Below are 57671 nucleotides of genomic sequence, written 5' to 3' on the forward strand. Positions count from 1 at the left end.
AACTCAGCCCTAACGCCAGCACTGACGTTTGGCGAGACCACCGACACTCAAAACCGGCTCTCTCACCAAGCGCTGTAGCGACTAGAAGCGCTGCATTTCGCCTGGACGGCGAGCCACTTTCTGTCCGGCGACAGAAAGTAGCCAAAGAACGCCGTGCCCGCTCCCCCGCCGACAGACCAATGAAGCCGGCCTGCCGGTCCCCTGCGCTACTCGCCCGGGACGGGGGCTGCGGAACTCGGCCTGCGGCCTCGGACAGTCCTCGCCCTTTTCCGTCCTGACCTGCGTTGCTCGGCGGGGCAGAAGGGCACACTCGGGGGCACTGTGGCCCAGCTGCCAGGAGCAAACCAGGCGAGGCGTGGAGCTGGTGCTTGAAATGTGATTTTCCAAAGTCCGCGCCAGTATTGGCTTTCCGGGCACCGCCATCCAAGAACAAGGACTGGCGCGGGCTTTCACAGGGCCGGCTTGCAGATCAAGCACTGGCGCGCCTTTCCGGCCTCCTTCATCCGGCCAAGCAATCCAAACGCCCCGACCCCAATGCCGGCACGGCCCCCTCCCCCCTTCGCCTCCGCCGAGCAGCGCAACCGACCCGGGGAAGTGTCGGCGAGGACTGTTTGAGGCAGCAGGCCGAGTTCCGCAGCCGCCCCGGGATGGCGAGCCGCGCAGGGTACCGCCGGGCCAGCCTTATCGGCCCGGCGGCGGGGGCGCAGGGGTCGCCTATCTCACCGGTCCGTACAGGCGACCCAAAAGAAAGTCACTCGCCGTCAAGGCGAAATACAGCCCCAACTCCAGCACTCACGCCCGGCGAGGCCACCGACGCTCAAAGCAACACCTCTCACCAAGCGTCGCCACGCACCGAACCGCCAGGCTTCGCCTGACGGCGCGATTTCTTGACCCGCATCAAATGCCCCGCAACATAGCTGAGTAATCTACTCAACTATCCCTCCGCCCGAACAGTGCCGCCACCCGCGGCCCACCGGGCTGGCCCCGTCGGAGATCCCCATGGCCAAGAAATTTCCCCTCCACCCCAAGCACCCGGAGCGCATCTGCTGGGGTTGCGACAAGTACTGCCCGGCCGAGTCGATGCAATGCGGCAACGGTTCGGGGCGCACCCTGCACCCGGCGGAAATGCTCGGCGACGACTGGTACCTGTACGGCGACTGGGGCATCGACGGTAGCGAAGAGATGATCGTCCCCTCGGCCCTCCCCGCCAAGACCGCCTCCTGAGGCAGGGGTAGCGCCCGCCCCCAGCAACCCCGTCTTCAGCCGTAGCGCCGCGCCGCCTCCACGGCCAGGCCTGCGCCGATGCTGCCGAACAGGTCGCCTTCCACCGCCCGGGCGCCGGGCAAGAGGTTGGCGATGGCCCGGCGCAGGCGCGGGATGCCGCTGGAGCCGCCGGTGAAGAACACGGTATCGATGTCCCCCGCCGCTACCCCGGCGTCGCGCAGCAAGGCCGCCACCGTGGCCGCCACCCGCTCCACCAGGGGCGTGCCGGCCGTATCGAACTCGTCGCGCCGCACCGGCTGGACCAGGCCGGACTCCAGCCGGTCGAGGCTCAGATCGGCCACTTCCGCCCCCGACAGGGCGATCTTCACCCCTTCCACCTCGTTGGCCAGCCAGTGGCCGGCCCGCTCGTCGAGCAGGGCCAGCAGACGGGCCGACTTTTCCTCATCCCGGGCGTCCAGGGCCAGGCGCTGCTGCTCGGCCAGGCTCTGGCGGGTGTAGGCGAAGTTGATGGTGTGCCAGGTGGCCAGGTTGAAGAAGACGCTCGACGGCATCTCCCGGCCGGTCTTGAGCTGGCTGCGGTAGCCGAGCAGGGGCATGGCGCAGGCCAGGCTCAGGCTGCGGTCGAAGTCGGTGCCGCCGATGTGCACGCCGCCGTTGGCCAGCAGGTCGCCGCGCCGGTCCGCCGCCCGGGCCCGCTCCGGGGAAAGGCGGATCAGGGAAAAGTCCGAGGTGCCGCCGCCGATGTCGGCCACCAGCACCAGTTCTTCCCGGTCGATGCCGGTTTCGTAGTGGTAGGCGGCGGCGATGGGCTCGAACTGGAAGCTCACGTCGGCGAAGCCCACCTCCCGGGCGATGGCCGCCAGGGTGTCCTCGGCGGCCTGGTCGGGGGCCGCGTCGTCATCGACGAAATACACCGGCCGGCCCAGCACCACCTGGTCGAAGGAGCGGCCCGCCTTGTCGTCGGCGCGGCGCTTGATCTCGCCGATGAACTGGGCGAGCAGGTCGCGGAAGGCCAGGGCCCGGCCCTGGACCTCGGTGCGGCCGTCGATCAGGCTGCTGCCGAGCAGGCTCTTGAGGGAGCGCATCAGGCGCCCTTCCGACCCGGCCAGGTAGTCCGCCAGCCCGGCCCGGCCAAAGCGGGTGACCGCCTCTTCCGCGTTGAAGAACACCACGGAAGGCAGGGTGGCCTTGCCGTCCTCCAGGGGCAGGAGGGTGGGCAGGCCGGGGCGCAGGCAGCCGGCGGTGGAGTTGGAGGTGCCGAAATCGATGCCGCAAGCGCGGGCGGCGGAAACAGGAGTCATGGACGGGCCAGGGTGCTGCGAGGGGCGGGGATGCTAAGCGAGCTTGGGCGCCCTGTCCATCCCTGCGACGGGCCGACGAGCGCCTGAAGACGCATCGACGGCCCGCCGCTGCGTTCAGCGCCGCAGCGCGCGGAACACCCCCGCCAGGGTTTTGACCGCCGCTTCCAGCTCGTCCGGGGCATACGCCGCGAATCCCAGCAGGAAGCCGGCCTGCCGGGGCTCCGCCGCATGGAGGCCGGTCAGCCCCATCAGTTCGATCCCGGCCCGCCGCGCGGCGGCGATGGCGTCCTGCTCGGCGATGGCGCAGGTCAGCAGGCAGGGCAGCTGCAAGCCGCCGATGGGCACCCGGGGTTCGACGAACCCGGCCAGGTGGGTGCGCACCAGGCGGACCAGGGTGTCCAGCCGCTCGGCGTAGACGCCGCGCATGGCGCGCACGTGGGCGCCGAAATGGCCGCCTTCGATGAAACGGGCCAGGGTCAGTTGGGCGATCGAGGCGCTGTGGCCGTCGAGCAGGGTGCGCGCCACGGTCATCGGCTCCACCAGGGCGCTCGGCAGGACCATGTAGCCGATGCGCAGCCCGGGGAACAGGGACTTGGTGAAGGTGCCGATGTAGATCGTCCGCTCGTGGGGGTCCAGCCCCTGCACGCAGGCCGTGGGCCGGCCGGCGTAGTGGAATTCGCTGTCGTAGTCGTCCTCGATGAGCCAGGCCGGCTGCCGCGCCGCCCATTCGATCAACGCCAGGCGCCGATCCAGGGCCAGGGTGGCGCCGGTGGGGAACTGGTGCGAGGGAGTCAGGCAGACTGCCTTGGCCGGACGGGGATCGGCGCGCAGGCGTTCCACCAGGAGGCCCTGGGCATCGAGCGGAATGGGCACGCACTCCAGGCCGGCGGCCTCGAAGGCCCGCCGCGCCCCGTGGTAGCCCGGGTCCTCGATGAAGATGCGCTCGCCGGCGTCGAGCAGCACGTTGGCGCACAGCGCCATGGCCTGCTGGGAGCTGGTCAGCACCAGCACCCGGTCGGCGCTGGCGTGGGCGCCCCGCTCCAGATTGACGTAGTCGGCGATGGCCCGCCGCAGCGGCGCCATGCCCTGGGGGTCGCCGTGCCGCAGCGCCTGGCTGCCGTATTCCTTCAATACCTGGCGCTCCAGGCGCTCCCAGATCGACACGGGAAAGCCCCGGGTTTCCGGCACCCCGGGCACGAACGGGCGCAGCACCGAAAAATCGCGCACGCCGCCGCCCTTGAACATGACGGCACCGCGCTGGCTGAGGGTGGCCGCCTGGGTGCGCGGCGGCCCCAGGCGCCGCGCCTGGCCACGGCCGGAGGGGCGCTGGGTCATCTCAGAAACGAAGCTGCCGCTGCCCACCCGCCGCTCGATGAAGCCCTCGGCGTGCAACTGGCCGTAGGCCGCCTCCACCGTGTCGCGGGAAACCCCCAGGGACGCCGCCAGGGCGCGGGAGGCCGGCAGCGGCTTGCCCACGCCGAGGGCGCCGTCGAGGATCAACTGGCGGATGGCGCGCTGGATGCGGGCGTGCAGCGGCAAGGCCGCCTGGGCGGGGTCGGCCAGCCAGGCTTTGACCGATTCGAGTTGGGAATGCTTGAACAATTGGCAGGTACACCTTGAAAAAAGTGGCGGGGAACATCAGGCCATTTACGCCGTATAAATCGGCTTCAAGCCCAGGTCAAGCACCGGGCCTTCAAGGAGCCTACCCATGCCGTCCCCCCACCCGCCCCCGTCCTTGCGCCTCAGCGATCTTACCCACCCGGTCGTGGCCGGCCTGATTTCGGTCATCGTCAATTACGGCGGCACCTTCATCCTGGTCTTCCAGGCCGCCAAGGTGGCCGGCCTGAGCCCGGAACTGACCGCCTCCTGGGTGTGGTCGGTGTCGATCGGCGTGGGGATCACGGGCCTCTTCCTCAGTTGGGTCGCCCGGGAGCCGATCATCACCGCCTGGTCCACGCCGGCCGCCGCCTTCCTGGTCACGGCCCTGGCGACGACGCCCTACGCCGAGGCGGTGGGCGCCTACCTGATCTCGGCCGCCGCCTTCGTCCTGCTCGGCCTGTCGGGCTATTTCGAAAAGGTCATCCGGCTGATCCCGCCGGGCATCGCCGCCGGCCTGCTGGCGGGCATCCTGCTGCAATTCGGCATCGGCGCCTTCGGCGGCATGAGCGTGGACCCGCTGCTCGCCGGCCTGCTGATCGTCGCCTACGTCGCCCTCAAGCGCTTCACCGCCCGCTACGCCGTGGTGGGCATCCTCACCCTGGGGCTGGCCTTCCTGCTGCTCCAGGGGCGCGTGGACCTGTCGGGGCTGGAACTGCGCCTCGCCGCGCCGGTATTCACCGTCCCGGCCTTCTCCCTCAACGCCCTGCTCAGCGTCGCCCTGCCCCTCTTCCTGATCACCCTGACCGGGCAATACATGCCGGGCATGCTGGTGCTGCGCAACGACGGCTTCAAGACCAGCGCCAACCCGATCGTCACCGTCACCGGCCTGGGCTCCCTGCTCATGGCCCCCTTCGGCTCCCACGCCTTCAACATCGCCGCGATCACGGCGGCCATCTGCACCGGCAAGGAGGCCCACGAAGACCCATCCAAGCGCTGGATCGCCGGCATCGCCGCGGGCACCTTCTACATCCTGGTCGGAGTCTTCGGCGTCACCCTGGCCGCGGTGTTCATGGCCTTTCCCGCCACCTTCATCACCACCCTGGCCGGGCTCGCCCTGCTCGGCACCATCGGCGGCAGCCTGGCCAACGCCATGGCCGACGCCAAGTCCCGGGAAGCCGCCCTGATCACCTTCCTGGCCGCCGCCGCCAACATCAAGCTGCTCGGCATCGGCGGCGCCTTCTGGGGGCTGCTGATCGGCCTGGTCGCCTACGCGGCGCTCAACGGCAGCCTGCCGCGCCGCCAACCGCGCCACGAAGCGGCATCCCCGCTCCAGCCCGCCCTCGTCCCCGAACCGGCCGCCAGCGGCGGGAGCGCCAAGTGACGCCCAGCCCGCAGCCTGCGCCGCCCGGAACGTCGGCAACGTCCGGAGCCCCCGCAACGTCCGGTACACCGACCTGGCACGAACGGCACGGCCACTATCCCCGGGCCGACAGCGTCGCCGACTTCCAGCGCAACCTGGCGGCGGTCCACGGGCGCATCGCCGCCGCCTGCCGGCGCGTCGGCCGGGCGCCGGAAGAGGTGCGCCTGCTGCCGGTGAGCAAGACCTTCGACGACGCCCACCTGCGCCTGGCCTACGCGGCGGGCTGCCGCCAGTTCGGCGAGAACAAGGTGCAGGAGGCCCAACGCAAGTGGGAGGCCCTGGCCGACCTGGCGGACCTGCGCTGGTCGGTCATCGGCCACCTGCAAACCAACAAGGCCCGACTGGTGGCGCGCTTCGCCAGCGAATTCCAGGCCCTGGACAGCCTGCGCCTGGCCGAGGCCCTGGATCGCCGCCTACAGGCCGAGGGGCGTGGGCTGGACGTGTTCGTCCAGATCAACACCTCCGGCGAGGCCAGCAAGTACGGCCTGGCGCCGGAGGAGGCCGCCGCCTTCCTGGGCGCCCTGCCCGCCTTTTCCGCCCTGCGCGTGCGCGGCCTGATGACCCTGGCCCTGTTCTCCGCCGAGGCGACCCGGGTGCGCGCCTGCTTCGCCCTGCTGCGCCAGCTGCGCGACCGGCTGCGCCAGGACGCCCCCGCCGGCATCGGCCTGGACGAACTGTCCATGGGCATGTCCGGCGACTTCGAGATCGCCGTCGAGGAAGGCGCCACCGTGGTGCGCGTCGGCCAGGCCATCTTCGGCGCCCGCGCCCTGCCGGACAGCCACTACTGGCCCGCCGCCGGCGCCCCGTGAGCGGATGCCGCCCCTCCATCCCCATCCCCCTCGCCGCGCCGGCCTCGGCGCGGGAGCCCTCCGACCATCCCGACCCTTCAGGGAGCATCACCATGCACGACCACTCCGCCATCCTGGCTGAACTCAAGGACTTCGACGCCGAACTGGCCGAGGCCATGGCCGGCGAAGCCCGCCGCCAGGAAGACCACGCCGAACTGATCGCCTCCGAGAACTACGCCAGCCCATTGGTGATGGCCGTGCAGGACTCGGTGTTCACCAACAAGTACGCCGAGGGCTACCCGGGTAAGCGCTACTACAGCGGCTGCGCCCACGTAGACGTGGCCGAGCGCCTGGCCATCGAACGGGCCAAGGCCCTGTTCGGCTGCGACTACGCCAACGTCCAGCCCCACGCCGGGGCCCAGGCCAACGCCGCGGTGTTCCTCGCCCTGGTCAATCCGGGCGACACGGTGATGGGCATGAACCTGGCCCAGGGCGGGCACCTGACCCACGGCAACCCCTCCAATTTTTCCGGCCGCCACTACCGCATCGTCCCCTACGGTCTCGACCCGGCCACCGGGCTGATCGACTACGACGAAATGGAGCGCATCGCCCTGGAGACCCGGCCCAAGCTGCTGATCGGCGGCTTTTCCGCCTATTCCCGGCACAAGGACTGGGCGCGCATGCGCGCCATCGCCGACAAGGCGGGGGCTCTCTTCTGGGTGGACATGGCCCACGTGGCCGGTCTGGTGGCGGCCGGCGAGTACCCCAATCCCCTGCCCCACGCCCACGTGGTCACCAGCACCACCCACAAGACCCTGCGCGGCCCCCGGGGCGGCCTCATCCTGTCCCAGGGCCAGGGCGAGGCGTTCAACAAGAAGCTCGATTCGGCGGTGTTCCCCGGCATCCAGGGCGGACCGCTGATGCACGTCATCGCCGCCAAGGCGGTGGCCTTCAAGGAAGCCCTGGCCCCCGAATTCACCGCCTACCAGCGCCAGGTGGTGACCAACGCCCGGGCCATGGCCGCCGTGCTGCAACGGCGCGGCTATGCGATCGTTTCCGGCGGCACCGACAACCACCTGATGCTGATCGACCTGTCGGCCAAGCCCTACACCGGCAAGGACGCGGACGCGGCCCTGAGCGAGGCCTGGATCACCGCCAACAAGAACTCGGTGCCCAACGACCCGCGCTCGCCCTTCGTCACCTCCGGGCTGCGCATCGGCACCCCGGCCGTCACCACCCGGGGCTTCGGCGTGGCGGAATGCGAGCAGTTGGCGGGCTGGCTGTGCGACGTGCTCGACGCCCTGGAATCCGGCACCAGCGCCCAGGTGGCGTCCCGGGTGCGGGAACAGGTGGTGGCCCTGTGCCGACGCCATCCGGTGTATCGCTGACGCGGCGCATTTCTTGGGCGCGGGCACGGGGCGGCGTTCTCCCCAGAATCCGTGGACAGCGCTGTGGATAAGGTGGAAAACCGCCTGAACATTCAAGGCTATGACGGCGCGCTGAAAAAACAGGCAGAGGGGCAAAAATTCCGGAGGCGGGCCCGCCGGCACGGGGACCGCCCTCCCCGGCAGCGGCCGTCAGGCGGGGCGGCAGCGGCGCCCCGTATCATGGGGCCTCGCCCCCTGCCTCAGGCTGACCGCCATGCCGCTCCTGCCCCGCGCCATTCCGTCTTCATCCCCCGCTCCCGGCACTCGTGCCGCCTCGCCGAAGGCTTTCCCCGGGCGCATCGCGGCGCTCGCCGGCCGGCCCCTGGCACGATGCCGCCGACTGGCCGTCGGGCTCATGCTGGCGGCGCTGGGGGCAGGCCTGGCCCCTCCCCTGCTCGCCGACGAAGCCGCCAGCCGGGTGGTGACCATTCCGACCCGGCCCGGGGTCGGCGAGAAGATCCTCTACCGCACCGTGCCCGGCGCCAAGGCCACCCTGGTGCTGCTCGCCGGGGGCCACGGCGGGCTGCAACTGGCCGACGACGGCGCCATGAAGTGGGGCAGTGGCAATTTCCTGGTGCGCAGCCGGGAGCGCTTCGCCGCCCGGGGCTTCAACGTGGCGGTGCTCGACGCTCCCTCCGACCGGCAGTCCTGGCCCTTTCTGGAGGGCTTCCGCCAGACGCCGGAGCACGCCGCCGACGTGGCCGCCCTGATCGCCTGGCTGCGCCGCGACAGCGGCCTGCCGGTGTGGCTGGTGGGCACCAGCCGGGGCACCCAGTCGGCGGCCTACGCCGCCACCCGCCTGGCACCGGCCCAGGGGCCCGACGGCCTGGTGCTGACCTCCACCATCCTCACCGACACGCGCAACTGGCCGGTGCCGTCCATGGCCCTGGATACGCTGGTCATCCCGGTGCTGGTGGTGCACCACCGCTACGACGGCTGCAAGCTGTGCAACCCGGCCGAGCTGCCGCGCCTGATGGAACGGCTCGGCCACCCCGGCGGCGCGCCCCGGGAACTGGTGCTGATGGAGGGCGGCACGAGCCAGGGCGACCCCTGCGAGGCCCGGGCCTACCACGGCTTCAACGGCATCGAGGACGAGACGGTGGCGGCCATCGCCGCCTGGATCGACGCCAACGGCGCCCCCCGCACGAAGGCCGAGGTCAGCGCTTCGCCCCGTTGAGCAGGGCCGCCACCGGCACCTCGCCGTCCCGGGTGAAGGGAATCTTGCCCAGCCCGCCGGCGCTCACCGTACCCTTCAGCCGGTAGGGCAGGGTTTCCGGCAGGCGGCCGTCGCCGTCGCGGCGCAGCTTGCGGAACTGCTTGAGCCAACCGTTCAGGTCGCTGGTGGCGAACACGGTGACCACCGCCTCGCCCTGGCGCGGCACGCTCACGGCCTCGGCGGACTGGCCCCGGGCCAGGGGCTCCCCGTTCAGGTCCAGGGTGAATTCCAGACCTTCCACCGGCAGATCCCGATCGTTGGGGTTGCGCACCCGCAGCAGCAGCCGGAAGCGCTGCTCGAACAGCCGCACCTCGTCTACTTGCAGGGACGACAGGCTCACCTCCGGTCGGTTGGGGTAGCCGCTAAGGGCCGAGCAGCCGGCCAGCAGGGCGGCACAGAGCGCCAACAGGGCGAAAACGGCGGCGGGAACGAGGCGGACTGGGCGGATGAGGCGGAAATGGCGCATGGAAGAACGGAAGCGGAGCGCCCGCCGGGGAAAGGCGGGTCGGGACGGGTAGAATAGCGCATCCGGGGATCGGCCTCGTCCGCCCCGGCCGCGCCATCCGCCCCATTCCGGCCATCCGGCCCGCCACCACCTTCGCCGCTGCGCCCCAGGTTCCAGCCGATTCCCGACGTGTCTTCCGCCGCCCTCGCCACCACCTCCACGCCGCCCCGCCCCACCGACGCTCCCCTGGCCGACCAGGCCCTGCACGTGCTCCAGCACGTCTTCGGCTACCCGGCCTTCCGCGGCCGCCAGGCCGACATCGTCAGCCACGTGGCCGGCGGCGGCGACGCCCTGGTGCTGATGCCCACCGGCGGCGGCAAGTCCCTGTGCTACCAGATTCCGGCCCTGCTGCGCCACGGCGTCGGCATCGTCATCTCGCCGCTCATCGCCCTGATGCAGGACCAGGTGGAAGCCCTCACCCAGGTGGGGGTGAAGGCCGCCTACCTGAACTCGACCCTGGATTTTTCCACGGTGCAGCAGATCGAGCGGCAGCTGTTCACCGGCGAGCTGGACATGCTCTACATCGCCCCGGAACGGCTGATGACCGACCGCTCCTGGAGCCTGCTCGACCGGCTGGAGGAAAGCGGCAAGCTGGCCCTGTTCGCCATCGACGAGGCCCACTGCGTCAGCCAGTGGGGCCACGACTTCCGCCCCGAATACCTGCAACTCTCGGCCCTGCACGAGCGCTATCCGGCGGTGCCGCGCATCGCCCTCACCGCCACCGCCGACCACGCCACCCGGGACGAAATGATCGCCCGCCTGGGCCTTGGCGAGGCCCGGGTGTTCGTCTCCAGCTTCGACCGGCCCAACATCCGCTACACGGTGGTGGAAAAGGACACGCCGAAGCGCCAGCTGCTCGCCTTTCTCAGCGGGCGGCGCAAGGAATTCGGCGTCGAGGCCGGCATCATCTACTGCCTGTCGCGCAAGAAGGTCGAGGAAACCGCCGAGTGGCTCTCCGGCGAAGGCTTCGCCGCCCTGCCCTACCACGCCGGCCTGGGGGCCGAGGTGCGCGCCGCCAACCAGCGCCGCTTCCTGCGCGAGGATGGGCTGATCATGGTCGCCACCATCGCCTTCGGCATGGGCATCGACAAGCCCGACGTGCGCTTCGTCGCCCACCTTGATCTGCCCAAGAGCCTGGAAGCCTACTACCAGGAAACCGGCCGGGCCGGCCGGGACGGGGAAGCCGCCGAGGCCTGGATGACCTACGGCCTCCAGGACGTGGTACTGCAACGCTCGCGCATCGACGATTCCACCGCCCCCGAGGACCAGAAGCGCCTGGAGGCCCAGAAGCTCAACGCCCTGCTCGCCTACTGCGAAACGCCCCGCTGCCGTCGGGTGGTGCTGCTCGACTACTTCGGCGAGCCCAGCCAGCCCTGCGGCAACTGCGACGTGTGCCTGGACCCGCCCACCCTGTGGGACGGCACCGACGCGGCGCGCAAGCTGCTCTCGGCCGCCTACCGCACCGGCCAGCGCTTCGGCGCCACCCACCTGATCGACGTGGTGCGCGGCAAGGCCAACCCCAAGGTCAAGGAATACGGCCACGACCAGCTGCCCACCTTCGGCGTCGGCAAGGATATGGACGAGGCGGTGTGGAAGTCGGTGGCCCGCCAGCTGGTGGCCGGCGGCTACCTGCGCGCCGAACTGGCCGAGCACGGCGCCCTGAAGCTCACCGAGGCCGCCCGGCCGGTGCTGAAGGGCGAGCAGACGGTGGAGATGCGCCGCGCCACGGTGCGCGCCAAGTCCAGTTCAAGCAGCAGCGGCTCGCGCCTCAAGGCCAGCCAGGACCTGTCGCCGGAAGCCGCGCCCCTGTTCGAGCAGCTGCGCCAGTGGCGCTTCGAGGCGGCCAAGGAACAGGGCGTGCCGGCCTATGTCATCTTCCACGACAAGACCCTGCGCGAAATCGCCGAGATGCGCCCCGCCTCCCGGGGCCACCTGGCCCAGGTGCCCGGCGTCGGCGCGGCCAAGATCGACCGCTACGGCGACCAGATCCTGTCGGTGATCCGGCGGGCGGAGTAAGGCGGAATAAAGGCGGGGTAAGAGCGGAAGCCGTGGGCGTGGCCGGTGTTGCGGCCGACGCCGGCGATGGCGCCGCTGCGGCCCCTCCACCCCGCTCCCGCTTTATTCCCTCTTTTCCCCCATTCCCCCGGCCCGGCCGATGCCGGATTGCCGGGTGGGATCGCCGGATTGCCGGCGCCTCACGCACAAGGTGCAGCGCCGCTCCAGCATCAGTGATGCAAGCCATGCTGGCGGTGCAACGCCGCCAGCAACACCGCACAGCGCCACCATCGAATTGCCCGGAAACCGGGCGCTCCAATACATTAATTTTTTTCAAGTATCTCGGCAGGCGCGTTGCCAAACTCTACTACTGGCGCGGACCTTCGCTTTTCCGCCCGCAGAACGTATTAATTTTTTTCATATATCGCCCGGCAAGGCGATTCAATCCCGCCTACCGGACGGCGGACATGGGCGGCAGTCGCGGCGGCAGTTCAGACCCGCACCCTCGCCGCGCCCAGGCCGGCGAAGCGCACCGTCAGGGTTTGCCCCGGGCGGGCGAAGTGGACGCCCAGCCAGGCGCCGGTGGTGACCACCGTGCCGGCCGCCAGGGTGCCGCCGTCGGCGGTGGCGTGGCGCAGCCAGTGGGGGATCACCCACAGGGGCGAGCCACAGGGATGTCCGCCGGCGCCTTGCGCCACTTCCTGGCCATCCACCTCCAGGCTGCACGCCTGCCCTGCCCAGTCGTGACCAATCCAGGGCCGGTAGGGCTGCCATTCCCCCAGCACCAGGCCGCCGTGGCAGAGCAGGTCGGCCAGCTTGAGGGCGTCCGGCGCCGCCAGCCCTTCGTCCCAGCGGGAATCCACCAGTTCGATGGACACGCACAGGGCGTCCAGCCAGTCGGCCAGATCGTCCGCCGTGGCGATGGCGGCGGCCTCGGCGGGACCCACCGGCCGGCCCAGGCGAAAGGCCACCTCGGCCTCCACGCCGATCAGGTGGAAGCCCTGGCCGGTGGCGTCCGCCGGCGCCGCCGGGGTGCCGGACCACACCCCGGCCGGTGGCAGGGGGGCATAGGCAGGAATGGCCTGGGTGTCGCCGGCCCCGGCCTTCCAGTGGCCCGCCCGGTGGCGCGCTTGCCACCAGCCCAACTGGCCGGCCACCGCGTCCTGGACCCGGTAGCCGGCGGCCGTGTCAGGGACCCGATCTGCCAAAAGCGCGGTGGGAACGGTGCGGCCGCTGCGGCGGGCCGCGCAGAGGGCGGCCACCAGGGGCGCCAGCGGATCGGCGGCGGCGTTGGCGGCGTCGGTACGGTCAGCGGAATCGGTCATGAGCGGCAGGGCGAAAAAGACGAAACAGCCGGAAACGGCGCGGCAACCCGATCAGGCTGCCATGGGCGGCGTGTTGGGGTTGTTGGGGGTATTGGGTGGCTCCTCGTCCGGCGCATCGCTGGCGTCGGCGCGGCGGCCCGGCCAGGGCAGGATCACGGCGCCGCCCATCTCGGCCTCGCCATCATCGTCACTCGCGATGGCGGGCGGGAGCGGCACCACGTTGCCCCCACCCGCCTCCAGGCCGGTCTGGACCTCCGGCGGCAGGGGCACGCCGTACAGGCTGCGCAGGCGGATGCACTCCGGGTTCCAGGAACCGTCGTCGAGAAACACCGGGAACTCCCGGCAGGGGGACGGGCGCTGGGCGTAAATGCCGCAGCGGCCGTCGTCCTGAAAGGCCGCGCAGCGGCCATGGCCGGCCTCGGTGCCGCGCATAGCGACGCGGAACGGGGTGACCGGCACCGTCAGGGCGGCGGGCACCAGGCCCCCCGGGTAATCGTCGGTTTCGCCCTGGTAGAAGGAGACCCGGTAGTGGCGGCAGCACACGCCGCAGCCGTCGCAGGGGTTGTCGCTGGCGGACATGTCGTAGAAGACGCGCCCGTCCTCGGTCTGGATGACGATTTGCCTGGGAGCCATGGTGGTTTTTGCGCTGGCAGCGGTTGATTAAAAAACAGGCAGCAAAAAGCATTGGACCAACAAAAGGGCGGGAAGACTCGCGTCTTCCCGCCCTTGTGGCTGTGTACGGCGATTATAGCGCCGTATCGCTTCGTTTAGCGCCGCATAGCGCCGTTTGACCACCGCTCAGGGGATCAGCGCCCCCGGCTGCCGTTGCGGTGGCCCGGACCGCCGCCGAGCAGGGCTGCCCGGCCGGTGTTGCCGCCGCCGCGCCGTTCCGGATGCTGGTCGTGACGGCGCTCGGGGTGCCGCTCGCCCTGGGATTCCGCCGGGGCGGCGCTACGGGCCTGGCCGTCCGTGTTGCGGCCATCGCGGCGCGGAGCGCCGGCGTTGCCGTTGGGGTTGTTCGGGTTGCCGCCCGGGCCCCGTCCCTGGGAAGGCGCGCCGTTATTGGGCCGCGGGCTGCCCCCTTCGGAACGCCGCGCCCCGCCTTGTTCCTGGCGGCCATTGCCCGAAGCGCGTTGCGGGGCCTGGCCCCGCGGGGCGCCCCGGCCACCGTTACCGCCATTGCCGCCATTGCCGCCGTTGTTGCCACGCCCGCCGGGCTGGCCGCCACGGCCTTGGCGCTGCGGGTTGGCAGGCGCGGTGGAGGGGCCTTCGGTGGGCTCGAAGCCGGGCAGCACCAGCCGCTCCAGGTCGCGCTTGATCAGGCGTTCGATGTCGCGCAGGTAGATGCGCTCGTCGGCGCAGACCAGGGAATAGGCCTCGCCCTCGGCGCCGGCCCGGCCGGTGCGGCCGATGCGGTGCACGTAGTCCTCGGGGACGTTGGGCAGTTCGTAGTTCACCACGTAGGGCAGCTGGTCGATGTCGATGCCCCGGGCGGCGATGTCGGTGGCTACCAGGGCCACCAGCTTGCCGGACTTGAATTCGGCCAGGGCCCGGGTGCGGGCGCCCTGGGTCTTGTTGCCGTGGATGGCGGCGGACTTGATGCCTTCCTTGTCGAGGCGCCGGGCCAGGGCGTCGGCGCCGTGCTTGGTGCGGGTGAACACCAGCACCTGGTGCCAGCCCCGGTTCTCGAACAGGTGCAGCAGGGCGTCCTTCTTGCGGTCCTTGTCCACCGGAATGACGGTCTGGGCCACGGCTTCGGCCGGGGTGTTGCGGCGCACCACCTCCACCGATTCCGGGTTGTGCAGGAAGCCCCGGGCCAGGTCCTTGATCTCGTCGGAGAAGGTGGCCGAGAACAGCAGGTTCTGGCGGGTGCCGGCAGGCGGCAGCAGGGCCATGATCTTGCGGATGTCGCGGATGAAGCCCATGTCGAGCATGCGGTCGGCTTCGTCGAGCACCAGGATCTCGACCCCGGACAGGTCCACGGTGCGCTGCTGCACGTGGTCGAGCAGGCGGCCCGGGCAGGCCACCAGGATGTCGATGCCGTTGCGCAGGGCCTGGATCTGGGGATTCATGCCAACGCCGCCGAACATGGCCAGGGATTTGAGCGGCAGGTGGGCGCCGTAGGTGCGCACGCTCTCTTCCACCTGGGCGGCCAGCTCCCGGGTCGGGGTGAGGATCAGGGCGCGGGGGCGCTTGAGGCTCTTGGACAGGGGGCTCTTCTCGGCGGCGCCGAGCTTCTGGCTCAGGAGGTGCAGGATCGGCAGGGTGAAGCCGGCGGTCTTGCCGGTGCCGGTCTGGGCACAGGCCATCAGGTCGCGGCCGGCCAGCACCACGGGAATGGCCTGCTGCTGGATGGGGGTGGGCGTGGTGTAGCCCTGGGCCTCGATGGCGCGCAGGATCGGGGCCGCCAGGCCCAGGTCGGTAAACTGCATGGAATGTTGCTCCGGGAGCCGGCCACCGCGCTCATGGGAGCGGGTCAGTCTGGGCAGACTCGTCAGGGAGGGAAAGAGTGCCGGAAAGCGCGGCCGGATCGCATGGAATGGGCGAAAGCCCGGCCGGCGCATCGGGGACGGGCCGTCAGACTGTTGCGCGGCCCGGGAGTCTGGCACGAAAGCGCATCGGCTTCGGCCAAGAGGGGGCAAGTGTAACACGGCGCCCCCTGCGCCGCCCGCCCGCAGGGGCTACCGCCACCCTTCATACGGACCCCGGGCGTGGCCGGGCCGCAAACGGCGACGCCGCCCGGAGGCGGCGTCGTTCGTCGTGGCAAGAAGCCCTGGGACGTAAGGCCGGGTTACAGCCCCCGGGCCAGGTCGGCCTTCAGGTCGTCCACCGCTTCCAGGCCCACGGCAATGCGCAGCAGGCCCTCGCTGACCCCGGCGGCGGCCCGGGCTTCCGGGCTGATGCGGCCATGGGTGGTGGAGGCCGGGTGGGTCAGGGTGGTCTTGGTGTCGCCCAGGTTGGCGGTGATCGACAGCAGCTTGCAGGCGTCCACTACCTTCCAGGCTTCGGCGCGGCCGCCCTTGACCTCGAAGGAGACGATGGCCCCGCCGGTCTTCTGCTGGGCCATGGCCAGGGCGTGCTGGGGATGGGACGGCAAGCCGGGGTAGAACACCCGGGCCACGCTGGGGTGGGCTTCCAGCCAGGCGGCCAGCTCCAGGGCGGCGGCGGACTGGGCCATCATGCGGATCTTCAGGGTCTCCAGCCCCTTGAGCAGCACCCAGGCGTTGAAGGGCGCCAGGGACGGGCCGGCGGTGCGCAGGAACTTGAGCACCTCGTCGGTCAGCGCCTTGCGGCCGCACACGGCGCCGCCCAGGACGCGGCCCTGGCCGTCCAGGTACTTGGTGGCGGAATGGACCACCAGGTCGGCCCCCAGGTCCAAGGGGCGTTGCAGCACCGGGGTGCAGAAGCAGTTGTCCACCGCCAGCAGGGCGCCGTGGTCATGGGCGATCTGCGCCAGGGCGCGGATGTCGGCCACCTCGGTGAGGGGGTTGGACGGGGTCTCGGCGAACAGCAGCTTGGTTTCCGGCCGCACCGCAGCGGCCCAGGCGGCAGCGTCGGTCTGGGGCACCAGGGTGGTCTGGATGCCGAAGCGCGGCAGGATGTTGGTGAACAGCTGCACCGTGGCGCCGAACAGCCCCTGGGAGGCGACGATGTGGTCGCCGGCCTTGAGCAGGCCCATCACCAGGGAGAGGATCGCCGACATGCCCGAGGCGGTGGCGATGCAGCCCTCGGCCCCTTCCAGGGCGGCCAGGCGTTCCTGGAAGACGGTGACGGTGGGGTTGGAGAAGCGCGAGTAGACGTTGCCCTCCTCTTCCCCGGCAAAGCGCGCCGCCGCCTGGGCGGCGTTCTCGAAGACGAAGCTGGAGGTGAGGTAGAGGGCTTCGGCGTGCTCGTTGAACTGGCTGCGCTCCTGGCCGGCGCGCACCGCCAGGGTGTCCAGTTGCAGGTCGGGGGGCAGGCTCATGTCAGAGGTCCGAGGCAGTGGCGACCACGGTCAGCTCGACCTGCTGGGACTCGTTGGAGTCGTCCTCGCCGGTCTTCTTGCTGTCGTGCTTGCCCCGGCTCTGCTCGACGCCGTCCAGGTAGGCCGCGTCGATGTCGCCGGTGACGTAGATGCCGTCGAAACAGGACGCGTCGAAACGGGTGACGGCCGGGTTGCACTGGGTGACCGATTCCTTCATCGCTTCCAGATCCTGGTAGACCAGGGCGTCGGCGCCAATCACTTCGGCGATCTCGGCGTCGGTGCGGCCGGTGGCGATCAGCTCGCCCCGGGTCGGCATGTCGATGCCGTAGACGTTGGGGAAGCGCACCGGGGGCGAGGCCGAGGCGAAGTACACCTTGAGGGCGCCGGCGGCCCGGGCCATCTCGACGATTTCCCGGGAGGTGGTGCCGCGTACGATGGAGTCGTCCACCAGCATCACCCGCTTGCCCTTGAATTCCTGGGTCACGGTGTTGAGCTTCTGGCGCACGCTCTTCTTGCGGGTGGCCTGGCCGGGCATGATGAAGGTGCGGCCGATGTAGCGGTTCTTCACAAACCCTTCCCGATAGGGGATGCCAAGGGCCTCGGCCAGTTGCATGGCCGAGGGGCGGGAGGAATCGGGAATGGGGATGACCACGTCGATCTGGGTCGGGTCGATGGTCTCACGCACCTTGGCGGCCAGCTTCTCGCCCATGTTGAGGCGGGTCTCGTACACCGAGATGCCGTCGAGCACCGAGTCCGGGCGGGCCAGGTAGACGTATTCGAAGATGCAGGGGGCTGGGGCCACCTGGGGGCCGCAGGCGGCACGGGACAGGTTGCGCTCCAGGTCGATGAAGATGGCTTCACCCGGGGCCACGTCGCCGACCACCTCGAAGCCCTGGGTGTCCATGGCCACGGATTCGGAGGCCACCATCCATTCGGTGCCGGCCTCGGTCACGTTGCGGCCGAGCACCAGGGGACGAATGCCGTAGGGGTCGCGGAAGGCCACCAGGCCGACGCCGGCGATCATCGCCACCACGGCGTAGGCCCCCTTGACGCGGCGATGCACGCCATCGACGGCCTTGAACACGGCGGCGGCGTCGAGGCGGATGCCCGGGGCGGCGGCGGCCAGTTCGTGGGCCAGCACGTTGAGCAGCACCTCGGAATCCGAGTTGGTGTTCACGTGGCGCCGGTCCTGGACGAACATCTGCTCTTTCAGGGTCGGGGCGTTGGTCAGGTTGCCGTTGTGCGCCAGCATGATGCCGAAGGGCGAGTTCACGTAGAACGGCTGGGCCTCGGCGAAATTCCAGGCGGAACCGGCGGTGGGGTAGCGGCAGTGGCCGATGCCCCAGTTGCCCGGCAGGGCGCGCATGTTGCGGGTGCGGAACACGTCCCGCACCAGGCCCGGCCCCTTGTGCATGTGGAAGGTGTTGCCCTCCGCCGTGGCGATGCCCGCCGCGTCCTGTCCGCGGTGCTGCAGCACCATCAGGCCGTCGTAGAGCAGTTGGTTAACCGGAGTGGTGGCGACTACGCCGATGATCCCGCACATAAAGCACCTTACTTGAAGCGAATTCGTTTCGAGACTTCGGACGGAAGCCACGGCCGCGAGGCCAGCACTGCCGTCTCGAAGGGAGCTGCAAACTGGGCGTTGGCCCACCAGTGCTGCTTCGGCAGGGCGGTCATGCCCCCCAGCAGCACCAGCACAAAGACGATCAGGGCGCCGCGCAGCAGGCCGAACAGCACCCCCAGGGCCCGATCGGTGAAGCCGAGGCCGAGGGCCTTCAACAAACCCTGGGCGGCCAACCGGGCCAGTGCCATCAAGGCGATCACGGCAAAGAACACCAGCACCCAGCCGGCCACGGTGCGCCAGAACGGATCGGCGACGACCTTGGTCAGGAAGGCGGCGCCGACCTCGTCGCCGAAGGCCCGGGCGGCGAAGAAGGCCAGCACCCAGGCCACCAGGGCGATCACCTCGCCGACCACGCCCCGCCAGGCCCCGAGCAGGACCGAGCAGAGCAGGATGACGATGACGGCGTAGTCGAAATAGGTCACGAAAATGGACCGCCCCGGTCAGAGGAATCGGGGCGGCAGGAAAATCACGGTTTGGCGGCCACCACGCCCGACACGCCGACGCGCTTCATCTTGTCCAGGGCCTTGTCGGCGGCTTCCTTGCTGGCGAAGGGGCCGGCCCGCACCCGGGTCTTGGTGCCCTGGGGCGATTCCAGGGCCTCGGTGAAGGTCTTCACTCCGACTTCGTCGAGCTTGGAACGCAGCTGCTTGACGTTGGCCGGATTGGCGTAGGCGCCGATCAGGATCACGTAGCCGTTGCCGGAGGCGGCCGGTTCCTTGGCGGCGGGCTTGGCGTCGAAGCGGCCGGCCAGGAGATCGGCGGCGCGTTTGCTGTCGGCGTCGCCCTTGGCTTTTTCGGCCGGTTTCTCGGCGGGCTTGTCGGCCTTGGCCGGAGCTTTTTCCGGCGCCTTTTCGGCAGGCTTGGCCACGGGCTTGTCGGCGGCTTTTTCCGCTGGCTTGGCTTCGACCGGTTTGGCGGCGGGACGTTCCGCCGGCGGCGTCACGGTCGCGACCGGGGGCGGCGCCACCGGGATGGGTGCGGCCACGGCGGGCGCCGGCTTGGCCGGCGGAGCAACGGGTTCGGGGGCCGCGGGGGCGGCCGGCACCGGCTCGGCCACCGATTCGGGCGCCTTGGCCGGGGCGGGCTTGGCTGGCAGGTCCCGTTCGGGGATGACGATCTGCACGTCGGTGGCCGGCGGCGGCGGGGCTTCGTCCATGACCATGGGCAGGATCACGGCGGCCAGGGAGGCGAACGCCACGGCACCTACGAGGCGGCGGCGGGCGCGCTTCTTGAGCAGGAGTTGCGCGTCGTTGTCGGTCATGCCGGTAGGCGGAGGGAAATCCAGGCTGGTGAAGGGGACGCGACGGCCAACAAGGCTCAGGCCGCCGGGCGGATCGGGCGTACCCGGGCGAGCACGTCGGCCACGGTGTAGAACGATCCGAAGGTGACGATTCTATCACTCTCCCCCGCCCGCTTCGCGGCGGCGGCAAAGGCGTCCGACGGCGCGGCGAAGGTTTCCACCGTGCCGCCCAGGCCCTGGGCGGCGATAACCTCGGCCAGGGTGGCGGCAGTGGCGCCCCGGGGCACGGCCAGGTCGGCCAGCAACCAGTAGTCCACCTTGTCCTTGAGGGGCGCCAGGGTGCCGGCGATGTCCTTGTCGCCGAGCATGCCCAGCACCGCGTAGGTACGGTCGAAGAAGCCCATGGTGGAGAGGTTGCCGGCCAGCACCTTGGCGGCATCCGGGTTATGGGCCACGTCGAGCACCACCGCCGGGCGACCGGGTAGGACCTGGAAGCGGCCGGCCAGCTCGGTCTCGATCAGGCCGCGGCGGATGGCGCCCATGGCCACCGGCAGGCGCAGCTTGAGGGCTTCCAGGGCCGCCAGGGCGACGCTGGCGTTGCGCAGCTGGGTGGCGCCGCGTAGCCCCGGGTAGGCCAGGGAGCGGCGTGCCACCTCGCCGCCGCTGCGGCACCAGTAGCGCCATTGCAGACGGTCCTCGGCGCTCTTCTCGAAGCCGAAATCGCGGCCGAGCAGGCGCAGGTCGGCGCCGATGGCGGCGGCGGCATCGAGCAGGGACTGGGGCGGCTGCGGGTCGGCGCACAGGGCGGGCTTGCCGGCCCGGTAGATGCCAGCCTTCTCGCGGCCGATGGATTCCCGGTCGGGACCGAGGAAATCCTGGTGGTCCAGAGCGATGCCGGTGACCACCGCCACGTCGGGCTCGTAGACGTTGACCGCGTCCAGCCGGCCGCCCAGGCCCACTTCCAGGACCACCGCATCCACGCCGGCCTCGGCGAACACTTCCCAGGCCGCCAGGGTGCCGAATTCGAAATAGGTCAGGGCCTCGTCGCCCCGGGCCGCCTCGACCCGGGCGAAGGCGCGGCACAGGGTCGCATCGTCGGCGGGTACGCCGTTCAGCGCCACCCGCTCGTTGTAGGCCACCAGATGGGGCGAGGTGTAGCAGCCCACCTTGTAGCCGGCCCGGTCGAGGATGGTAGACAGGTAGGCGCACACCGAGCCTTTGCCGTTGGTACCGGCCACGGTGATGACCGGCACGGTTTCGCGCTGGCCCAGAGCGGCCTTGACCCGAGCCACCCGTTCCAGCCCCAGTTCGATGCCGGCGATGCCGCGAGGGTGGAGGGATTCGAGGTGGGTGAGCCAGTCGGCGAGGGTACGGTGGGACATTGCCATTTCTCGCCGCCGAACCCGGTTTGGGGCTCGGCGGGTAAAGCCAGAAGAAAGTGGAGGACGCTTAATGCTTAAGCCGCCGCGGGCAGCTTTTGCAGCATGGTGATGAGCTGGGCCAGCTTGTCGCGCATTTCGCGGCGGTCCACGATCATGTCGATGGCGCCCTTCTCCAGCAGGAACTCGGAACGCTGGAAGCCTTCGGGCAGCTTCTCGCGCACGGTCTGCTCGATAACCCGGGGGCCGGCGAAGCCGATCAGGGCCTTGGGCTCGGCGATCACCACGTCGCCGACGAAGGCAAAGGAGGCGGACACGCCGCCCATGGTCGGGTCGGTGAGAATCGAGATGAAGGGCAGCTGGGCATCCGACAACTTGGTCAGGGCCGCGGTGGTCTTGGCCATCTGCATCAGGGAAAAGAGGCCTTCCTGCATGCGCGCGCCGCCGGAAGCGGTGATGCAGATGAAAGGCACCTGCTGCTCGATGGCCGCCTTGACGCCGCGCACGAAGCGCTCGCCCAGGACCGAGCCCATGGAGCCGCCCATGAAGTCGAACTCGAAGCAGGCGGCCACCACCGGCAGGGTCTTGATGGCGCCTTGCATGACCACCAGGGAATCGGTCTCGCCGGTGTCTTCCATGGCCTCGGAGAGGCGGTCCGGATAGCGCTTGCTGTCCTTGAACTTGAGGCTGTCCACCGGCAGCACCTCGGCGCCGATCTCGAAGCGGCCTTCGGGATCGAGCAGCAGGTCGAGGCGCTGGCGCGAGTTGATGCGGTTGTGGTGGCCGCACTTGGGACAGACGTGGAGATTGCTCTCCAGGTCGGTGGCGTAAAGCACCGCCTCGCAGGAGGGGCACTTGCGCCACAAGCCTTCGGGCAGGGGCGAGTTCTTGCGCGGGCCGCTTTCGCGTTTGATCTTGGGCGGCAGGAGCTTGTTCAGCCAGGACATGGACTCGGGGTCTCCAGCAAAGGGAATTCGTTGAAAGGGTCAGGCCGCGTCGATGCCGCGGCGGATGTCGGTGGCTACGGCGCGCACCGCCTCGGCCGCCTGGGTGGCGGGATGGCGCTCCATCTCCTCGATCAGGCGGCTGCCCACCACCACCGCGTCGGCGATGGCGGCGATGCCCTGGGCGGTCTCGGCATCGCGGATGCCGAAGCCCACGCCCACCGGCAGGCCGGTGCGCTGGCGGATCAGGGGGATGCGGGCGGCCACTTCGGCCAGGTTGAGGGTGGCGGAGCCGGTCACGCCCTTGATCGAGACGTAATAGACGTAACCGCTGGCCACCTCGGCAACCTGGGCGATGCGCGCATCGGTGGAGGTGGGGGCGAGCAGGAAGATGGGATCGATGTCCACCGCCCGCATGGCGGCGGCGAACTCGGCGGACTCCTCGGGGGGGTAATCCACCACCAGCACGCCGTCGACGCCGGCGTCAGCGGCGGCCTTAGCGAAGGCCTCCAGGCCCATGGCCTCGATCGGGTTGGCGTAGCCCATCAGCACGATGGGGGTGGTGGCGTTGCCGGCGCGGAAGGCGCGCACCATCTCGAACACCTTGGCCAGGGTCATGCCCTTGGCCAGGGCCCGCTCGGAAGCGCGCTGGATGGTGGGGCCGTCGGCCATCGGGTCGGAGAACGGCACCCCCAGCTCGATCACGTCGGCGCCGGCTTCCACCAGGGCGTTGAGCACCGGCAGGGTTTGTTCAGGATCGGGATCGCCGGCGGTGACGAAGGGGATCAGGGCCTTCTTGCCGGCGGCCTGGAGTTGGGAAAAAACGGTAGCGATACGGGACATGGTCAAAATCTCCTCGGCATTCGGTCAGAACTGGATGCCGGTTTTTTCGGCCACGGTATGCATGTCCTTGTCGCCCCGGCCGGACAGGTTCACCAGCAGCACCTTGTCGCGGGGCAGGGTCGGCGCCAGCTTGGCGGCGTAGGCCAGGGCGTGGGACGACTCCAGGGCGGGGATGATGCCTTCGAGCCGGCAGCAGTCGTGGAAAGCCTGCAAAGCCTCGTGGTCGCTGATGCCGACGTAGCTGGCCCGGCCGGAATCCTTGAGCCAGGCGTGCTCGGGGCCGACGCCCGGGTAGTCGAGGCCGGCGGAGACCGAGTGGGTCTCGATGATCTGGCCGTTGGCGTCCTGGAGCAGGTAGGTGCGGTTACCGTGCAGCACGCCGGGACGGCCCTTTTGCAGGCTGGCGGCGTGGCGGCCGGTGTCCATGCCCTCCCCCGCCGCCTCGACGCCGATCAGCTCGACGCCCTTGACCGGGATGTAGGGATGGAAGATGCCCATGGCGTTGGAACCGCCGCCGACGCAGGCGATCACGTAGTCGGGCTGGCGGCCCACCTGCTCCTGCATCTGGCCGATGGCCTCGGTGCCGATCACCGACTGGAAGTCGCGCACCAGCATCGGGTAGGGGTGGGGGCCGGCCACGGTGCCGATGATGTAGAAGGTGTTGCCGACGTTGGTCACCCAGTCGCGCATGGCCTCGTTGAGGGCGTCCTTGAGGGTCTTGGAGCCGGACTCCACGGGGACCACGGTGGCGCCGAGCAGCTTCATGCGATAGACGTTGGCGGCCTGGCGCTTGACGTCCTCGGAGCCCATGTACACCACGCACTCCATGCCGTAGCGGGCGGCCACGGTGGCGGTGGCCACGCCGTGCTGGCCGGCGCCGGTTTCGGCGATCACCCGGGGCTTGCCCATGCGCCGGGCGAGCAGGGCCTGGCCGATGCAGTTGTTCACCTTATGGGCGCCAGTGTGGTTGAGGTCCTCGCGCTTGAAGTAGATCTGGGCGCCGCCCAGCTTCTCGGACCAGTGGCGGGCGTGGTAGATCGGGCTGGGCCGGCCGACGTAGTGCTTGAGCTCGTACTCGAACTCGGCGCGGAATTCCGGATCGCGCTGGGCCTCGGCGTAGGCTTCCTTGAGCTCTTCCAGGGCGGCGATCAGGGTTTCGGAGACGAACACGCCGCCGTAGGGGCCGAAGTGGCCGCGGGCGTCGGGCAGGTCGTAAGTGGAAAAATCGGCCACGGGAATGGCGGGGGTGGCAGAGGCAGGTTTCGGAGTGGTCATGGGAATCTCCAGGGGATGCAGGAGTGAATGCAGGATGAGGCGGGCGCTTGGCGACGCAAGGCCGCGCCGGACGGGTCGGCAGCGTGCCGGCCGGTCAGGTGTGGTTGGCCAGGAAGCAGCGCCACGCGCGGCGGCTCTGTCCTCCCGGAATCCTGCGCATCGATGTCCTCATGAAAACCCAACTCCTGGCGGAAGCGCCGGCTCAAGCGCCGCGCACCGCCGCGATGAATGCCCGGATGCGTTCCGGGTCCTTGACGCCCTTCACCGGCTTGCCGCCCTCGTGCAGCTCGACGCCGGAGGACACGTCCACCGCCGCCGGCCGGATCGCCCGGATGGCGTCGGCCACGTTGCCGGCATCCAGGCCGCCGGAGAGCACGATGGAAAAATCGCGCACGGCGGGCGCCGGGATCAAGGACCAGTCGAAAGTCTGCCCGCTGCCGCCGTAGCCCTCGACGAAGGTATCGAGCAGCAGGCCCCGGGCCGAAGGAAAGTCAGCCGCGTATTTTAGCAGATCGACCCCGGCCTTCATCCGCGCCGCCTTGAGGTAGGGGCGGCGGTAGCGCCGGCACTCGGCTTCGCTCTCGTCGCCGTGGAACTGGAGCAGGTTGAGGGGTACCCGGTCGAGCACCGCGTCCACCTCGTCCGGGGCCGGATTGACGAACAACCCCACCACGGTGACGAAGGGAGGCACGGCCCGCACCAGTTCGGCGGCCCGCTCGGCGCTCACCGCCCGGGGGCTCTTGGCGTAAAAGACGAAGCCCAGGGCGTCGGCACCAGCCGCCACGGCGGCGGCCACGTCGGACTCCCGGGTCAGGCCGCAGATCTTGATACGCGGGAGGGGGGCAGCGGCGGAAACAGCGGAAGCAGTCATGGCGCGATCCAGGGAAAGGCCTCGCCCTCGACGGGCGCGGCGGGCAGGGCGAAGCCGGCCGGGTAGTCGACGCCGGCCAGGTAAAGCCCGTCCGGGGCGAAGGTGGGGGCCGCCAGGGTGCGGTTGCGGGCCGCCAGCAGTTCGTCCATCCAGGCCGGAGGATGGGCGCCCTTGCCGATGTAGACCAGGCTGCCCACCAGATTGCGGATCATGTGGTGCAAAAAGGCGTTGGCGGCGAAGTCGAAGACGATCCAGTCGCCGAAACGGCGCACCTCGGCCCGGGTGACGGTGCGTACCGGCGAATTGGCCTGGCACTCGGCGGCACGAAAGGCGGAAAAGTCGTGGGTGCCCATGATTCGCGCCGCCGCCTCGACCATCGCCGCCTCGTCCAGGGGGTGGTGGAACCAGCCGGCCCGCCCGCGGGCCAGGCCGGGGCGCTGGGGCCGGTTGAGCAGCAGGTAGCGATAGGCCCGGCCGGTGGCGGAAAAGCGGGCGTGGAAGTCCTCGGGCACGACCGTGGCCCAGCGCACCGCCACGCTGTCCGGCAGGTAGGTGTTCACGCCGCGCACCCAGGCCGACTCGGGGCGCTGCACGTCCACGTCGAAATGCACCACCTGCTGGGTGGCATGGACGCCGCTGTCGGTGCGGCCGGCGCACACCGTGGCGACCGGGGTGCCGGCAATGCGCGACAGGGCCGCCTCCAGGGCGTCCTGGATGCCGGTGCCGGCGGGCTGGGTCTGCCAGCCGGTGAAGTCCCGGCCGTCGTATTCCAGCCCCAATGCGATCCTCATGCAGCGCCTCCGATCAGGTTTGCCGCCAGGGCCAGGGCAACGGCGCCCAGCAGCGCCAGCAGCCCGCGCTCCCTGGCCGTCAGCGTTTGCCGGGGAATTTCCAGCACATTGCCGGGCAGGGCGTCGTCGGGCAAGCCCGCGCCGGCCAGGGAGGCCAGGCTGAGGCGCCAGGTGCCGGCCACGCCCGCCGTCCCGGTGCGGGCCGGTGCAGCGTCGATGGCGCGCAGCACCAGCACCAGCCGGGCCACCGCCCGCTCCACCGGCGCCCCGAGACGGGCCAGGGGCGCGAACAGGGTGAGCAGCCCCGCCGCCAGGGTCTGGGCCGGCGTCCGGGCCAGCAGCATCGCCACCACCGCCAGCACGGCCACCAGGCGGGCGCCGTGCTCCAAAGCCAATTCCAGTCCTTCCCGGGTCACCCACATACCCAAGGGCGGCCACCACACGCTTCCCGGCGTGCCCAGGGCGAACACCGCCACCAGGGACAGCAGCAGCCAGCGGGTGCGCCGGAGCAAACGCCTCAGGTCCGCGCCGGCGCCGGCCGCCAGGGCCAGGGGCACCAGGGCGAGGACCAGCCAGGGACCCAAGGGCTGCTGGGCCGCGAGCAGGAGGACCAGGCTGGCCGCCAGGGGGAGGACGGGGTGATGGGAGGAAGGCACGAGGGGTAAAGAGGGGGGAAAGAGTGACCGGACGCCGGCCGTGGTCGGCAAGCGTCGCGGGGCTAGAAAGGGACGACGCGAAAAAACGAAGCGCCGCGGCCCCGGGGGGCGGCGACGCTTCGGGCTGGGCGCATTGTAGCGCCCGGCCAGGTCGGGGAGTTAGCGCAACAGCCGCTCAGCTCCCGATACGGCCGATGATGGCGCGAGCCTGTTCCTGCTGGGTGGCGTCGCCTTCGGCGAGCACCTCCTGCAACAGCTCCTTGGCACCTTCCACGTCGCCCATTTCCTCGTAGGCCTTGGCCAGGTCGAGCTTGGTGGCCACTTCCTGCCAGCGGGAGTCGCCGTCGGCGGGCTGCTCCGGCGGCAGATCCAGGGGCACGTTGCTGCTTTCGCTGCCGAAATCGATGGCGCTGTCGGCCGGGGCCATGATCACCGTGGCTTCCGGCGCCGGAGCTGTGGCGCCGGCCGCTTCGTCCGGCTGGCCGGGCTGACCCGGCTGATCCAGATCCAGGCTGATCGAGGACAGGTCGAAGGAACGAGCCTGGAGGGCGTCGCCCAGGACGGTGGATTCGGTCAGCTGCACGTCGAATTCCAGCCCCGAATCGTCCGTAGCAGACGCATCAGAAGCGGCAGGCACGGCGGGCTCTTCGGGGGCCGGCTCGGCAACTTCGAGCGGCGCAACGGCCGGCAGCTCCTCGACTTCCTCAAGCTGGGGCTGGGCCGCGGGCACGGATGCGGCCGGTGCGGTAGACGGGGCGTCCAGCGCCAGGCCGGCGTCGCCCAGGTCGAGTTCGAAGTCCAGGCCGTTGTCGTCGTGCTCCAGGGCCGCCGGGGTCTGGACGGCGGTCTCGGCGCTGCTGAAGCTGTCGTCCAGGGAGAATTCGACGGCGCCCGGATCGGGCAGGGTCATGGTGCTTTCCAGGTCGGACTTGGGCGCTTCCTGGGCGGCTGCCGGCTCGTCGTCATCCGCCGCAGCTGTAGCTGCCGGCGCCGGCGCCTCGGCTACGGGCTCGGGCAGGACCAGGTCGGGCAGGGGTTCCAGCTCCGGCTTGGCAACCGGATCGGCTCCCGCGTTGAGGACATTGCCCAAGTCGAAATCCAGGGTAGCCGCATCGGCGCCGTGGGACGCCAGCAGATCGGCCAGGCTGTTGTCGCCCTTCGCCTTGGCGGTGGCTTCGGTCGGCTCGGCACCGAAGGCCTCGCCCAGGGCCAAAGCCGCAACACCGGCGGCAGCCGCGGTGGCGGCAGCCTGGAGCGGCGCAGCGGCCGGACTGGCGACGGGCTTGTCCGCCGGCGCGGCGGCATGTCCGCCCTGGACGGCGGCGAACAGGGGATTGTTCGGATCGAGCTTGGCCCCCATGGCCGCCGCCTTGTCCCAGTCGCCGCCGCTGCCGCCGGTGACGGCGTACAGCTCGGAGGCCAGGGTCTCGAACTGCTTCAGGCTCTTGCGGTTGGAATAGATCTCCAGCAGCTTGAGGTGGATGGCGGTGCGCTTGGGGTCCTTTTGCAGGGCCTCGATGAGGATTTCCTCGGCCTGGGCGTCGCGGCCGTAGGCCATGTAGACGTCGGCCTCGGCTACCGGATCCACCTCGTCGGTGTCGATGGTGCCGGGACCGGCCTGGCTGAAATCGGTGACCGGGGTGTTGGAGGTATCCACGCTCTGGCCGCCGGTGCTCTTGAACACCGAATTGGCCCCCAGGCTCGGCTGGCTGGGCATGCTGGTGGTCATGGGCATGGTTTCGGACAGGTGGGAAACCTGGGCGGCCTTGCGCCGCCGGTAGGCCACCAGGCCGAGCAGCAGGGCCAGGACACCGCCTCCGCCGGCCAGCAGGGTCGGATTGCCGAGCAGGTCGTCGATCAGGCTGGGCTCTTCCACCGGGGGCGGCGGCGGCACGGGCTTGGCGACGGGCTTCGGTGCGGCGGGCTTGGGCGCCTCTTCGACCTTGGGCGCCACGGGCTCGGCCGGTTTTTCCTCGGCCTTGGGCGTGTCGGCGGCCGGGGTGGGGGTGGCCGAAGCGGCGGGCTCGCTCGCGGCGGCGGCCGGCGCAGGCGTGGCCGCCGGAGCAGCGGATTGAGGCTGGGGCGCGGGAGCAGGCTCGGCCGCCGGCTTGATCGGCGCCTGGGCCGACGGTGCCGGGGCCGGCTGGGCCTTGGCGCCGGACTGCTTCTGCAACTCGGCCAGATTCTGGCTCTTCAGCTCCAGGGCCTTTTGCAAATCGTTGACGTTCTTTTCCAGCTGGGCCAGGCGCTCGTTGGCATCCTTGAGGGCCTTGTCCTTGGCGACCAGGTCTTCCTCGGCCACGCCGGCACCGGCCTTGCCGCCCTTGCCCTTGGCCGTTTCGGTACGGGACACCCGCACCTGATCGCGGGGTTCGCTGGCCGGGGCGGCCTTGTCGTCCACCCGGGCGGTGACCTTGCCCGAGGCGGCCTGGCCGACACCGCTGTCCCGGGCCGGACCTTCGGCGGCCAGGCCGGCCAGCCGGCGGCGGTAGGCGTTCCAATCGGCGGACTGGGCCACCACCACCTTCTTCGCCTCGCTCGGGCTGACCGCGGCCAGGGTGGCTTGGTCGGGCACGTTGAGGATGCGCCCGGCGCGCAGGCGGTTCATGTTGTTGCCGTCGAAGGCGTCCCGGTTGGCCCGATACAAGCCCACCAGCATCTGTTCCAGGGTGACCCCCTCGACCTGTTCGGCCGCGGCGATCTGGCGCAGGGTTTCACCGCGCTTGACCAAGTGGGTGGCGGAAGGCTCGCCGGCGGACTTGGCTGGGGCGGGTTCGGCCTTCTCGACCTTTTCCGCCTTTTCACGCACGCGCGGAGCCGGAGCGGCCTTGCCAACCCGGGGCTCCTTGGCCTGGGCAGGGCCTTCGGCGGCGGCGACGCCGGGCAGGGTCTTGGCCTCGACCGGGGCCACCTGGGCGGCCTTGCCGGAGATTTCCGGGGGATCGAGGAGGAAGGTGTATTCGCGCACCAGGCGGCCGGCGGGCCAGTCGATCTCGAGGAGCATGTCCACGAAGGGGTCGTTGATCGGCCGGTCCGAGGACAGGCGGATCACCGGTCGGGAGGCGTCCTTTTTGTCGATGGCGAAACGCAGGCCCAGCAGGGTCGAGGCGTAGTCGATCCCGGCCTGTTTGAAGGTCCCCTGGGAGGCGAGCCGGGCTGTCATGCCGGAAAGCTCGTCTTTGGTGGCGTTGAGTTCGATTTCCGCACGCAAGGGCTGGCCAAGCGCCGAGTAAACCTTGAGTTTGCCGAGGCCCGCGGCCTGGGCCGCCAGGGGCGCCATGCCCAAGGCGATGGCCAGGGAAACGGCCACGGCACCGGCGCGCAGCCCGGTGCGAAGAGGATAGGTCATATGACGTTCTTTTTTCACGGCGCCACCCCTGAGCGTCGAAATTGGAATAATTAAAATAACATCATGAAGTTAGCCGATCAAGCTAAACCTCTTTGTGACAATATATCTGCCACCGTCGCGTCGCCGGAATGCCACACCGCGAATAAAACAAAAGCCGGGAAACCGCATTGGAGTGCTTTCCCGGCTTTTTTACAACAGGCAATGGCGGACAGCCGAGGCCGCCCGCCGCTGCATCAGGCTTCGAGCAGGATGCGCAGCATGCGGCGCAGCGGCTCGGCGGCGCCCCACAGCAGCTGGTCGCCGACGGTGAAGGCACCCAGGTAGTCCGGACCCATGGCCAGCTTGTGCAGGCGGCCGACGGGAACGGTCAGGGTGCCGGTGACGGCGGTGGGGGTCAGCTCGCGCTCGGTGATCTCGCGCTCATTGGGAACCACCTTCACCCAGTCGTTGGCGGTGCCGATGATCTCGCTCACCTCGTCCAGGGGCACGTCCTTCTTCAGCTTGATGGTCAGGCCCTGGGAGTGGCAGCGCATGGCGCCGATGCGCACGCACAGGCCGTCGATGGGAATGCTGCCGGCGGAGCGGAAAGCCGGCTTGCCGAGGATCTTGTTGCACTCGGCGCCACCCTTCCATTCTTCCTTGGACTGGCCGTTGTCGACGGGCACGTCGATCCAGGGGATCAGGCTGCCGGCGAGCGGGGTGTTGCGGAAGTTCTTGGTCGGGAAGGCGGACGAGCGCATGGTCTCGGCCACTTTGCGGTCGATGTCGAGGATGGCGGAGGCCGGATCGGCCAGGTCGCCCTTGACCGCGTCGTGCAGGGCGCCCATCTGGGCGAGCAGCTCGCGCATGTTCTGGGCACCGGCGCCGGAAGCGGCCTGGTAGGTCATGGCGGACACCCACTCCACCAGGTCGGCCTTGAACAGGCCGCCCAGGCCCATCAGCATCAGCGACACGGTACAGTTGCCGCCGATCCAGTTCTTGCCGCCCTTGGCCAGGGCATTCTTGATCACGTCCAGGTTGACCGGGTCGAGCACGATCACGGCATCGTCGGCCATGCGCAGGGCGGAAGCGGCGTCGATCCAGTGGCCGTTCCAGCCGGAGGCGCGCAGCTTGGGGAAGACTTCCTTGGTGTAGTCGCCGCCCTGGCAGGTGATGACGATGTCCATCTTCTTCAGCTCATCGATGGAATTCGCATCCTTCAGGGTGCCGCCCTCCTTGCCGCCGAAGGCCGGGGCCTTGCCGCCCGCTGCCGAGGTGGAGAAGTACACCGGCTCGATCAGGGCGAAGTCGTTCTCTTCCTGCATGCGCTGCATGAGGACGGAACCGACCATCCCCCGCCAACCAACCAGACCAACCTTTTTCATGGTGCCAACCTTCAACCTTGATAACGAAAAAAACTGTCCCGATATAACGGCCGGGAAAAATCAAACATTAACACGTTAGCGGGCACTCGCGCGCATGGCACGCCAGCGCCCGCAACGATTTGGCGCCGGCACGGCGCCACCCCCATATCAGAGGGCGGCCAGGACCGCATTGCCCATCTCCTGGGTACCCACCTTGGTGGTGCCCGGCTCGTAGATGTCGCCGGTGCGATAGCCCTGGGCCAGCACCTTCTTCACCGCGTTTTCCACCTTCGCGGCGGCTTCTTCCAGGTTGAAGGTGTAGCGCAGCATCATGGCGGCGGAGAGGATGGTGGCCAGAGGGTTGGCCACGCCCTTGCCGGCGATGTCCGGGGCGGAACCGTGGGACGGCTCGTAGAGGCCCTTGTTGTTGGCGTCCAGGGAGGCCGAGGGCAGCATGCCGATGGAGCCGGTGAGCATGGAGGCTTCGTCGGACAGGATGTCGCCGAACATGTTGCCGGTGACCATCACGTCGAACTGCTTGGGCGCCTTGACCAGCTGCATGGCGGCGTTGTCCACCAGCATGTGGGTCAATTCCACGTCCGGGTATTCGGGCGCCAGTTCGTTCATCACGTCGCGCCACAACTGGGTGGTTTCAAGAACGTTCATCTTGTCCACCGAGCAGACCTTCTTGTTGCGCTTGCGCGCGGCCTCGAAGGCGACCCGGCCGATGCGGCGGATTTCCGACTCGGTGTAGTGCATGGTGTTGAAGCCGAAGCGCTCCCCATCGCGCATTTCGATGCCGCGGGGCTGGCCGAAGTAGATGTCGCCGGTCAGCTCGCGCACGATCAGGATGTCCAGGCCGGCCACCACTTCGGGCTTGAGGGTAGAGGCATTGGCCAGTTCCGGGTAGAGGATGGCCGGGCGCAGGTTGGCGAACAGGTTGAGCTGCTTGCGGATGCCAAGCAGGCCGCGCTCGGGGCGCTGTTCCCGGGGCAGGCTGTCCCACTTGGGGCCGCCCACGGCGCCGAGCAGCACCGCATCGGCCGCCTGGGCCAGCTTTTGCGTCGCTTCCGGGTAGGGGTTGCCGGTGGCGTCCACGGCACCGCCGCCGAGCAGGCCCTCTTCCATTTCCAGGCCCAGGTCCAGGGCCTTGAGCACCTTGACCGCCTCGGCGGTGATTTCGGGGCCGATGCCGTCGCCCGGCAATACGCAGATTTTCTTCGTCATGTCGTCTCTCTCGTCAAGCCGAAGCCCCGCCGGTCGGGCGGGGCTCCAAAATGTCGCATCAAAAAGGAAGGTAGCGGCCCCGCGGGGCCTTGCCAATCGGCATTACCGCTACTCTGGCGTTCAGGCGAACAGCCAGGGCTGCTCGACGCGGCGCTTGGCCTCGAAAGCGCTGATTTCGTCGGCGTGGCGCAGGGTCAAGCCGATGTCGTCCCAGCCGTTGAGCAGGCATTCCTTGCGGAACGGGTCGATCGGGAAGGGGATGGCCTTGCCGTCGGGCCGGGTCACGGTCTGGGCGGCCAGGTCGATCACCAGCTTGTAACCCGGGGCGGCATCCACCTGGGCGAACAACTCGTCCAGCTCGGCCTTGGGCAGCACGATCGGCAGAATGCCGTTCTTGAAGCAGTTGTTGAAGAAGATGTCGGCGTAGGACTCGCCCAGGATGGCCTTGAAGCCCATGTCGAGGAGCGCCCAGGGGGCGTGCTCGCGGCTCGAACCGCAGCCGAAGTTGGCCCGCACCAGCAGGATTTCGGCGCCGGCGTAGCGCGGCTGGTTGAGCACGAAGTCCGGGTTCTTGGGCCGCTGGCTGCAATCCATGCCGGGCTCGCCGTGGTCCAGGTAGCGCCACTCGTCGAAGCAGTTGGGGCCGAAACCGGAACGCTTGATGGATTTGAGGAATTGCTTGGGGATGATCGCGTCGGTGTCCACGTTGGACCGGTCGAGGGGGGCGACGAGACCGTCGAGAAGGGTAAATGCCTGCATGTGCGTGCTCCCGCTCAGCTGAATTGGCGAACGTCGGTGAAATGGCCGGTCACGGCGGCGGCGGCGGCCATGGCCGGGCTCACCAGGTGGGTGCGGCCGTTGGGGCCCTGGCGGCCCTCGAAGTTGCGGTTCGAGGTGGAGGCGCAGCGCTCGCCCGGCTCCAGCCGGTCGGCGTTCATCGCCAGGCACATGGAACAGCCCGGCTCGCGCCATTCGAAGCCGGCGGCCTGGAAGATCTTGTCCAACCCCTCGGCCTCGGCCTGGCGCTTGACCAGGCCGGAGCCCGGCACCACCAGCACGCGCTTGACTGAATCGGCCTTGCGGCGGCCCTTGGCGACGGCGGCGGCGGCGCGCAGGTCCTCGATGCGGGAGTTGGTGCAGGAGCCGATGAACACCACGTCCACCGGGATCTCGCTGATCGGGGTGTTGGCGGTGAGGCCCATGTACTGGAGCGCCCGCTCCATGCCGGAACGGCGGGTCGCGTCGCTCTCGGCGGCCGGGTCGGGCACGCGGCCGGTCACGGCCACCACCATCTCCGGCGAGGTGCCCCAGGTCACCTGGGGCTGGATGTCCTCGGCGCGCAGTTCCACCACCCGGTCGAACTGGGCGCCTTCATCGCTGTGCAGGGTCTTCCAGTAAGCCACGGCGGCATCCCAGTCGGCGGCCTTGGGCGACAACATGCGGTCCTTGAGGTAGGCGCAGGTGGTGTCGTCGGCGGCCACCATGCCAGCGCGGGCGCCGGCCTCGATGGCCATGTTGCACACGGTCATGCGCCCTTCCATGGTCAGGCCGCGGATCGCCGAGCCGGCGAACTCGATGGCGTAGCCGGTGCCGCCGGCGGTGCCGATCTTGCCGATGATGGCGAGGACGATGTCCTTGGCGGTGACGCCGGCGCCCAGGGTACCCTCGACCGTGATGAGCATCGACTTGGACTTCTTCATCAGCAGGGTCTGGGTGGCGAGCACGTGCTCCACCTCGGAGGTGCCGATGCCGAAGGACAGGGCGGCGAAGGCGCCGTGGGTGGAGGTGTGGGAATCACCGCAGACCACGGTCATGCCCGGCAGGGTGGCGCCGTTTTCCGGGCCGATGACATGCACGATGCCCTGGCGCTCGTTCATGAAGGGGAAGTAGGCCAGTGCGCCGACGGCCTTGATGTTGGCGTCCAGGGTTTCCACCTGCTGGCGCGAGATCGGGTCGGCGATGGTGGCCGTGCCCCGGGCCGCGTCCCAGCCTTCGGTGGGGGTGTTGTGGTCCGCCGTGGCGACGATGGAGGAGATCCGCCAGGGCTTGCGGCCGGCCAGCTTGAGGCCCTCGAAGGCCTGGGGGCTGGTGACTTCGTGCACCAGGTGGCGGTCGATGTAGAGAATCGCCGTGCCGTCCGCTTCCTGGTGGACGACGTGGCTGTTCCAGAGTTTGTCGTAGAGCGTCTGCGCCATGCCTGCTTCCTCGAATGAACATCCCCGAAAGGCGCCCGGTCGCGCCGGATGCGGCGGCGGGCGGGGTCGGGAGGGAGCACATCCTACCTCAGGGCGTCCCTCTCACGTCCGGCAAGGATGCCCGGGCAATGACGTCTTGGGTAGCGATGGATAAAGAATCTGCCATCGCCGTTGACGATGGCACTGCATCGCCCCCCGCCCATGGGGCGGGCGCCCCCTCCCCTACCCGGGCTCAGGCCCGGCAGAGGTGGGTGAACAGGCGCTGGGCGGCCGGCGAGAGGGCCTCGCCGGCGCGGCGGCAGACGAACAGCTGGCGCAGGGCCCAGTCCTCGTCCAAGGTCAGGGCCACCAGGCCCAGGGAGGCGATGTAGGGGGTGGTGGCCGCCTGGGGCACCACCCCGACCCCCAGGCCGGCGGCGACCATGGCGCACACGGCGTCGAAGCTCGACACCCGGATCGGCAGGTGCAGCTCCCGCCCGGCCTCGGCGGCCTCGCGCTGCAAGCGGGCGTGCAGGGCGCTAGTGGCGGGCAGGCCCACCAGCGGGTAGTCGAGGGATTCGGCAAAGCGCACCTTGCCGCGCCCGGCCAGGGGGTGGTCCGGGGTGACCAGCAGTTGCAGGCGGTCAGTGCGGAACGGCACCAGTTCCAGGCCGTCGCGCTGGGGCTGGTCGCTGACGATGCCCAGGTCGGCCACCTGCTCCACCACCGCCCGGGCAATGGCGTCGCTGACGTGTTCTTCCAGGTGCACCCGGATGCCCGGATGCTCCCGGCCGAAACTGGCCAGGGCCGCCGGCAGGAATTCGACGATGGCCGAGATGTTGGCGTGGAGCCGCACCAGCCCGGACAGGCCGGCGCCGTAGCCGCGCACCTCCTGCTCCACCTGGCGGGCCTGCTCGATCAGGCTGCGGGCGCGGCCGAGCAGGGCCTCGCCGGCGGCGGTCAGACCCACGCCCTTGCTGTGACGCTCCAGCAGCGGCGTAGCCAGTTCCCGCTCCAGGTCGGCCAGGCGCTTGCTGACGGCGGAGGCCACGGTATGGCTGCGCTCCGCCGCCCGGGCGATGCTGCCGGTCTCGGCCACGGCGACGAACAGTTCCAGGTCGCGCCAGTCGAAGCGGATGCGGGATTCCACGCCGGCCTCCGGATCAGCGCGGCCGGTAGTAGGCCAGGGCCTCGGGCATCAGGGATTCGAGCTGGCGGATGCGGGTGGCGTCGGCCGGGTGGGTGGACAGCAGTTCCGGCGGCTTGGCCTGGCCCTTGCCCGCATCGCTCATGCGCTGCCAGAAGGCGACGGCGGCCCGGGGGTCGTAGCCGGCCTTGGCCATGTAGATGAGGCCCATGCGGTCGGCCTCGGATTCCTGCAAGCGCGAATAGGGCAGCAGCACCCCCACCGTGACGCCGGCGCCGAGCAGGCCGGCGTAGAGGTTGCGTCGGCCCGGATCGTCGGTGGTCAGGGCGGCGGCGGCGGTCAGGCCGCTCACCACCATCTGCTGGCTCATGCGCTCGCCACCGTGGCGGGCGATGGCGTGGGCCACCTCGTGGCCGATCACCGTGGCCAACCCGGCCTCGTCCTGGGTGACCTTGAGGATGCCGGTATAGACCGCCACCTTGCCGCCGGGCAGGCAGAAGGCGTTAAGGGTCTTGTCGTTGTCGATGACCTTGAATTCCCACTGGTAGCTGGTCTTGCCAGTGGCCTCGGCGATGCGCCGCCCCACCTTCTGCACCAGGGCGTTGGCCGCCGGGTCGGCGGATACCTTTTCCTTCTTCAGCACCTCCTGGTAGGAGGTCAGGCCGAGCTTGGTCTCTTCCGATTCGCTGGTCAGCAGCAACTGGCTGCGGCCGGTCAGCGGCACGGTCTGGCAGGCGGCGAGCACCACCGCCAGGGCGGTCAGGCCCCACATCGACTTGATTCGCACTCCCTGCATTTCCCGCATCCCCGCATTCCCCTTTCAGACGGCGGCCGCGACCGGCGCCGGTTCATCCTCGCGCACCCAGCGGGCGGCGAGGAGCCAGCCGATCACGGCGAATCCGGCGCTCAGGGTATAGACCCAGGCCGGACCGATGGTGTCCCATAGATAGCCCGAGATCATACCGCCAACCAGCCCGCCGGCCCCGAACGACAGGCTCGAATAGAGGGCCTGCCCCCGGGCCTGGGTGCGGCCGGGGAACCAGCGGTTGATCGCGGCGATGGCCGCGGCGTGGAAGGCGCCGAAGGTGATGCCGTGGAGCAGCTGGGCGAGCACCAGCACCGGCAGGGAGCCGATGCCCCAGCCGATCAGGAGGAAGCGCAGCACCGCTGCCGCCAGGCTGGCGAGCAGGATCTGGCGCAGGCCGTAGCGGCGCATCAGCCGGGCCATGAAGTAGAACACGGCGATCTCGGCCGCCACCCCCAGGCACCACATGCCCCCCACCAGGGCCTTGCTGTAGCCGTAGTCGGACAGGTAGATCGAGTAAAAGACGTAGAGCGCCCCGTGGGTCGCCGACATGAAGAAGCAGGCCGCCAGCAGGGCCCGCACCCGGGACTGGGCGAGCACGCCGCGCAGCCCGCCGGGGGCCGATGCGTGACGCTGCCCGCCGTGGGCCTCGGGCAGGGTGAAGGCCAGGGCGGCGATGCCGGCCAGGATGGCGGCCACCAGGGGCACCACGGCGGACACGGACATCCGGTCGAGCAGCGCCCCGCCCCCGGCCACGGCGACGATGAAGCCGACCGACCCCCACATGCGGATGCGGCTGTAGCGCCCCGCCTCGCCCTTCAAGTGGTCGAAGGTGAGGGATTCCACCAAGGGCAGGGCCGCGCTCCAGAAGAAGGCCATGGCGATCATGGCTGCCATCAGGGCGGCGAAGCGCTCGGCGACGAAGAAGCCGCAAAAGCCCAGCACCGCCACCGCCGAGGTCCAGCGCACCACCGTCAGGCGCTTGCCGCTGCGGTCGGCGAACCAGCCCCACAGGGCCGGGGCGAACAAGCGCATCAACTGGGACTGGGTCATCAGCAGGCCGATGTCCCAGGCCGACAGCCCGAGGGATTGCAGGTACAGGCCGAAATAGGGGGAGAACGCCCCGACGTAGGCGAAGTAGAAGAAGTAGTAACCGGCGAGGCGCCAGTAGGGCAGCCCGGGGGCGGAAGGCATGGGAGGGGCGGAAGAAGCGGAGGCCCCGCGCGGCGGGACGGAAAGGGTTCGGCGAAAAGGTGAGAAAACGGGGCGGCGGAAACGACCGCGGGGGGCCTAGCCCCCCGCAGGCGCGACTGCCGGACGGTTCAGGCCGGCACGTGATCCTTGAGCATGCCGTAGAGGTCGTCCTTGAGCTTGAGGCGCTGCTTCTTCAGGGCTTCCAGCTCGATATCGCCGAGCAGGGTGCTGCCCTCCTCCGCCTTCACCACCTCGTTGTTCACCACGTGGTATTCGCCGAACAGGCGGGCGAAGTGGGCGTTGGACACCTTCAGGCTGCTGATGGTCTCCCGGTACTCGGGAAACTCGTGATGCAGGTCGTGCGGATCGATCACCATGGCGTACCTCCCTTGTTGGTTTGAATCAGGGTACTGCGTAACCTGGGGCGCCCGGCCGTTTCGCCACGGTGCGCGCGGTTCAGCCGACCGCCCCCGGAATGCGCGGCGTGGCGCACACCACATCGCCGCACTGGGCGCGGTGGAGCAGGGCGTGGTCGATCAGGGCCAGGGCCAGCATGGCCTCGGCGATGGGGGTGGCGCGGATGCCGACGCAGGGGTCGTGGCGGCCGAAGGTTTCCACCATCACCGGGGTGCCGGCCACGTCCACCGACTGGCGCGGGGTGCGGATGCTGGAGGTGGGCTTGATGGCGATGCGGGCGACGATGTCCTGGCCGGTGGAAATGCCCCCCAGCACGCCGCCGGCGTTGTTGGAGAGGAAGCCCTGGGGCGTCATGGCGTCGCCGTGCTCGGTGCCGCGCTGGGCAATGCTGGCGAAGCCGGCGCCGATCTCGACGCCCTTGACCGCGTTGATGCTCATCAGGGCGTGGGCGATGTCGGCGTCGAGCCGGTCGAACACCGGCTCGCCCCAGCCCGGCGGCAGGCCGGTGGCGGTGACGGTGATGCCGGCGCCCACCGAATCGCCGTCCTTGCGCAGCTGGTCCATGTAGGCCTCCAGCTCGGGGACGATGGCGGCGTTGGGGGCGAAGAACGGGTTCTGGCCGATCTCTTCGGCGGACTCGAAGGGAATGGCGATGGGGCCGAGCTGGTCCATCCAGCCGCGGATGGAAACGCCGTAGCGCTCGAACAGCCACTTGCGGGCGATCGCCCCGGCGGCCACGCGCACCGCGGTTTCCCGGGCCGAGGAGCGGCCGCCGCCGCGGTAGTCGCGGAAGCCATACTTTTGCGTGTAGGCGTAGTCGGCGTGGCCCGGGCGGAACTGCTGGGCGATGTTGCCGTAGTCCTTGCTGCGCTGGTCGGTGTTGCGGATCAACAGGGCGATCGGCGTGCCGGTGGTCTTGCCCTCGAACACCCCGGAGAGAATCTCCACCTCGTCCGGCTCGCGGCGCTGGGTGACGTGGCGCGAGGTGCCCGGCTTGCGCCGGTCCAGGTCGGCCTGGATGTCGGCCTCGGTCAGGGACAATCCCGGGGGACAGCCGTCCACCACGCAGCCGATGGCCGGGCCATGGGATTCGCCGAAGGAGGTAACGGTAAAGAGGGTGCCAAAGGTGTTGCCGGACATGAGCGCGCAAATCCCGAAAAGCGCACCGAACAGGTGCCAAAAGATAGGGATGAGTTTAGCATGGGCGCCCTGCGCATCCCTCCCGCCCGGCGGGAGGGCAGCCCCCGAACGACGCTCCGGCGCCCGCAGAGGTGCCGCCGCAGCCCCCACAGGAACACCCTCATGCTTACCATCGACATCGTCTCCGACGTGGTCTGCCCCTGGTGCTACATCGGCAAGCGCCGCCTCGAAGCGGCCCTGGCCGACCTGCGCCAGGCCCGGCCCGATCTGCCGGTGGCCATCCGCTGGCTGCCCTACTTCCTCAACCCGGACACCCCGCCCCAGGGCGAGCCCTACCGGCCCTTCCTGGAGGCCAAGTTCGGCGGCCCGGAAAAACTGGCCGAAACCTGGGCCCGGCTCCGCGAGGCGGGCAACTCGGTCGGGATCAACTTCGCCTTCGAGCGCATCGAGGTGCGGGCCAACACCCTGGCCGCCCACCGCCTGATCCACCACATGCAGCGCACCCTGCCCCAGGCCACCAAGGATCTGGTGGAGGGCCTGTTCATGATCAGCTTCGTTGAGCCGCGCAACCTGGGCGACCACGAGGTGCTGGCGCGCATCGCCGACGCCGCGGGCTGGGACTACCAGAGCGCCCTCGACTTCCTGGCCGGCGACGGCGAGGAGGAGCAGGTGCTGGCCCTGGCCGAGCGGGTGCAGCAGATGGGCGTCACCAGCGTGCCCTTCTTCATCTTCGGCGGCCGCCTCGGCGTCTCCGGCGCCCAGAGCCCGGAGATCCTGCGCCAGGCCATGGACCAGGCCATCGCCGGCGCCGCGGCCAACGACTGAGCCCGGCGGGCACGTCCCGGAAACCCAATAGGGGCGCGGACCTTCAACCAGACAGTCTGGAAACCCAACAGGGACGCGGCTTTCCATAGACGTGCCGCTAAGATGCCCACCCCGCCTTGAGTTCAGCCCAGGCACATGAAAAAGCCACCGCTCCTCCGGTGGCTTTTTCGTCGCTGGATCACGGGGTTTCCCGCCGGTAGCGGGATCAACACCACAGCGCAGCGGATCGGGTCCGGGCGCCCGACAAGCCTGCGCCGCACCCACCTACTCAGCGCACTCTGCCGCCGCCACAGGGCACCGCAGCGCCTTCCGCCAGGGCGCCTTTAGGTGCCGCGGGCCAGCAACAGGTCGCGCAGCACGATCGCGTGGTTGCGCTCCGTCTCCCGGGTGCTGTAGACCAGGGTCAGGGGACCGGCGGCGGCCAGCTGGCGCAGCTCGGCCAGGGCGGCGGCCGGTCCCGGCTCGGCCAGTTCGGCCAGGTAGCGGCGGCGGAATTCGTCCCACTTGGCCGGATCGTGGCCGAACCACTGGCGCAGGGCGGTGCTCGGCGCCACGTCCTTGAGCCAGAGGTCCAGGCCGGCCTCGGCCTTGGTCACGCCCCGGGGCCACAGGCGGTCCACCAGCACCCGGCGGCCGTCGGCGGGGCTGGGCGGTTCATAGGCACGCTTGAGTTTGACCATGGCGAATGAGGGAAAGTGGTCGATCCAGCCAGCATGGCCCAGGCCGGGCGCCCCGTCCAGGGGGCAGAAATGACGACGGGCCGCCCGGAGGCGGCCCGCTGAGGTACAGGCTGAAGCGCGGGAACGGTGCGGGCACCGGCCCGCCCCCGGGTCAAGCCCGGGTGAATTCCTCCAGGCGCTCGAACACCGGGTGCTGGTTGCCGTGGCGGCGGACGGCCAGCACGTCCTCGAGCTTTTCCACCTGCTTGATCATCTGCTCCAGGCGGGCGTCCTCGTTGACCTGCAACCAGATGCGGCTGGTGGCGCCATCGCCCTGGGGCAGCACGACGATGCCTTCGACGTTGTAGGCGCGGCGGGAGAACAGGCCGACCACGTGGCTCATCACGCCGGCATGGTTATTCACGTCGAGCTCGACCACGGTGCAGGCGAGGGCCTGGCGTTCGGATTGGGTGCTTGCGTTCATGTTCATTCCTCCCGGACTCAGCCGATCATTTCCTTGTTGGCGGCGCCCGGGGGCACCATGGGGAACACCTTCTCGGCCACGTCGATGCTGACGTGGATCAGGCAGGGACCGCGGCGGTTGAGGGCCTCCCCGAGCATGGCCCGGGCCCCGGCGTCGTCGGCGGCCTCGTCCAGATCCACCGCGTCCAGGCCGAAGGCCTTGGCCAGGGCCATGAAGTCGGGAATGCCCTTGTACTTGGAGGCGAAGGTGCGCTCGCCGTAGAACAGGGTCTGCTGCTGGTACACCAGGCCCAGGGAGGCATTGTTCATCAACACCACCTTCACGTTGGCCTCTTCCTCGGCCAGGGTGGCGAACTCCTGGATGTTCATCAGCAGGCTGCCGTCGCCGGTGAAGCACACCACGGTGCGCTCCGGCTCGGCCAGAGCAGCGCCCAGGGCGGCGGGCACGCCGAAGCCCATGGTGCCGAGGCCGCCGGAGGTCAGCCACTGGCGCGGCCGGCGCAGGGGGTAGGCCTGGGCCACCCACATCTGGTGCTGGCCCACGTCGGTGGCGATGGCCGCCGAATCGTCCAGGGCGTCGGCCACGGCCTTGACCAGGCCGTAGTGGCTGCGGGAATCCTCGACCTTGGGCATGACCAGGGGGAAGTCGCGCTTGAGCTGGGCGACGCGGCCCAGCCATTCTTCACGGATCACCGGCTTGACCAGGGGCAGCAGGCCCTTCAGCACCTGGCCCACGTCGCCGTGCAGACCGACGTGGGCGGCTTTGAGCTTGTCCAGTTCGGAGGGATCGATGTCCACGTGGATGATCTTGGCCTGGGGGCAGAACTGGGAGAGCTTGCCGGTGGCCCGATCGTCGAAGCGGGCACCCACGGCGATCAGCAGGTCGCACTCTTCCAGGGCCAGGTTGGTGCAGCGGGCGGCGTGCATGCCGAGCATGGACAGGGACAGGGGATGATCCACCGGCATGGCGCCCAGGGCCATCAGGGTCATCACCGTGGGCAGGGAGGCCTTCTCGGCCAGGGCCGTGGCCAGCAGCGAGGCACCGGAATGCACCACGCCGCCGCCCAGGTAGAGGAGCGGCCGCTGGGCGCCGTTGATCATCTCGGCGGCGATGGCCAGGGGCTCGGCCGGCACTTCCGGCAGCGGGTCGGCCACGCCCGGGGCGGGCCAGGCGGATTCGTCGGCGGGCAGTTCGATGGACTGGACCTGGACGTCCTTGGGAATGTCCACCAGCACCGGGCCGGGACGGCCGGACAGGGCCAGGCGGAAGGCCCGGGGAATCACTTCGAGCAGTTCGTGGGCCGAGCTGACCATGAAGTTGTGTTTGGTGATGGGGATGGTCAGCCCATAGGTGTCCACCTCCTGGAAGGCGTCGGTGCCGATCATGCTCTGGGGCACCTGGCCGGTGATGGCCACGATGGGAATCGAATCGAGCTTGGCGTCGGCGATCGCCGTCAGCAGGTTGGTGGCGCCGGGGCCGGAGGAGGCCAGGCACACCGCCGGAACGCCGGTGGCCCGGGTCATGCCCTGGGCGATGAAGCCGGCGCCCTGCTCATGGCGGGCCAGCACGTGGCGGATCGCCTGGGACTGGGACAGGGCGTCGTAGAAGGGCAGGATGGCGCCGCCGGGAATGCCGGAAACGATGCGCACGCCCTGGCGTTCGAGCAGGCGCACGGCGAGCTGGGCGCCGGTCAGGGTGATGGTCTTGGGTTGGGTCGTCATGGAGGCTCCTTGCAATTCTCGGGTTCGGATCACCGCGTCCAGGTTGCTGGGCTGGCTGTTCGTCGCCGGCAGGAGGCCCCAAAAGGCGAAACCCCCGTCGGCGTCGCCGGCGGGGGTTTCTGGATTCGGTTCGGTCAGTGTCTGGACCGCTTCGTTCAGCTCGCGCAACCCCGCGCCGGCATAGTAACGACTACGCCTACGACGACTACGACGGGGACTGCGACCAGGGTGCGGAACATGATGTTGGCGGTGGGCAGAGTCAAAGGGTCGAAGAAACGACGGAGGCTGGGCCGCTACGGCAACCGCTCGATGAGGCGGCTGGAAGCAACGTGGGTAACGTCTGAAACTAACCGCGAGGATGGCGGATAACCACCCACGCAAAACTACGGGTAAGCGCGAAGTTTCTGCCAAAAATTGCGGCGGTGCAAGAAAATTTTTTCACGGACCCGGCAAGAAACATAGCCAAGCCCCGATGCATCCGGTAAGGTGCGCGCCTTCCTGGCCGCACCGGCCATGCCATTGTTTTGCAACGCTTTCCCATGAACGCCGTCCTGCTCGCCGTCGCCCTGATGCTGGGGCTGTCCCTCGCCCGTATCCACGTGGTCATCGCCCTCCTCCTCTCCGCCGTGGCCGGCGGGCTGGTGGGCGGGCTGGACCTGAAGGCCACCCTGACCGCCTTCAACAACGGCCTGGGCGGCGGTGCCGGGGTGGCCCTGTCCTACGCCCTGCTCGGCGCCTTCGCCCTGGCCCTGGCCGAATCGGGCCTGCCCCACGCCCTGGCCGATTTCCTCGAAAAGCGCCTGGCCGCCGCCCCGGGGCGCAACGCCGGGCGGATCAAATGGGCCATCCTGGGCGCCCTGCTGCTGCTCGCCATCTCGTCCCAGAACCTGCTGCCCATCCATATCGCCTTCATTCCCCTAGTGGTACCGCCCCTGCTGCACACCCTGGCGGGCCTCAAGGTAGACCGGCGCCTGGTGGCCTGCCTGCTCACCTTCGGCCTGATCACCCCCTACATGTGGTTCCCGGTGGGCTTCGGCGAAATCTTCCTCAAGCAGATCCTGCTCGGCAACGTGGAAAAAGCCGGGCTGGGCGCCGACGTCATCGCCCGCCTGGATATCAGCGGCATCATGACCATCCCCGCCCTGGGCATGCTCGCCGGGCTGCTGCTGGCGGTATTCGTCAGCTACCGCCGGCCGCGCCGCTACGACCTGGCGGCCATCGACGCGGTGGAGCGGGAATCCGTCGCCTACACGCGCCGCTCCCTGACGGTGGCCGGGCTGGCGGTGGCCGCCACCTTCGCCGTGCAGATCTGGGCCGACTCCATGCTGCTCGGCGCCCTGGCCGGTTTCGCCCTGTGCGTAGCCGGCGGCGCGGTGCCGCTCAAACGCGCCGACACGGTGTTCGCCGACGGCATGCGCATGATGGCCACCATCGGCCTGATCATGATCGCCGCCGCCGGCTTCGCCGAGGTGATGAAGGCCACCGGCCACGTAGCCTCCCTGGTGGAAAACTCGGTGCAGCTGGTGTCCGGCAGCAAGGCCCTCGGTGCCTTGCTGATGCTGGTGGTGGGGCTGATCGTCACCCTGGGCATCGGCTCGTCGTTCTCCACGGTGCCGATCATCGCCACCCTGTACGTGCCCTTCGCCCTGCAACTGGGCTTCTCCCCGGCCGCCGTGGTCTGCCTGGTAGGCACCGCCGGCGCTCTGGGGGACGCGGGCAGCCCGGCCTCGGACTCAACCCTGGGCCCCACCGCCGGCCTCAACGTGGACGGCCAACACGACCACATGTGGGACACGGTGGTGCCCACCTTCCTGCACTACAACCTGCCGGTGCTGGCCGCCGGCTGGATCGCGGCGATGGTGCTGTAGGCAACATAGGCACTGTAGACAGCCCGGCCGACGACCCCTGCCTTGGCCCCCGTCAACGACAAAGCGCCCCGCGGGGCGCTTTGTCGTTGGTGCCGCGGTGCAGCTCCGTATCAGGCCACCTTGCGCGCCGCCTGCTGCTTGGCCTCGTCCTTCAAGGCGCGGCGCAGGATCTTGCCCACGTTGGTCTTGGGCAGCTCCTCGCGGAACTCCACCAGGTGCGGCACCTTGTAGGCGGTCATGTTGTCGCGGCAGTGGGCCACCAGGGCCTCGGCGGTGAGGGCTGGGTCCTTCTTCACCACGTAAATCTTCACCGCCTCGCCGGAACGCTCGTCGGGCACGCCCACGGCAGCCACTTCCATCACCCCGGGATGCATCGCCACCACCGCCTCGACCTCGTTGGGATACACGTTGAAGCCGGACACCAGGATCATGTCCTTCTTGCGATCCACGATGCGCACGAAACCCTGCTCATCCATCACTCCCACGTCGCCGGTGCGCAGGAAGCCGTCGGACCAGAACACGCCGGCGGTCTCGTCGGGGCGCTGCCAGTAGCCCTTCATCACCTGGGGCCCGCGGATGCACAGCTCGCCGGCCTGGCCGATGGGCAGGGGGTTGCCGTTGTCGTCGCGGATCGACGCCTCGGTGCTGGAGATGGGCAGGCCGATGGCGCCGTTGAACTCGGCCAGGCTCAGGGGGTTGATGGTGGCGGCAGGCGAAGTCTCGGTGAGGCCGTAGGCTTCCACCAGGGCCTTGCCGGTGACCTTCTGCCATTTCTCCGCCACCGCCTTCTGCACCGCCATGCCGCCGCCCAGGGCGGCGCGCAGGTGGCTGAAATCGAGTTTGGCGAAGTCCGGGTTGTTGAGCAGGGCGTTGAACAGGGTGTTCACCCCGGTGATGACGGTGAACGGGTACTTGCCCAGCTCCTTGACGAATCCGGGGATGTCCCGCGGGTTGGTGATCAGTACGTTGGTCGCCCCCTCCTTGAAGAAGGTCAGGCAGTTCGCGGTGAGGGCGAAGATGTGGTACAGCGGCAGGGCCGTGATGATCAGCTGCTGCTCGCCCTGGAGGAAGGGCTCAATCCAGGCGTGGGCCTGTTGCAGGTTGGCGATGATGTTGCGGTGGGTGAGCATGGCGCCCTTGGCCACCCCGGTGGTGCCACCGGTGTATTGCAGGTAGGCGATGTCGTCGTGGGTCACCTTGACCGGGGTGAAGCGGGCCGCCGCCCCCTGGGCCATGGCCCGGTTGAGCGGCACGGCGCCGGGGATCGACCAGTCCGGCACCATCTTCTTGACCTTGCGCACCACGAAATTCACCACGGTGCGCTTCACCGCCGGGAAGAAATCCCCCAGGCCGGTGACCAGCACGTGCTTGAGGGCGGGGGCGTGGGGCAGGGACTCTTGCAGGGTGTGGGCGAAGTTGTCCACCACCACGATGGCCTCGGCGCCGGAATCGGCCAGCTGGTGCGCCAGCTCCCGGGGGGTGTAGAGGGGGTTGCAGTTCACCACCACGTAGCCGGCGCGCAGGATGCCGAACATGCACACCGGGTATTGCAGGACGTTGGGCATCATCAGCGCCACCCGGGCGCCCCGGGGCAGCTTGATCACGTCCTGGAGGTAGGCGGCGAAGTCGCGGGAGCGCTGCTCCAGCTCCCGGTAGGTGATGCCCACGTCCATGTTCAGGTAGGCCACCCGGTTGGCGAACTTGGCGCAGCTTTTCTCGAACAGCTCGCCCAGGGAGGCGAATTCATTGACGTCGATTTCCGCCGGCACCCCCTCCGGGTAGCTCTTCAGCCACAGGCGGTCCGCGAGCTCGTGTTGTTCCATGTGTTCTCCTCCAATGGCTAAGCCCTGGTTATTGGTCGACCGCTCGAGGCGGCGGTTTCTTGTTGGTCCGGCATCCGTCAATCGGGCCGACATAATTCAAACGATCGTTTGATGCCGTCGATTCTACCCATTTTTTGCCCGGCGGGAACACCCCCACCGCCAACGCCACGCTCTCGCCGCCAAATCGCCGGAGCACCAAGCAAAACGGCCACCCGAAGGTGGCCGTTGCCGGATCGTCGTCCATCCGCCGTCCTCAGGCGGCGGCGCCGCCGTCCCCTTCGGGCCAGTTCTTGATGTAGTTCTTCAGCATCTTGTTCTCGAAGCTCTGCTCTTCGAGCACCGACTTGGCCACGTCGAGAAAGGACACCACGCCCATCAGCAGCTCGCCGTCCATCACCGGCAGGTAGCGCTGGTGCTGGTCGATCATCAGGCGGCGCAGGTCGTTCACGTCCATGTCCGGGGTGGCGAAGGCCGGGTTGCGGATCATCACTTCCTCGACCTTGACCTGGTCGAGGGCGCCGCCACAGAAGTTGGTGGCGCGGCTGGCCACGGCCTTGAGCACTTCGCGGAAGGTCAGCATGCCCACCATCTTGCCGCCCCCCATCACCACCAGGGAGCCCACGTCGTGGTTGGCCATCACTTCCACCGCGCCGTCGAGGGTCTGCTGGGGCATGGCGGTGAACAGCACCGAACCCTTGATGCGCAGAATTTCCCGGACTTTCATGCTCTTCCCCTTTATCGGAACTGGCCGGCTTCTGCTTCGAACGCCGCGCCATCCGTGGCTAAAAATTTAATGGGCGGATGGTAGTGCATCGCACTATTTTGGGGAAGAGCAAAAATGCGGCCCCGCCCCCCGGATGCCAAGGAAATCACGGCGTTGCCCCGGCTCGGGGCGGCAGGGGCAACGCCGTAGCTTTCCGACACACTCACACGTTCACACTTCGACCACGGAAGCGTCGGCAAAGATCAGTGCGCCGCGCACCGGCAGGGGGAAAAGGGCCGCCAGGGTGGTGCAGTAGCCACGCACCTGGGCCCGGTAGTCGGCCAGCCGGGGCGTGTCCGCCGTGCCCGATTTGTAGTCCCCCACCCACACCGCCTCCTCGGTTTCCACCACCCGGTCGGCCCGTAGCACCGAGCCGTCGGGCAGGCCCATCTCCAGCTCGTTCCAGGCGCGCTTGTAGCGGGCCGGATCGAAGAAGGGCGCCAGGTCCGGATGGGCGAACAGCTTGGCTCCGGCGGCGTGGGCCCGGGCCAGCAGCGGATCGGCGGATTCGGGCAGGGGCAGGCCGTCGGAGAGTGCTTCCAGGGCGGCGTGCAGGGCCGTGCCGTAACGCTCCGCCTCGCCCTGCTCGGCTCGCCGCTCGCCAATGGGCGCCGCCGGCAGGGGCGCCATGGAAGGCCCGGCGGGACGCGCCTCTCCAGAGGCATCGCCCGGAGAACCAATAGGGACGCGGGGTTCCGCAATGGCGGCCTGGAAATCTCCGTCCTGCGCCATCTCCAGCGTAGCGCCGTAGGCCGCGCCTTGGCCGGGTTTTGCATCCTCGGCCAGGGCGCCGAGGCGGCCCAGGGCCCCGGCGATGCGGCCGTAGGGGGTCGGCGCGTTCACCGCACGCTTAGGCACGATGCCGCTGGCGAAGAAGCCTTGCCTGGCCCGGGTGATAGCCACGTACAGCAGGTTGAGGGCCTCCCGCTCGGCCAGGGCCTTTTCCTGGTCGAACCAAGCGGAAAGCGCCGATTGCTTGCGGTCCTCGCTGCGCCAGGCGGCCAACCAGGCCGGGGCCTCGGCCTCGGGGGGCCATTCCACCGCCCAGCCCACTGTGTCGTGGCGGCCGCCGCCCGGGGCGTTGGCATCCACCAGCCAGACGAAGGGGGCCTCCAGGCCCTTGGCGGCATGGACCGTGAGCAGGCGCACCCGGCCGCCGTCGCTACCGTTGCCACCGGCACCGTTGGTGTCGTCCAGCTCGCCCTCGTCCGGGGCCTCTTCCGGGTCGGCGTCGGCCAGCTCGCGCAGGGCGTCGAGAAAGCGGGGCAGGCTCGGGTAGCGGCCGCCGCCCTGGTCCAGGGCCAGTTGCAGCACGGCTTGCAGGTTGGCGGCCACGGCCCCGTAGGCGGCCTCGCCCAGGGACGCCCGGTAACGGGCCAGCACCTCGCCCTCGTGGAACACCCGGTCGAGCAGGTCGTGGGCGGGCAGTTCCAGGGCGGCGCGACGCCAGCGGCGCAGCAGGTCCACGGCGCGGCGGCGGCGGGCCAGGGCGGCAGCCTCGGCCGGAGTCGGCGCGGCGGCGAATTCCGGGGAGGAATCAACGGCATCGGCGCTGCCGGCCACCAGGCGCTTGAGGCGCGCCCACCAAGGGCCGCCCCCGGCCCGGCTCACCGCCAGCAGGTCGGCGTCGGTGAAGTCGAACAGGGGCGAGCGCAGCACCTGGGCCAGGGCCAGGTCGTCGGCGGGCAGCACCAGAAAGGCGATCAGGGCCGCCAGGTCCCGGGCCTCCAGGGTGCCGAGCAGGCCGCCCCGGGAAGCCGCCAGGTAGGGAATGCCGGCGGCGCGCAGGGCCGCTTCCACCGGGGCGAAGCCGCGCCGGGTGCGGGACAGGATGAGGAAGTCGCCGCAGCGGGCCGGCCGTACCGGACCGCCAGCGCCCTGGGGATGGACGGCCCAGCGCCCCACGGCCCGGGCGATGGTGGCGGCGACCAGGGCCGCCTCCCGCTCCCGGCGGGAATCCTCGGCTTCCACCTCGGGCTCGCGCAGGGGGTCGCGCAGACGCGGGGGCTCGGCACCGCCCCCCTCCCCTGCCGCAGCCGCAGCGTCGTCGCCGTCATCGGCCACCAGAGGCAGCAGCTCGATGCGCCCGGGCAGGTCGCCGGCCAGGGACTCCTGGGGGCGGAAGGGGGTGAACAGGGGCTCGGCGGCGAACAGGGCGTTCACCCCGTCGATGATCGCTTTGGCGTTGCGCCGGGTGCGGTCCTGGGCCAGGCGCACGGCGTGGAAGTTGTGTTCGAGGAAATCGGCGGCGGCGGCGAACAGGCGCGGTTCGGCGCGGCGGAAGCGGTAGATTGACTGCTTCGGGTCCCCCACCAGGAACACCTGGGGCGCCGCCTCCCCTTCCGGGTAGGCCGCCAGCCAGCCGCGCAGGATGGCCCATTGCAGGGGGTTGGTGTCCTGGAACTCGTCGAGCAGGATGTGCCGGTAGCGGGCGTCCAGCCGGGCCTGGAGAAAGGCCGCCTGGGTGTCGTCGGCGAGCAGCTTGGCGACGCGCCATTCGGCGTCCACGAAGTCGATCACCCCCCGGGCGGCCTTGTGCCGGTCCAGGGCGGCGAGGAAGGCGGCGCCGACCAGGGCGGCGTCGCCGTTGAAGGCGTAGCAGGCGGCGTTGGCCAGCCGGGCGCGGCAGGCGAGCAATTCGCCGCACAGGCGCTGGTGGCGGGCGACGAAGGCCTCGGCGGCGGCCTCGCTGCCCAGGCGCTTGGCCGAGGCGGCGCTGGGCTTGCGCGCCAGGGGCGATCCTTCCTTGGTCAGGCTCATGGCGCACAGCAGCGCAAAGCGGTGCGCGGGATCGGCCTCCGCCAGCGCCTGGCGCAGCACCGCCGCCTGGTCCTGCTCCTTGCCCGTACCCACTTCCAGGGCGCCGAGCAGGGCCTGCCATTCCAGTTCCCAACCCGGCGGGAACAGGGCGGCGTAGGCGTCCGCGGCGGTGGGAGCGGAACCGTCGCCCAGGGCCGGCAGCAGGGCGTCCAGGGCCCGGGCGGCGGCAGGCGTGGCGGTGGCGGGGTCGAGTCCGTCCGCGCCGTTCTCAGGTGCGGCAGCCTCGTCCGGCTCGTCTTCCCCCACCAGGGTCATCCACTCGGCGCGGCGGGAGGCCAGGTCGGTCATCAGGGCATAGGCCCCGGCCCCGCCCTGCTCCGCCAGCAGGCGCAGGAAGGCCAAAGCCACCGGGGTGTCCGGGGCGGCGCCCTGGGCCTCGGCAAATTCTTCCCACACCTCGGCCAGCAGCCGGGCCGGGGCGTCGGCCAGGGATACGCCGGCACAGCCGGCGGTGAGCGGCGCACTGGCCGCCAGTTGCAGAAACCAGCCGTGGAAGGTGTGCACCGACAGCCCAGGTTCGGCGGCCAGCACCGCCTCGTAGAGGCCCCGGGCCTTGTCGCGCAGGCCCGGCGACTGGTCGGCAAGAGGAATCGCCCGCTCGGCCAGGAAGCGGCCCAGGGCGGCGTCGTCGGCCACCGCCATGTCACGCAGCCAGCCGCGCACCCGTTCCTCGATCTCCCGGGCAGCCTTGCGGGTGAAGGTGATGGCCAGGATTTCGGAGGGGGCCGTGCCGGCCAGCAGCAGGCGCAGGATGCGGGAGGCCAGCAGCCAGGTCTTGCCGCTGCCGGCGCAGGCTTCCACCACCACCGAACGGCGGGGGTCGAGGGCGAGGCGGATCAGGTCGTCGGTGGTCATGACGGTTGGTTCGGCAATCATCCCGGGTCAGCCCCGGTGCGGGGTGCGGCACAGGCCGGCGGCCTCGCACCAGGCGCAGGCGCTGACGCTGCCGTGGGCCGGCAGGGGCGCGCGGGCGCGCATGTCGACGTAGGCCCGGGCGAGGCGCTCGGCCTGGGCTTCGCCAGCCTCCCCCGGGTCGCCCTGGACCGATACCTGGCCCACCTCCGCATCGTCCAGGGCCACGTAGGCCGCCTGGGAAACCGGAGGCAGATCGGCCGCTTCCAGCCCCGGGGCGGCAAGCCAGCCGTAGGCGGGCAGTTGCACGTCCTCGGGCAGGGCCTTCTTGAGGGCATCGATGCGTTTCAGCTTGTAGTCGAACAGGGCGGTGCCCTCGTCCGGGTGCACGTCGATGCGGTCGATGCGCCCCTTGAGGGTCACGGCACCGCCGTCGGCCAGGGGCAGCACCCGCTCGAAGGGCCGCTCGCCGTCCTGCCAGCGCCAGCCGGCGGCTTCCTTGCCGCGCTGCCAGTCCAGGTAGGCGGTGAGCCGGGCTTCCCAGCGCAGGCGCCAGGCCACCGACAGGTAGTGGTCCCCCACCACCGGGCGGAAGGCCTCGTCCACCGCCGCCTGGAGTTCGGCCAGGGCGGTTTCCGGCGCCAGGTCGGCGATGACCGGGTGGGCGCGGTGGAAGCCTTCCAGCACGCCGTGGATCAGCTCGCCGTAGCCGGCCTTGTCCAGCCCTTCGGCCACCTCGTCGGCCTCGCCCAGGCGGAGCACGCGGCGGGTGAAGAAGCGGTAGGGGCAGGCCACCAGGTCGGCCAGGGCGCTCACCGTCAGCGCCTCGGGCAGGTCGTCCGGGGTGAGCACCGGGGCGGCCTGGGCCAGGGGCGCCGGCAAGGGAACCTGCGGCAGGTCGGCCAGGGTGGCCGGGGGCGGCGCCTCGGGCAACCCCAGGGGCGGGCGCTTCAGGTCGTCGCCCCAGGCCAGGCGGTGCAGCAGGGAGAGACGGTCGAGACAGGGGGCGAGCAGGCGGGCCTCGCCGTCCCGCTCCTCCTGCCAGGTCACGGCCACCCGGGGCACGGTGGCGACCAGCAGGGCCAGGTCGGCCTCCAGCCGGGCGGCGCCGTCCGGGGCGGGCAGGCCCAGTTCGCGGCGCACCGCCTGGTTGAAGTAGGCCGACTCGGGCCGGGGCGGGGCGAGCTGCTCGGCGTCGCCCCCCAGGATCAGGGCGCCGTCGAAGGGGCGCAGCAAAGCGGCGGCCAGGTGGGTCATGACCACCGGACTGACGATGGTGCGGTCGCGGAAGGTTTCGGCCTCGCATTCCCGGTCGAGCCACTGGCGGAAGTCCGACAGGGTGAACGGCAGGGTCTCCCCGGCCAGTTCCTCGGCCCGGGTGGCGAGCAGGGTGAGCAGGGCCTCGCCGGCGGCGTCGCCGGACAGGGGCTCCAGGGCAGCCAGCCCTTCCAGGGCCCAGGTGAAGCGCTTGATCCACTCGGGCAGGGGCGCCGGACGGCGGCCGAGGCGGTTCACCGCCTCCTCGATGCGCACCAGCAAGTCCTGGGCGGCGGCCAGGGCCGCATCGTCGGCGGCGGGCAGGGCGCCGCCCTCGCCGGCGGCCTTGGCCAGCCGCTCGGCTTCCAGGCCCAGGGCGCGGCGGAAGCGGTCCAGGCCGGTGCGCACGTTGGCCCGGGCCACGGCCTTTTCCAGCGCCGTGGCGGCGGCCTCGCGGCGGCCGGCGGGCCAGTCGGCCAGGGCGAAGGGGGATTTGGCCAGGTCGAGCACGTCCCGGTGGTAGGCGCCGCCCTGCCCCGCGCCCATTCCCGCCCCGCCGCGGTGGCGGCCGGCCTGGCCCAGGGCCACTTCGAGCAGGCTGTCGGCCAGGGTGGCGGCCCGGGCGGTGGAGAGCTTCCAGCCGGTTTCATCGGCCACCCGCACGCCGTAGCGTTCCAGCAGGGCGCGCACCCGGCGGGCGGTGAGGCGGTCCTGGGCGATCAGGGCCAGGTGGGTGCGCCCTTCCCCCAGCCAGGCCAGCACCTGGGCGGTGGCGGCCCGGGCCTCGGCCTCCCGGCCCCGGGCGGGGATCAGGGCCAGGCGCCCGGCCAGGGGGGCGGCGGCACCGGGGGAAACCGGCAGGGCCGTGGCGATGGCCCGGGCCCGGGTGGCCAGGGGGGGCACTGTATTCGCTGCCTCCGCCCCATCCGGGGATTCCCCGCGTCGCGGCATCGGCCAGGCGGCGGCAAGAATGCGGGGGATGGCGCGGGTGGCGTCAGCGGCGCCAGGAGTGTCCGGCGCGCCCGCCATGCCGTCCCGGTCCGCCGGGCGCAGCACGGTGAGCGGCGCACGGCGGGCGTAGGCGGCGAGGAACTCGGCCTCGGCGCCTTCCCAGGGGCGTTCGCACACCACCACCAGGGGGCGGCTGGCGGATTCGGCCAGGGCGCCCAGGCGCAGGGCGTGGGCGGCGGCGCTGTCGGGACGGGGGTCGTCGCTCAACACCCGCCACAGCTCGTGCACCAGCCGGGCTTCGAGGGCCAGGGGCTGGCTGGCGGTGAGGCGGTAGGCGCTTTCCAGCCGGGCGACAAAGTCGTCGGCGCTGCCGGGCAGGCGCACGGCGTGGGCGGTAAGCTCGTCGAACAGGGTGAGCAGCTCGGCGGCCACGTGCCACAGGGCCCGGTCGTGGAACCAGGGCCGGCCGGCCAGGGCTTGGCGCAGCAGCAGCAGGCGGGCCGAATCCGGCAGGGGTGCGGGGCAGCCTTCGGGCAGGGGCTGGGCGGCGGCGAGTCGGGCCAGGGTGTCGCAGCGGGGCAGAAGGATCGGCCGGCCGGCGGCCCGGGCGATGGCGCGGCGCAGCTCGCCGGCCAGGTGCAGGTTGGGGGCGATCACCCAGCCCAGACCCGGATCGGCGCCGGCGGCGGCGAAGGCGTCCAGCACAAAGACCGCCGCCCGGTCCAGGAAGTCCGGGCCGGGCGGCAGGGTGTGGAGCGCGGGAGTGGCGTCGCGCAGGGTCAAGCGGTCAGCGCTCCAGGTGTTGGAGCTTATCCGGGGTGCCGTTCCAGTCGTCGGCGTCGGGCAGGGAATCCTTCTTCTCGGCCAGCACCGGCCACTGCTTGGCCAGCTCGGCGTTGAGGGCGATGAACTGGATCTGGGCCTGGGGCACATCGTCCTCGGCGTAGATGGCCTCGGCCGGACATTCGGGGACGCAGATCGAGCAGTCGATGCACTCGTCCGGGTCGATCACCAGGAAGTTGGGCCCCTCGTGGAAGCAATCCACCGGACAGACATCCACGCAATCGGTGTATTTGCACTTGATGCAGTTGTCGGTGACGACGAAGGTCATGACCGTTCTCCCGGAGTGGCGCCAAGGGCGCGGTAATGGTTGTGACGAACGGGACTATACCCCAGCCGGGAAGCGGCCGCATCGGCAGCAATGCCGATGGTGAGTCCCGATGGCGAGCCGGCCCGCTCAGAAGGTCAGGGTGCGCCAGTCCGCATCCAGGGTACGGCCGATGAAGGCGGCGGCGCCGGCCTGGGCGGTGACTTCAAGGCGCAGCTCGGCGGCGGGCAGTCCCTGGGCGGCCATGGCCGTGGGGCAGGCGTACATCTTCACCCCCAGGGCGGCCGCCTCGCGCAGGAAGTGGGCGACGCTCTTGCCGGCAGCGTTGACCTCGCCGGCGGCGGCGTACAGGGTTTCGGCGACGCCGGCGCGCAGCAGCTCCACCGCCCGGGCGGTGAAGTACATCTCCACCTCGGCGTCGAAGGCCGCCGCGGTGGCGGCGAAGTAGAAGGGGGTGGCGCAGCGCTGAGGCGCCTCGGGTTCGGCGGCCCAGACCAGGATGGCCAGGCGCTGAGGCGCCGTGCACTTCGCCTCAGTAGTCACGCAGGTGCTCCATGGTCAGCGGCGGGGTGAAGGTAGCCGGGTCGGTGAAACCGTAGACGTCCATGATGCGCTCGAACTCACCCCGGGCCTCGGCGTAGGACAGCAGGGCGCCCCGCTGCCCCTCCCAATCGAGGGGTGCCAGGCGGGCCAGCCAGACGCCGTAGGGATCCTTGTTGAGGGGCGCGGCGAGGGGGTCCAGGGCCGGGTTGGCGTCCACCATGCGCACCGCCAGGGGGGTCTTGATCGGAAAGACGGTCTTGCCCGCTTCGAGCAGGGCGAAGGAGCGGCCCGGGTCGAGCTCCACCCCCAGGGGCTTGGGCGAGAACAGGATGATCTCGCCGGACAGGGCCAGGCCCAGGGGGGTGATGCCGACGGTGAGCAGGCCATCGCCATCGGCATCGCGGCGAAACCACAGGTGGTTCTCGGGCCAGTAGAGCAGGTCGTCGGGAAAGGTGCAGCCGCGCAGTTTGGACATGGAAGGGACAGTGAAAAGCCGGCGCGAACGCCGGAAGATGAGGCCGGGAGCCATTGTGCCGGGGAACCGCCCCCGGGGAAATCAGCGCTCCGCCCGGGGCGGGGCCTGGCGGTAGCAGTTCTTGCCGGCGGCCTTGGCCGCGTACATGGCTTCGTCGGCTTCGGCGACCAGCTGGTCCGGATCGCCGCCCACCGCCATGGCGATGCCGATGCTGGCCCCGACCCGGGCGTCCGGACAGTCCGCCAGCAGGGGCCGCTGGACGGACATGCCGAGGCTGTCGATCAGCCGCTGGGCCAGGCGGGCGGCATCCTGGGCCGAAGCCACCTCGGGCATCAGCACGGCGAACTCGTCCCCGGCCAGGCGGGCCAACACGTCGCTCTCCCGCACCAGGCGGCGGAAGCGGAGCGCCACCTCCTTGAGCATGGCGTCGCCGGCCTCGTGGCCGAACCGGTCGTTGACCGCCTTGAAGCCGTCCAGGTCGATGAACAGCAGGGCCAGGGGCCGGCCGCGGCGCCCCGACTGGGCCCCCAGGCGCACCAGCCAGTCCATGAAGTAGCGGCGGTTGGGCAGGCCGGTGAGGGCGTCGTGGGTGGCCTCGTGGGCCAGGCGGTCCCCCAGGGCGCGCTTGCTGCGGATTTCCTGGGAAACGGCCCAGTAGGTGCCGATCAGGCCGAGCAGGGTCATGCCGCCGAACAGCATCAGGCTGAAGCGGGACTGGCTCGCCCGCTCCTTGCTGTCGGCGATTTCCTGGCGCAACTCGTCCCGCTTGGTGTGGTAGGGCAGGCCGATCACCACCCGCAGCCGGTCCATCAGTTCCTTGCCCTGGTGGCTGTCCACCACCCGCATCGCCACCTCCAGCCCCTTGGTGTTGCGCAGATGGATGGTGAAGGCCAGCTCGGTCATCTTTTCCCGGCGCAGGCTGTCCATCTCGTCGAGGAGCGGCAGCCACTGGGGATCGTCGTCCAGGCGGTCGCGCAGGTAGGTGGCCAGTTCCTCCTGGTGGCGCACGGTGCGGAAATAAGGCTCCAGGTAGCCGGCCTCGCCGGTGAGCAGGTAGCCGCGCTGACCGGTCTCGGCGTCGCGCAGGTTGCCCAGCATCTGCTCCAGGGCGAGCAGGGTCTCGTTGATGCGCAGGATGCGCTGCTCGCTCTCCAGATAGGCGCGCCCGTCCTTCACCGCAAACCAGGCCGAGGTGGCGAACACCGCGAAGCCGATCACGAAGGCAGCGAAGATGATCCGTTCGAGGGGCAGGCGCATGGCGGAGGGGCGAAAGTGTCTGGCGAAAGCTGGCAGGGCGGACGGCAGGCTAGGCAATTGGCCCTGCCGCGTCAATCCGGCGGCCCCGCCTCACCCGGCATCAGGCATCGGGCGCCCGCGGCCGGGCGGCCAACCAAGCCTCCAGGTCGCACCGTTCGATGAAGGTTTCCTGGGGGTTGATATTGCCCGGCAGCTGGTGGCCTTCCCACTGTTCCGAGGCCCAGCGCTTGACGTTGGCGTGCAGCTCGCCGTGCTCGATGGCCTGGGCCAGGGCCCGGGCGGCGTCGTGGGCGGACAGGCCGGTACCGGCCATGGCCAGGGCGGCGTCGTGAAGGCTCAGGGCAGATGCTGGCACGGGGGTGGTGCGCGGTTCGCGCGTCGAGGTTTCCATCGCGTCCTCCTTTCGGCGTCCGGGTCGGTGCCCCGGTTGCCAGGATAGACCCGGCGGCGGGCCGATGGTGCCACGGCACCGCGCCCTTGTGACCCAATTCACGGCGTTGGAGGAAGTGGCGGAAGGGAATGGGAGTCGAACCCACCTGGGACCGGCTGACGGCCCCATCCGGTTTTGAAGACCGGCCGCCCCACCGGGGAACGCCGCCCTTCCGCATTGTCGCCATGGCGCACACTGCCTTGCCGCCACACCGTGACACCGCCGAAGCGGATGGCACGCCGTCGGCGCGCCCGCCTCCGCTACCACCGGGCAGCGGGAGGCCGCATTCTACCTGACCGGCGGCTCGCCCCGAAGCCCGTGGGACTGGGCCGCGCCGGTGCCGATGCGGCGGGTGTAGCCGACCCGGTCGAAGAATTCGAGAATCTGGATGGCCCGCTTGCGCCCCAGCCCGGTGGCATCGCGGAAGGCGGCGGCCTTGATCGATCCGCCCTCCCCCGCCGCCAGGGATTCGGCGATGGCCACCAACCGGCGCAGGGCCTCGGGAGCATAGAACAGGTCCTTGACCACCTGGAACACCTCGCCCCGGGCCGCCAGCTTTTTCATCAAGCGGCGCGCCTCGGGTTCCGGCGCCCCCAGCCGGGCGGCGATGTCGCGCACCCAGGGTGGGTCGAAGGATTCGTCGAGCAGCCAG

Annotated in this window: 49 protein-coding genes and 1 tRNA gene (1 of these 50 running past the window's edge); 8 read left to right on the forward strand and 42 right to left on the reverse strand. The window is 70.1% G+C overall.

Features of this window, described 5'->3' with window-relative positions; genetic code table 11:
- Positions 1-999 precede the first annotated feature (999 nt).
- The gene (locus LWW89_RS13575; protein WP_293265048.1) at positions 1000-1224 is read left to right on the forward strand and encodes a DUF3079 domain-containing protein; all 225 of its coding nucleotides are present in this window, start codon (positions 1000-1002) and stop codon (positions 1222-1224) included.
- A gap of 35 nt (positions 1225-1259) precedes the next feature.
- Here LWW89_RS13575 and LWW89_RS13580 read toward each other — a convergent pair whose 3' ends face one another.
- Both LWW89_RS13580 and LWW89_RS13585 read right to left on the reverse strand, forming a co-directional pair.
- Entirely contained in the window at positions 1260-2525 is a 1266-nt protein-coding gene (locus LWW89_RS13580) for an Hsp70 family protein (RefSeq protein WP_293265050.1), read from the reverse strand.
- A 114-nt stretch (positions 2526-2639) separates the two neighbouring features.
- Positions 2640-4127, reverse strand: a complete 1488-nt coding sequence (locus LWW89_RS13585; RefSeq protein WP_293265052.1) for a PLP-dependent aminotransferase family protein — start codon at positions 4125-4127, stop codon at positions 2640-2642.
- Positions 4128-4233: 106 nt separating this feature from the next.
- Here LWW89_RS13585 and LWW89_RS13590 point away from each other — a divergent pair, with 106 nt between their 5' ends.
- The 4 genes from LWW89_RS13590 to LWW89_RS13605 all read left to right on the forward strand — a co-directional run bounded on the left by LWW89_RS13590 (position 4234) and on the right by LWW89_RS13605 (position 8936).
- Positions 4234-5505 (forward strand): benzoate/H(+) symporter BenE family transporter, encoded by a 1272-nt coding sequence (locus tag LWW89_RS13590; protein WP_293265054.1) that lies wholly within the window; start codon positions 4234-4236, stop codon positions 5503-5505.
- A complete protein-coding gene (locus tag LWW89_RS13595) occupies positions 5502-6353 on the forward strand; it encodes a YggS family pyridoxal phosphate-dependent enzyme (RefSeq protein WP_293265056.1) in 852 nt (283 codons plus the stop codon). Before LWW89_RS13590 ends, LWW89_RS13595 begins: the two co-directional genes overlap by 4 nt.
- Before the next feature lie 92 nt (positions 6354-6445).
- A complete protein-coding gene (gene glyA / locus LWW89_RS13600; protein WP_293265058.1) occupies positions 6446-7720 on the forward strand; it encodes a serine hydroxymethyltransferase in 1275 nt (424 codons plus the stop codon).
- Between the two features lie 253 nt (positions 7721-7973).
- Positions 7974-8936 carry an alpha/beta hydrolase gene (locus LWW89_RS13605; protein WP_293265060.1) on the forward strand — a complete coding sequence of 321 codons (963 nt, stop codon included), beginning with the start codon at positions 7974-7976 and terminating at the stop codon, positions 8934-8936.
- Here LWW89_RS13605 and LWW89_RS13610 read toward each other — a convergent pair.
- On the reverse strand, positions 8917-9441 hold the full coding sequence (locus LWW89_RS13610) for an LEA type 2 family protein (RefSeq protein WP_293265062.1): 525 nt from the start codon (positions 9439-9441) through the stop codon (positions 8917-8919). The two genes, LWW89_RS13605 and LWW89_RS13610, sit on opposite strands and share 20 nt — an antisense overlap.
- Positions 9442-9666: 225 nt before the next feature.
- Between LWW89_RS13610 and recQ the strand changes: the two genes are divergently transcribed.
- Positions 9667-11496 (forward strand): DNA helicase RecQ, encoded by a 1830-nt coding sequence (gene recQ / locus LWW89_RS13615; protein ID WP_293265206.1) that lies wholly within the window; start codon positions 9667-9669, stop codon positions 11494-11496.
- A 470-nt stretch (positions 11497-11966) separates the two neighbouring features.
- On the opposite strand, the gene LWW89_RS13620 is transcribed toward recQ, so the two are convergent.
- From LWW89_RS13620 to aroC, 24 genes are all read right to left on the reverse strand, one after another.
- The gene (locus LWW89_RS13620; RefSeq protein WP_293265064.1) at positions 11967-12800 is read right to left on the reverse strand and encodes a fumarylacetoacetate hydrolase family protein; all 834 of its coding nucleotides are present in this window, start codon (positions 12798-12800) and stop codon (positions 11967-11969) included.
- Between the two features lie 51 nt (positions 12801-12851).
- Positions 12852-13433 (reverse strand): YkgJ family cysteine cluster protein, encoded by a 582-nt coding sequence (locus LWW89_RS13625; RefSeq protein WP_293265066.1) that lies wholly within the window; start codon positions 13431-13433, stop codon positions 12852-12854.
- Between the two features lie 173 nt (positions 13434-13606).
- Entirely contained in the window at positions 13607-15232 is a 1626-nt protein-coding gene (locus tag LWW89_RS13630; protein ID WP_293265068.1) for a DEAD/DEAH box helicase, read from the reverse strand.
- Positions 15233-15591: 359 nt separating this feature from the next.
- Positions 15592-16764: an O-succinylhomoserine sulfhydrylase gene (locus LWW89_RS13635; protein WP_293265070.1), complete on the reverse strand. Its 1173-nt coding sequence runs from the start codon at positions 16762-16764 to the stop codon at positions 15592-15594.
- Position 16765: 1 nt separating this feature from the next.
- Positions 16766-18307: an amidophosphoribosyltransferase gene (gene purF, locus LWW89_RS13640; RefSeq protein ID WP_293265072.1), complete on the reverse strand. Its 1542-nt coding sequence runs from the start codon at positions 18305-18307 to the stop codon at positions 16766-16768.
- A gap of 8 nt (positions 18308-18315) precedes the next feature.
- Positions 18316-18810, reverse strand: a complete 495-nt coding sequence (locus LWW89_RS13645) for a CvpA family protein (RefSeq protein ID WP_293265074.1) — start codon at positions 18808-18810, stop codon at positions 18316-18318.
- Between the two features lie 44 nt (positions 18811-18854).
- On the reverse strand, positions 18855-19649 hold the full coding sequence (locus LWW89_RS13650; RefSeq protein WP_293265076.1) for an SPOR domain-containing protein: 795 nt from the start codon (positions 19647-19649) through the stop codon (positions 18855-18857).
- A gap of 56 nt (positions 19650-19705) precedes the next feature.
- On the reverse strand, positions 19706-21016 hold the full coding sequence (gene folC / locus LWW89_RS13655; protein ID WP_293265078.1) for a bifunctional tetrahydrofolate synthase/dihydrofolate synthase: 1311 nt from the start codon (positions 21014-21016) through the stop codon (positions 19706-19708).
- Between the two features lie 68 nt (positions 21017-21084).
- Positions 21085-21954: an acetyl-CoA carboxylase, carboxyltransferase subunit beta gene (gene accD, locus LWW89_RS13660; RefSeq protein ID WP_293265080.1), complete on the reverse strand. Its 870-nt coding sequence runs from the start codon at positions 21952-21954 to the stop codon at positions 21085-21087.
- Between the two features lie 39 nt (positions 21955-21993).
- Complete coding sequence (gene trpA / locus LWW89_RS13665) at positions 21994-22794, reverse strand: tryptophan synthase subunit alpha (RefSeq protein ID WP_293265082.1); 801 nt, start codon at positions 22792-22794, stop codon at positions 21994-21996.
- Positions 22795-22818: 24 nt separating this feature from the next.
- On the reverse strand, positions 22819-24033 hold the full coding sequence (trpB, locus tag LWW89_RS13670) for a tryptophan synthase subunit beta (protein ID WP_293265207.1): 1215 nt from the start codon (positions 24031-24033) through the stop codon (positions 22819-22821).
- Between the two features lie 238 nt (positions 24034-24271).
- Positions 24272-24940 carry a phosphoribosylanthranilate isomerase gene (locus LWW89_RS13675; protein WP_293265084.1) on the reverse strand — a complete coding sequence of 223 codons (669 nt, stop codon included), beginning with the start codon at positions 24938-24940 and terminating at the stop codon, positions 24272-24274.
- Positions 24937-25731 (reverse strand): tRNA pseudouridine(38-40) synthase TruA, encoded by a 795-nt coding sequence (truA, locus tag LWW89_RS13680; RefSeq protein WP_293265086.1) that lies wholly within the window; start codon positions 25729-25731, stop codon positions 24937-24939. Before truA ends, LWW89_RS13675 begins: the two co-directional genes overlap by 4 nt.
- Positions 25728-26387 (reverse strand): CbiQ family ECF transporter T component, encoded by a 660-nt coding sequence (locus LWW89_RS13685; RefSeq protein ID WP_293265088.1) that lies wholly within the window; start codon positions 26385-26387, stop codon positions 25728-25730. The genes truA and LWW89_RS13685 overlap by 4 nt, the downstream gene beginning before the upstream one ends.
- 175 nt (positions 26388-26562) lie before the next feature.
- Positions 26563-29736, reverse strand: a complete 3174-nt coding sequence (locus tag LWW89_RS13690) for a FimV/HubP family polar landmark protein (RefSeq protein ID WP_293265090.1) — start codon at positions 29734-29736, stop codon at positions 26563-26565.
- 233 nt (positions 29737-29969) lie between these two features.
- Positions 29970-31100: an aspartate-semialdehyde dehydrogenase gene (asd, locus tag LWW89_RS13695; RefSeq protein ID WP_293265092.1), complete on the reverse strand. Its 1131-nt coding sequence runs from the start codon at positions 31098-31100 to the stop codon at positions 29970-29972.
- Between the two features lie 147 nt (positions 31101-31247).
- Complete coding sequence (leuB, locus tag LWW89_RS13700) at positions 31248-32306, reverse strand: 3-isopropylmalate dehydrogenase (protein WP_293265094.1); 1059 nt, start codon at positions 32304-32306, stop codon at positions 31248-31250.
- 120 nt (positions 32307-32426) lie between these two features.
- On the reverse strand, positions 32427-33065 hold the full coding sequence (gene leuD, locus LWW89_RS13705) for a 3-isopropylmalate dehydratase small subunit (RefSeq protein ID WP_293265096.1): 639 nt from the start codon (positions 33063-33065) through the stop codon (positions 32427-32429).
- Between the two features lie 14 nt (positions 33066-33079).
- Positions 33080-34501, reverse strand: a complete 1422-nt coding sequence (gene leuC / locus LWW89_RS13710) for a 3-isopropylmalate dehydratase large subunit (RefSeq protein WP_293265098.1) — start codon at positions 34499-34501, stop codon at positions 33080-33082.
- A 232-nt stretch (positions 34502-34733) separates the two neighbouring features.
- A complete protein-coding gene (locus LWW89_RS13715) occupies positions 34734-35630 on the reverse strand; it encodes a LysR family transcriptional regulator (protein WP_293265100.1) in 897 nt (298 codons plus the stop codon).
- A gap of 13 nt (positions 35631-35643) precedes the next feature.
- A complete protein-coding gene (locus LWW89_RS13720; RefSeq protein WP_293265102.1) occupies positions 35644-36423 on the reverse strand; it encodes a M48 family metallopeptidase in 780 nt (259 codons plus the stop codon).
- A gap of 24 nt (positions 36424-36447) precedes the next feature.
- Positions 36448-37626: an MFS transporter gene (locus LWW89_RS13725; protein WP_293265104.1), complete on the reverse strand. Its 1179-nt coding sequence runs from the start codon at positions 37624-37626 to the stop codon at positions 36448-36450.
- Between the two features lie 128 nt (positions 37627-37754).
- A complete protein-coding gene (locus LWW89_RS13730) occupies positions 37755-38003 on the reverse strand; it encodes a YdcH family protein (RefSeq protein ID WP_293265106.1) in 249 nt (82 codons plus the stop codon).
- Positions 38004-38082: 79 nt separating this feature from the next.
- Positions 38083-39183 (reverse strand): chorismate synthase, encoded by a 1101-nt coding sequence (aroC, locus tag LWW89_RS13735; protein ID WP_293265107.1) that lies wholly within the window; start codon positions 39181-39183, stop codon positions 38083-38085.
- A 162-nt stretch (positions 39184-39345) separates the two neighbouring features.
- On the opposite strand from aroC, the gene LWW89_RS13740 reads away from it, so the two are divergent.
- Complete coding sequence (locus tag LWW89_RS13740) at positions 39346-40008, forward strand: DsbA family oxidoreductase (RefSeq protein ID WP_293265108.1); 663 nt, start codon at positions 39346-39348, stop codon at positions 40006-40008.
- A gap of 323 nt (positions 40009-40331) precedes the next feature.
- Here LWW89_RS13740 and LWW89_RS13745 read toward each other — a convergent pair whose 3' ends face one another.
- The 3 genes from LWW89_RS13745 to ilvB all read right to left on the reverse strand — a co-directional run bounded on the left by LWW89_RS13745 (position 40332) and on the right by ilvB (position 42872).
- Positions 40332-40688 (reverse strand): DUF488 domain-containing protein, encoded by a 357-nt coding sequence (locus tag LWW89_RS13745; RefSeq protein ID WP_293265110.1) that lies wholly within the window; start codon positions 40686-40688, stop codon positions 40332-40334.
- A 151-nt stretch (positions 40689-40839) separates the two neighbouring features.
- Complete coding sequence (gene ilvN / locus LWW89_RS13750; RefSeq protein ID WP_293265112.1) at positions 40840-41151, reverse strand: acetolactate synthase small subunit; 312 nt, start codon at positions 41149-41151, stop codon at positions 40840-40842.
- A gap of 17 nt (positions 41152-41168) precedes the next feature.
- Positions 41169-42872: an acetolactate synthase large subunit gene (gene ilvB, locus LWW89_RS13755; protein ID WP_293265114.1), complete on the reverse strand. Its 1704-nt coding sequence runs from the start codon at positions 42870-42872 to the stop codon at positions 41169-41171.
- A gap of 539 nt (positions 42873-43411) precedes the next feature.
- Between ilvB and LWW89_RS13760 the strand changes: the two genes are divergently transcribed.
- Positions 43412-44740: a Na+/H+ antiporter NhaC family protein gene (locus LWW89_RS13760; protein ID WP_293265116.1), complete on the forward strand. Its 1329-nt coding sequence runs from the start codon at positions 43412-43414 to the stop codon at positions 44738-44740.
- A gap of 110 nt (positions 44741-44850) precedes the next feature.
- Here the strand turns inward: LWW89_RS13760 and fadD are convergent, their stop codons facing one another.
- The 12 genes from fadD to selB all read right to left on the reverse strand — a co-directional run.
- Positions 44851-46563 (reverse strand): long-chain-fatty-acid--CoA ligase FadD, encoded by a 1713-nt coding sequence (gene fadD, locus LWW89_RS13765; RefSeq protein WP_293265118.1) that lies wholly within the window; start codon positions 46561-46563, stop codon positions 44851-44853.
- A 28-nt stretch (positions 46564-46591) separates the two neighbouring features.
- On the reverse strand, positions 46592-46807 hold the full coding sequence (locus tag LWW89_RS13770) for a hypothetical protein (protein ID WP_293265120.1): 216 nt from the start codon (positions 46805-46807) through the stop codon (positions 46592-46594).
- 9 nt (positions 46808-46816) lie between these two features.
- The gene (locus LWW89_RS13775; RefSeq protein ID WP_293265122.1) at positions 46817-47287 is read right to left on the reverse strand and encodes a CBS domain-containing protein; all 471 of its coding nucleotides are present in this window, start codon (positions 47285-47287) and stop codon (positions 46817-46819) included.
- Positions 47288-47497: 210 nt separating this feature from the next.
- The gene (locus LWW89_RS13780; RefSeq protein ID WP_293265124.1) at positions 47498-51001 is read right to left on the reverse strand and encodes a UvrD-helicase domain-containing protein; all 3504 of its coding nucleotides are present in this window, start codon (positions 50999-51001) and stop codon (positions 47498-47500) included.
- A 27-nt stretch (positions 51002-51028) separates the two neighbouring features.
- Entirely contained in the window at positions 51029-53989 is a 2961-nt protein-coding gene (locus LWW89_RS13785; RefSeq protein WP_293265126.1) for a PD-(D/E)XK nuclease family protein, read from the reverse strand.
- Positions 53990-53993: 4 nt separating this feature from the next.
- Positions 53994-54317 carry a ferredoxin FdxA gene (gene fdxA / locus LWW89_RS13790; RefSeq protein WP_293265128.1) on the reverse strand — a complete coding sequence of 108 codons (324 nt, stop codon included), beginning with the start codon at positions 54315-54317 and terminating at the stop codon, positions 53994-53996.
- A gap of 126 nt (positions 54318-54443) precedes the next feature.
- Positions 54444-54857 carry a DsrE family protein gene (locus LWW89_RS13795; RefSeq protein ID WP_293265130.1) on the reverse strand — a complete coding sequence of 138 codons (414 nt, stop codon included), beginning with the start codon at positions 54855-54857 and terminating at the stop codon, positions 54444-54446.
- Positions 54847-55332: a hypothetical protein gene (locus LWW89_RS13800; RefSeq protein WP_293265132.1), complete on the reverse strand. Its 486-nt coding sequence runs from the start codon at positions 55330-55332 to the stop codon at positions 54847-54849. Before LWW89_RS13800 ends, LWW89_RS13795 begins: the two co-directional genes overlap by 11 nt.
- Positions 55333-55413: 81 nt before the next feature.
- Complete coding sequence (locus LWW89_RS13805; protein ID WP_293265134.1) at positions 55414-56589, reverse strand: diguanylate cyclase; 1176 nt, start codon at positions 56587-56589, stop codon at positions 55414-55416.
- Positions 56590-56689: 100 nt separating this feature from the next.
- Entirely contained in the window at positions 56690-56980 is a 291-nt protein-coding gene (locus tag LWW89_RS13810) for a hypothetical protein (RefSeq protein WP_293265136.1), read from the reverse strand.
- Between the two features lie 116 nt (positions 56981-57096).
- Positions 57097-57193 (reverse strand) — tRNA-Sec (locus tag LWW89_RS13815).
- A 114-nt stretch (positions 57194-57307) separates the two neighbouring features.
- Positions 57308-57671: the final stretch of a selenocysteine-specific translation elongation factor gene (gene selB, locus LWW89_RS13820; RefSeq protein WP_293265138.1), read on the reverse strand. The gene runs 1601 nt beyond the window's last position; the window shows 364 of its 1965 coding nt (coding positions 1602-1965); its start codon lies off the right edge, out of view — the gene reads right to left on this strand; the stop codon is at positions 57308-57310.

It is taken from the genome of Oryzomicrobium sp., from assembly GCF_021287045.1.
Taxonomy (GTDB): domain Bacteria; phylum Pseudomonadota; class Gammaproteobacteria; order Burkholderiales; family Rhodocyclaceae; genus Oryzomicrobium.

Coding starts and splice junctions, on each gene's coding strand:
- LWW89_RS13725 (WP_293265104.1), bottom strand. CDS start 37,626: ATGCCTTCCGCCCCCGGGCTGCCCTACTGGCGCCTCGCCGGTTACTAC.
- LWW89_RS13775 (WP_293265122.1), bottom strand. CDS start 47,287: ATGAAAGTCCGGGAAATTCTGCGCATCAAGGGTTCGGTGCTGTTCACC.
- LWW89_RS13575 (WP_293265048.1), top strand. CDS start 1,000: ATGGCCAAGAAATTTCCCCTCCACCCCAAGCACCCGGAGCGCATCTGC.
- LWW89_RS13675 (WP_293265084.1), bottom strand. CDS start 24,940: ATGACTGCTTCCGCTGTTTCCGCCGCTGCCCCCCTCCCGCGTATCAAG.
- LWW89_RS13590 (WP_293265054.1), top strand. CDS start 4,234: ATGCCGTCCCCCCACCCGCCCCCGTCCTTGCGCCTCAGCGATCTTACC.
- folC (WP_293265078.1), bottom strand. CDS start 21,016: ATGGCAATGTCCCACCGTACCCTCGCCGACTGGCTCACCCACCTCGAA.
- LWW89_RS13730 (WP_293265106.1), bottom strand. CDS start 38,003: ATGGTGATCGATCCGCACGACCTGCATCACGAGTTTCCCGAGTACCGG.
- ilvB (WP_293265114.1), bottom strand. CDS start 42,872: ATGACGACCCAACCCAAGACCATCACCCTGACCGGCGCCCAGCTCGCC.
- aroC (WP_293265107.1), bottom strand. CDS start 39,183: ATGTCCGGCAACACCTTTGGCACCCTCTTTACCGTTACCTCCTTCGGC.
- purF (WP_293265072.1), bottom strand. CDS start 18,307: ATGTGCGGGATCATCGGCGTAGTCGCCACCACTCCGGTTAACCAACTG.
- trpA (WP_293265082.1), bottom strand. CDS start 22,794: ATGTCCCGTATCGCTACCGTTTTTTCCCAACTCCAGGCCGCCGGCAAG.
- LWW89_RS13610 (WP_293265062.1), bottom strand. CDS start 9,441: ATGCGCCATTTCCGCCTCATCCGCCCAGTCCGCCTCGTTCCCGCCGCC.
- LWW89_RS13650 (WP_293265076.1), bottom strand. CDS start 19,649: ATGACCGACAACGACGCGCAACTCCTGCTCAAGAAGCGCGCCCGCCGC.
- leuB (WP_293265094.1), bottom strand. CDS start 32,306: ATGACGAAGAAAATCTGCGTATTGCCGGGCGACGGCATCGGCCCCGAA.
- asd (WP_293265092.1), bottom strand. CDS start 31,100: ATGAAAAAGGTTGGTCTGGTTGGTTGGCGGGGGATGGTCGGTTCCGTC.
- LWW89_RS13625 (WP_293265066.1), bottom strand. CDS start 13,433: ATGGCTCCCAGGCAAATCGTCATCCAGACCGAGGACGGGCGCGTCTTC.
- leuC (WP_293265098.1), bottom strand. CDS start 34,501: ATGGCGCAGACGCTCTACGACAAACTCTGGAACAGCCACGTCGTCCAC.
- truA (WP_293265086.1), bottom strand. CDS start 25,731: ATGAGGATCGCATTGGGGCTGGAATACGACGGCCGGGACTTCACCGGC.
- accD (WP_293265080.1), bottom strand. CDS start 21,954: ATGTCCTGGCTGAACAAGCTCCTGCCGCCCAAGATCAAACGCGAAAGC.
- LWW89_RS13720 (WP_293265102.1), bottom strand. CDS start 36,423: ATGCAGGGAGTGCGAATCAAGTCGATGTGGGGCCTGACCGCCCTGGCG.
- LWW89_RS13690 (WP_293265090.1), bottom strand. CDS start 29,736: ATGACCTATCCTCTTCGCACCGGGCTGCGCGCCGGTGCCGTGGCCGTT.
- LWW89_RS13780 (WP_293265124.1), bottom strand. CDS start 51,001: ATGACCACCGACGACCTGATCCGCCTCGCCCTCGACCCCCGCCGTTCG.
- LWW89_RS13745 (WP_293265110.1), bottom strand. CDS start 40,688: ATGGTCAAACTCAAGCGTGCCTATGAACCGCCCAGCCCCGCCGACGGC.
- ilvN (WP_293265112.1), bottom strand. CDS start 41,151: ATGAACGCAAGCACCCAATCCGAACGCCAGGCCCTCGCCTGCACCGTG.
- leuD (WP_293265096.1), bottom strand. CDS start 33,065: ATGCAGGCATTTACCCTTCTCGACGGTCTCGTCGCCCCCCTCGACCGG.
- LWW89_RS13580 (WP_293265050.1), bottom strand. CDS start 2,525: ATGACTCCTGTTTCCGCCGCCCGCGCTTGCGGCATCGATTTCGGCACC.
- glyA (WP_293265058.1), top strand. CDS start 6,446: ATGCACGACCACTCCGCCATCCTGGCTGAACTCAAGGACTTCGACGCC.
- LWW89_RS13605 (WP_293265060.1), top strand. CDS start 7,974: ATGCCGCTCCTGCCCCGCGCCATTCCGTCTTCATCCCCCGCTCCCGGC.
- fdxA (WP_293265128.1), bottom strand. CDS start 54,317: ATGACCTTCGTCGTCACCGACAACTGCATCAAGTGCAAATACACCGAT.
- LWW89_RS13635 (WP_293265070.1), bottom strand. CDS start 16,764: ATGAGCCTGCCCCCCGACCTGCAACTGGACACCCTGGCGGTGCGCGCC.
- LWW89_RS13805 (WP_293265134.1), bottom strand. CDS start 56,589: ATGCGCCTGCCCCTCGAACGGATCATCTTCGCTGCCTTCGTGATCGGC.
- LWW89_RS13760 (WP_293265116.1), top strand. CDS start 43,412: ATGAACGCCGTCCTGCTCGCCGTCGCCCTGATGCTGGGGCTGTCCCTC.
- LWW89_RS13740 (WP_293265108.1), top strand. CDS start 39,346: ATGCTTACCATCGACATCGTCTCCGACGTGGTCTGCCCCTGGTGCTAC.
- LWW89_RS13630 (WP_293265068.1), bottom strand. CDS start 15,232: ATGCAGTTTACCGACCTGGGCCTGGCGGCCCCGATCCTGCGCGCCATC.
- LWW89_RS13770 (WP_293265120.1), bottom strand. CDS start 46,807: ATGGACGACGATCCGGCAACGGCCACCTTCGGGTGGCCGTTTTGCTTG.
- LWW89_RS13800 (WP_293265132.1), bottom strand. CDS start 55,332: ATGTCCAAACTGCGCGGCTGCACCTTTCCCGACGACCTGCTCTACTGG.
- LWW89_RS13810 (WP_293265136.1), bottom strand. CDS start 56,980: ATGGAAACCTCGACGCGCGAACCGCGCACCACCCCCGTGCCAGCATCT.
- fadD (WP_293265118.1), bottom strand. CDS start 46,563: ATGGAACAACACGAGCTCGCGGACCGCCTGTGGCTGAAGAGCTACCCG.
- LWW89_RS13620 (WP_293265064.1), bottom strand. CDS start 12,800: ATGACCGATTCCGCTGACCGTACCGACGCCGCCAACGCCGCCGCCGAT.